The 57,671-nt window shown below is 36.9% G+C and carries 48 protein-coding genes, 1 pseudogene and 1 riboswitch (1 of these 50 only partly in view); of the genes and pseudogenes, 16 read left to right on the plus strand and 33 right to left on the minus strand.

The window, feature by feature from the left end; translation table 11 throughout:
• From HMPREF3270_RS05560 to allC, 14 genes are all read right to left on the minus strand, one after another.
• A protein-coding gene (locus tag HMPREF3270_RS05560; protein WP_002479888.1) for a glycoside-pentoside-hexuronide (GPH):cation symporter crosses the window boundary here: on the minus strand, nucleotides 1-783 show its 5' portion. It extends 618 nt beyond the left edge of the window; 783 of the gene's 1,401 nt are visible here — the first part of the coding sequence; the start codon lies at nucleotides 781-783; its stop codon lies off the left edge, out of view.
• A gap of 15 nt (nucleotides 784-798) precedes the next feature.
• Nucleotides 799-1,806: a sugar kinase gene (locus HMPREF3270_RS05565; RefSeq protein WP_070848924.1), complete on the minus strand. Its 1,008-nt coding sequence runs from the start codon at nucleotides 1,804-1,806 to the stop codon at nucleotides 799-801.
• Nucleotides 1,803-2,450: a bifunctional 2-keto-4-hydroxyglutarate aldolase/2-keto-3-deoxy-6-phosphogluconate aldolase gene (locus tag HMPREF3270_RS05570; protein WP_023015519.1), complete on the minus strand. Its 648-nt coding sequence runs from the start codon at nucleotides 2,448-2,450 to the stop codon at nucleotides 1,803-1,805. The genes HMPREF3270_RS05565 and HMPREF3270_RS05570 overlap by 4 nt, the downstream gene beginning before the upstream one ends.
• A gap of 416 nt (nucleotides 2,451-2,866) precedes the next feature.
• A complete protein-coding gene (locus HMPREF3270_RS05575; protein WP_002479891.1) occupies nucleotides 2,867-4,081 on the minus strand; it encodes a helix-turn-helix domain-containing protein in 1,215 nt (404 codons plus the stop codon).
• 17 nt (nucleotides 4,082-4,098) lie between these two features.
• Nucleotides 4,099-4,476: an iron chaperone gene (locus tag HMPREF3270_RS05580; protein ID WP_002479892.1), complete on the minus strand. Its 378-nt coding sequence runs from the start codon at nucleotides 4,474-4,476 to the stop codon at nucleotides 4,099-4,101.
• A 130-nt stretch (nucleotides 4,477-4,606) separates the two neighbouring features.
• Nucleotides 4,607-5,821, minus strand: a complete 1,215-nt coding sequence (locus tag HMPREF3270_RS05585) for a CynX/NimT family MFS transporter (RefSeq protein ID WP_070848922.1) — start codon at nucleotides 5,819-5,821, stop codon at nucleotides 4,607-4,609.
• 167 nt (nucleotides 5,822-5,988) lie between these two features.
• Nucleotides 5,989-6,930: a carbamate kinase gene (arcC, locus tag HMPREF3270_RS05590; RefSeq protein ID WP_070848920.1), complete on the minus strand. Its 942-nt coding sequence runs from the start codon at nucleotides 6,928-6,930 to the stop codon at nucleotides 5,989-5,991.
• 7 nt (nucleotides 6,931-6,937) lie between these two features.
• Nucleotides 6,938-7,711, minus strand: coding sequence for an oxamate carbamoyltransferase subunit AllH family protein (locus HMPREF3270_RS05595; protein ID WP_070848918.1), 774 nt, complete (start codon nucleotides 7,709-7,711; stop codon nucleotides 6,938-6,940).
• The gene (locus HMPREF3270_RS05600) at nucleotides 7,708-8,973 is read right to left on the minus strand and encodes a YlbE family protein (protein ID WP_002479896.1); all 1,266 of its coding nucleotides are present in this window, start codon (nucleotides 8,971-8,973) and stop codon (nucleotides 7,708-7,710) included. Before HMPREF3270_RS05600 ends, HMPREF3270_RS05595 begins: the two co-directional genes overlap by 4 nt.
• Nucleotides 8,973-10,724, minus strand: coding sequence for an acyl-CoA synthetase FdrA (locus HMPREF3270_RS05605; RefSeq protein WP_002479897.1), 1,752 nt, complete (start codon nucleotides 10,722-10,724; stop codon nucleotides 8,973-8,975). The genes HMPREF3270_RS05600 and HMPREF3270_RS05605 overlap by 1 nt, the downstream gene beginning before the upstream one ends.
• A 15-nt stretch (nucleotides 10,725-10,739) precedes the next feature.
• Nucleotides 10,740-11,789, minus strand: coding sequence for an ureidoglycolate dehydrogenase (gene allD / locus HMPREF3270_RS05610; RefSeq protein WP_002479898.1), 1,050 nt, complete (start codon nucleotides 11,787-11,789; stop codon nucleotides 10,740-10,742).
• A gap of 107 nt (nucleotides 11,790-11,896) precedes the next feature.
• Nucleotides 11,897-12,928: an ureidoglycolate dehydrogenase gene (gene allD / locus HMPREF3270_RS05615; RefSeq protein ID WP_070867184.1), complete on the minus strand. Its 1,032-nt coding sequence runs from the start codon at nucleotides 12,926-12,928 to the stop codon at nucleotides 11,897-11,899.
• 17 nt (nucleotides 12,929-12,945) lie between these two features.
• Nucleotides 12,946-13,734 (minus strand): (S)-ureidoglycine aminohydrolase, encoded by a 789-nt coding sequence (allE, locus tag HMPREF3270_RS05620; protein ID WP_002479900.1) that lies wholly within the window; start codon nucleotides 13,732-13,734, stop codon nucleotides 12,946-12,948.
• 23 nt (nucleotides 13,735-13,757) lie between these two features.
• Nucleotides 13,758-14,990 (minus strand): allantoate deiminase, encoded by a 1,233-nt coding sequence (gene allC / locus HMPREF3270_RS05625; protein WP_070848914.1) that lies wholly within the window; start codon nucleotides 14,988-14,990, stop codon nucleotides 13,758-13,760.
• Nucleotides 14,991-15,184: 194 nt separating this feature from the next.
• On the opposite strand from allC, the gene HMPREF3270_RS05630 reads away from it, so the two are divergent.
• Nucleotides 15,185-16,000, plus strand: coding sequence for an alpha/beta hydrolase (locus HMPREF3270_RS05630; protein WP_070625352.1), 816 nt, complete (start codon nucleotides 15,185-15,187; stop codon nucleotides 15,998-16,000).
• A 94-nt stretch (nucleotides 16,001-16,094) separates the two neighbouring features.
• On the opposite strand, the gene allB is transcribed toward HMPREF3270_RS05630, so the two are convergent.
• A complete protein-coding gene (gene allB, locus HMPREF3270_RS05635; RefSeq protein ID WP_070848912.1) occupies nucleotides 16,095-17,456 on the minus strand; it encodes an allantoinase AllB in 1,362 nt (453 codons plus the stop codon).
• Nucleotides 17,446-18,939, minus strand: a complete 1,494-nt coding sequence (locus HMPREF3270_RS05640; protein ID WP_002479904.1) for an allantoin permease — start codon at nucleotides 18,937-18,939, stop codon at nucleotides 17,446-17,448. Before HMPREF3270_RS05640 ends, allB begins: the two co-directional genes overlap by 11 nt.
• 359 nt (nucleotides 18,940-19,298) lie before the next feature.
• Between HMPREF3270_RS05640 and HMPREF3270_RS05645 the strand changes: the two genes are divergently transcribed.
• From HMPREF3270_RS05645 to HMPREF3270_RS05655, 3 genes are all read left to right on the plus strand, one after another.
• A complete protein-coding gene (locus HMPREF3270_RS05645) occupies nucleotides 19,299-20,924 on the plus strand; it encodes a PucR family transcriptional regulator (protein WP_070848910.1) in 1,626 nt (541 codons plus the stop codon).
• A gap of 47 nt (nucleotides 20,925-20,971) precedes the next feature.
• Entirely contained in the window at nucleotides 20,972-22,219 is a 1,248-nt protein-coding gene (locus HMPREF3270_RS05650; RefSeq protein WP_070848908.1) for a Zn-dependent hydrolase, read from the plus strand.
• A 165-nt stretch (nucleotides 22,220-22,384) separates the two neighbouring features.
• On the plus strand, nucleotides 22,385-23,557 hold the full coding sequence (locus HMPREF3270_RS05655; protein ID WP_070848906.1) for a spr1629 family repressor/antitoxin: 1,173 nt from the start codon (nucleotides 22,385-22,387) through the stop codon (nucleotides 23,555-23,557).
• A 29-nt stretch (nucleotides 23,558-23,586) separates the two neighbouring features.
• Here HMPREF3270_RS05655 and HMPREF3270_RS05660 read toward each other — a convergent pair whose 3' ends face one another.
• Genes HMPREF3270_RS05660 through HMPREF3270_RS05670 form a run of 3 tightly spaced genes read right to left on the minus strand, consistent with a single transcriptional unit; the run spans nucleotide 23,587 to nucleotide 26,063 of the window.
• Complete coding sequence (locus HMPREF3270_RS05660) at nucleotides 23,587-24,396, minus strand: ABC transporter permease subunit (protein ID WP_070848904.1); 810 nt, start codon at nucleotides 24,394-24,396, stop codon at nucleotides 23,587-23,589.
• 1 nt (nucleotide 24,397) lies between these two features.
• Nucleotides 24,398-25,324 carry an ABC transporter ATP-binding protein gene (locus HMPREF3270_RS05665; protein ID WP_070848902.1) on the minus strand — a complete coding sequence of 309 codons (927 nt, stop codon included), beginning with the start codon at nucleotides 25,322-25,324 and terminating at the stop codon, nucleotides 24,398-24,400.
• A 16-nt stretch (nucleotides 25,325-25,340) separates the two neighbouring features.
• Entirely contained in the window at nucleotides 25,341-26,063 is a 723-nt protein-coding gene (locus tag HMPREF3270_RS05670; protein WP_070848900.1) for a MerR family transcriptional regulator, read from the minus strand.
• Nucleotides 26,064-26,338: 275 nt separating this feature from the next.
• Between HMPREF3270_RS05670 and HMPREF3270_RS05675 the strand changes: the two genes are divergently transcribed.
• Nucleotides 26,339-27,271 carry an NAD-dependent epimerase/dehydratase family protein gene (locus HMPREF3270_RS05675; protein ID WP_060804399.1) on the plus strand — a complete coding sequence of 311 codons (933 nt, stop codon included), beginning with the start codon at nucleotides 26,339-26,341 and terminating at the stop codon, nucleotides 27,269-27,271.
• Between the two features lie 173 nt (nucleotides 27,272-27,444).
• On the opposite strand, the gene HMPREF3270_RS05680 is transcribed toward HMPREF3270_RS05675, so the two are convergent.
• From HMPREF3270_RS05680 to HMPREF3270_RS05700, 5 genes are all read right to left on the minus strand, one after another.
• A complete protein-coding gene (locus HMPREF3270_RS05680; RefSeq protein WP_070848898.1) occupies nucleotides 27,445-28,137 on the minus strand; it encodes a putative periplasmic lipoprotein in 693 nt (230 codons plus the stop codon).
• A 92-nt stretch (nucleotides 28,138-28,229) separates the two neighbouring features.
• A complete protein-coding gene (locus HMPREF3270_RS05685) occupies nucleotides 28,230-30,023 on the minus strand; it encodes a purple acid phosphatase family protein (RefSeq protein WP_031262657.1) in 1,794 nt (597 codons plus the stop codon).
• A 339-nt stretch (nucleotides 30,024-30,362) separates the two neighbouring features.
• On the minus strand, nucleotides 30,363-31,517 hold the full coding sequence (nagA, locus tag HMPREF3270_RS05690) for an N-acetylglucosamine-6-phosphate deacetylase (protein WP_070848896.1): 1,155 nt from the start codon (nucleotides 31,515-31,517) through the stop codon (nucleotides 30,363-30,365).
• 195 nt (nucleotides 31,518-31,712) lie between these two features.
• Nucleotides 31,713-32,261 carry a hypothetical protein gene (locus tag HMPREF3270_RS05695; protein WP_070848894.1) on the minus strand — a complete coding sequence of 183 codons (549 nt, stop codon included), beginning with the start codon at nucleotides 32,259-32,261 and terminating at the stop codon, nucleotides 31,713-31,715.
• Between the two features lie 415 nt (nucleotides 32,262-32,676).
• Nucleotides 32,677-33,510: a trypsin-like serine peptidase gene (locus tag HMPREF3270_RS05700; protein WP_070848892.1), complete on the minus strand. Its 834-nt coding sequence runs from the start codon at nucleotides 33,508-33,510 to the stop codon at nucleotides 32,677-32,679.
• A 275-nt stretch (nucleotides 33,511-33,785) separates the two neighbouring features.
• Nucleotides 33,786-33,897, plus strand: a riboswitch (TPP riboswitch).
• A 154-nt stretch (nucleotides 33,898-34,051) separates the two neighbouring features.
• Here HMPREF3270_RS05700 and HMPREF3270_RS05705 point away from each other — a divergent pair.
• The 6 genes from HMPREF3270_RS05705 (at nucleotide 34,052) to HMPREF3270_RS05730 (ending at nucleotide 38,363) form a co-directional block, all read left to right on the plus strand.
• Nucleotides 34,052-34,555 (plus strand): thiamine phosphate synthase, encoded by a 504-nt coding sequence (locus HMPREF3270_RS05705; protein WP_256324352.1) that lies wholly within the window; start codon nucleotides 34,052-34,054, stop codon nucleotides 34,553-34,555.
• Complete coding sequence (locus HMPREF3270_RS05710) at nucleotides 34,548-35,681, plus strand: NAD(P)/FAD-dependent oxidoreductase (RefSeq protein ID WP_070848888.1); 1,134 nt, start codon at nucleotides 34,548-34,550, stop codon at nucleotides 35,679-35,681. Before HMPREF3270_RS05705 ends, HMPREF3270_RS05710 begins: the two co-directional genes overlap by 8 nt.
• Nucleotides 35,665-35,865: a sulfur carrier protein ThiS gene (thiS, locus tag HMPREF3270_RS05715; protein WP_002479920.1), complete on the plus strand. Its 201-nt coding sequence runs from the start codon at nucleotides 35,665-35,667 to the stop codon at nucleotides 35,863-35,865. The genes HMPREF3270_RS05710 and thiS overlap by 17 nt, the downstream gene beginning before the upstream one ends.
• A 1-nt stretch (nucleotide 35,866) precedes the next feature.
• Nucleotides 35,867-36,634, plus strand: coding sequence for a thiazole synthase (locus tag HMPREF3270_RS05720; protein WP_002479921.1), 768 nt, complete (start codon nucleotides 35,867-35,869; stop codon nucleotides 36,632-36,634).
• Nucleotides 36,634-37,662: a ThiF family adenylyltransferase gene (locus HMPREF3270_RS05725; protein ID WP_070848887.1), complete on the plus strand. Its 1,029-nt coding sequence runs from the start codon at nucleotides 36,634-36,636 to the stop codon at nucleotides 37,660-37,662. Before HMPREF3270_RS05720 ends, HMPREF3270_RS05725 begins: the two co-directional genes overlap by 1 nt.
• A gap of 248 nt (nucleotides 37,663-37,910) precedes the next feature.
• The gene (locus tag HMPREF3270_RS05730; RefSeq protein WP_002479923.1) at nucleotides 37,911-38,363 is read left to right on the plus strand and encodes an arginine repressor; all 453 of its coding nucleotides are present in this window, start codon (nucleotides 37,911-37,913) and stop codon (nucleotides 38,361-38,363) included.
• An 81-nt stretch (nucleotides 38,364-38,444) separates the two neighbouring features.
• Here HMPREF3270_RS05730 and HMPREF3270_RS05735 read toward each other — a convergent pair whose 3' ends face one another.
• The 6 genes from HMPREF3270_RS05735 to HMPREF3270_RS05760 form a co-directional block, all read right to left on the minus strand.
• Nucleotides 38,445-39,116 (minus strand): Crp/Fnr family transcriptional regulator, encoded by a 672-nt coding sequence (locus tag HMPREF3270_RS05735; protein ID WP_002479924.1) that lies wholly within the window; start codon nucleotides 39,114-39,116, stop codon nucleotides 38,445-38,447.
• Nucleotides 39,117-39,356: 240 nt separating this feature from the next.
• Nucleotides 39,357-40,781, minus strand: a complete 1,425-nt coding sequence (gene arcD / locus HMPREF3270_RS05740; RefSeq protein WP_002479925.1) for an arginine-ornithine antiporter — start codon at nucleotides 40,779-40,781, stop codon at nucleotides 39,357-39,359.
• Nucleotides 40,782-41,048: 267 nt separating this feature from the next.
• Nucleotides 41,049-42,284, minus strand: a complete 1,236-nt coding sequence (gene arcA, locus HMPREF3270_RS05745) for an arginine deiminase (protein ID WP_002479926.1) — start codon at nucleotides 42,282-42,284, stop codon at nucleotides 41,049-41,051.
• A gap of 503 nt (nucleotides 42,285-42,787) precedes the next feature.
• Nucleotides 42,788-43,474, minus strand: a complete 687-nt coding sequence (locus HMPREF3270_RS05750) for a hypothetical protein (protein ID WP_070848885.1) — start codon at nucleotides 43,472-43,474, stop codon at nucleotides 42,788-42,790.
• Nucleotides 43,475-44,626, minus strand: coding sequence for a thiolase family protein (locus HMPREF3270_RS05755; RefSeq protein ID WP_070848883.1), 1,152 nt, complete (start codon nucleotides 44,624-44,626; stop codon nucleotides 43,475-43,477).
• Entirely contained in the window at nucleotides 44,623-46,002 is a 1,380-nt protein-coding gene (locus tag HMPREF3270_RS05760) for an AMP-binding protein (RefSeq protein ID WP_070848881.1), read from the minus strand. The genes HMPREF3270_RS05755 and HMPREF3270_RS05760 overlap by 4 nt, the downstream gene beginning before the upstream one ends.
• Nucleotides 46,003-46,268: 266 nt before the next feature.
• Here HMPREF3270_RS05760 and HMPREF3270_RS05765 point away from each other — a divergent pair, with 266 nt between their 5' ends.
• The 4 genes from HMPREF3270_RS05765 (at nucleotide 46,269) to HMPREF3270_RS05780 (ending at nucleotide 52,073) form a co-directional block, all read left to right on the plus strand.
• Complete coding sequence (locus HMPREF3270_RS05765) at nucleotides 46,269-47,153, plus strand: HTH domain-containing protein (protein WP_070848879.1); 885 nt, start codon at nucleotides 46,269-46,271, stop codon at nucleotides 47,151-47,153.
• 344 nt (nucleotides 47,154-47,497) lie between these two features.
• Complete coding sequence (locus HMPREF3270_RS05770) at nucleotides 47,498-48,709, plus strand: YSIRK-type signal peptide-containing protein (protein ID WP_070848878.1); 1,212 nt, start codon at nucleotides 47,498-47,500, stop codon at nucleotides 48,707-48,709.
• Nucleotides 48,710-48,780: 71 nt separating this feature from the next.
• A complete protein-coding gene (locus HMPREF3270_RS05775; protein ID WP_070848876.1) occupies nucleotides 48,781-49,068 on the plus strand; it encodes an LPXTG cell wall anchor domain-containing protein in 288 nt (95 codons plus the stop codon).
• Nucleotides 49,069-49,427: 359 nt separating this feature from the next.
• Nucleotides 49,428-52,073 (plus strand): YSIRK-type signal peptide-containing protein, encoded by a 2,646-nt coding sequence (locus HMPREF3270_RS05780; RefSeq protein ID WP_070848874.1) that lies wholly within the window; start codon nucleotides 49,428-49,430, stop codon nucleotides 52,071-52,073.
• 142 nt (nucleotides 52,074-52,215) lie between these two features.
• On the opposite strand, the gene HMPREF3270_RS05785 is transcribed toward HMPREF3270_RS05780, so the two are convergent.
• From HMPREF3270_RS05785 to HMPREF3270_RS05795, 3 genes and pseudogenes are all read right to left on the minus strand, one after another.
• Nucleotides 52,216-53,811 (minus strand): xylulokinase, encoded by a 1,596-nt coding sequence (locus HMPREF3270_RS05785; protein ID WP_070848872.1) that lies wholly within the window; start codon nucleotides 53,809-53,811, stop codon nucleotides 52,216-52,218.
• A 300-nt stretch (nucleotides 53,812-54,111) separates the two neighbouring features.
• Nucleotides 54,112-55,233: an ABC transporter permease gene (locus tag HMPREF3270_RS05790; protein WP_070848870.1), complete on the minus strand. Its 1,122-nt coding sequence runs from the start codon at nucleotides 55,231-55,233 to the stop codon at nucleotides 54,112-54,114.
• Nucleotides 55,223-55,954 (minus strand): annotated as a pseudogene (locus tag HMPREF3270_RS05795) (ABC transporter ATP-binding protein). The gene HMPREF3270_RS05790 and the pseudogene HMPREF3270_RS05795 overlap by 11 nt, the downstream one beginning before the upstream one ends.
• Nucleotides 55,955-56,198: 244 nt before the next feature.
• Between HMPREF3270_RS05795 and HMPREF3270_RS05800 the strand changes: the two are divergent.
• Nucleotides 56,199-57,566, plus strand: coding sequence for an FAD-dependent oxidoreductase (locus tag HMPREF3270_RS05800; protein WP_070848868.1), 1,368 nt, complete (start codon nucleotides 56,199-56,201; stop codon nucleotides 57,564-57,566).
• Nucleotides 57,567-57,671 lie beyond the last annotated feature (105 nt).

The following is a 57,671-nucleotide window of genomic DNA, read 5'->3' on the forward strand; positions in this document are numbered from 1 at the left end:
TGTAATTGTTAGTAATGTATAGAAGGCAAGCACTGCGAATGCTCCGTTTTTCAATAAGTTTTTAAACGCAATTCTACTTTGTCCTTTTGTATCAGGGGGTTCTACTGTAAAGCGTTCTTTAACACCTTTATAACAAATGATGTGGAAAATCACACCAATTGCCGCAAGTACACCTACAACAACTGGGAACCCAATTGCTTGATTAGGGAATTGGCTTACCATAGGTAAAACAATGATACCTGTAATGAACAACGCACCTTGTGACCCCATATTTCTGAACACTGAAAGTTGTGTACGGTCATCTGCGTTTACTGTCATAGATGCAGAAAGTGAACCATAAGGAATATTAACAATTGAATAAGCCATACTGAATATCATATAAGTTGCGAATGCCCATATCACTTTACCGGTATAATCTAAATTCGGGGTGATAAAGGTCATTACTGTCATAATTGCTAAAGGTACTGTCCCAAATAAGATATATGGTCTGAACTTACCTCTTGGACCAATATTTTTACGTGAATCTACATAAGATCCGACACCTGTATCGACAAAAGCGTCAAATATTTTTGAAATTAGGAATACTAAACCTGCATACGTTGCTGATATTCCTAAAACATCTGTATAGAACTTAAGTAAGTAGATTTGACCTAAGTCAAACATCATTCCGTTACCTAAGTCACCAAATCCATAAGCAATTTTCTCTTTGAGCGGTAATTTCGGCTTTTCTATCGCTTTAAATGTTTCAACTTTTTCCTCTTGTCGTTTTGTCATCGTTTCCATAGCATGACCTCTTTTCTAGCGTTTAATATCCGCTGAATCTGTAATTTGGAAAATTGTTTCAACATCCGCTGTATGATAATCACCATGGATGGCGTGCTTATACAACATATTGTTAATCGCAAATTGAACTGTCGTTCTCAAATCCCAATTTTCCATTAATCCATAAATAATCCCTGTGCTGAATGCGTCACCAGTACCGACGCGGTCTAAAATATCTGAATCAAATTGTGCTGTCTGTTCTATATGGTTTCTATGTGATATAAAACCTTGTAAGCGGTTTCTTGAGTTCGTAAAATTTTTTCTTTGTGTAAAAGCAATGTATTCAATGTCATAGCGTTCGTGTATTTCAGCTAAATATGGTTTTAATGTTTCAATCGAAGCTAATCTATCTAAGCCATCCTTTTTATCCGTTCCATCTTCATTTGTAAGTGATAAAGGTTCATAACCAAAGATTAAATCAACATAAGGTAACAACTCAGACATCGCCTCACGTGCTGTTTCAAAAGACCATAATGCTGCGCGGAAGTTTAAATCACAACTTACAAATAAGCCTTGTGATTTTGCGGCTTTTGCGGCTTGTAACGTAACCTTAAACAACTGTTCATTCAATGCAGGTGTAATACCTGTAAAGTGGAACCACTGTTGATTTTTAAAAGCTGTTTCAAAATCAATTGACGTTGTATCCAACTGTGAAAATACTGAATTCGCACGATCATACACTACTTTAGAAGGTCGATAAGCAAATCCTTTTTCTAAGTAATACACACCTAACCTGCCATCTGCTTGAACAATATTGTCTGTGCCAACATTATATTTTCGTAACGTTCTTAATACAGCTTGCCCAAGCTCATTTTGAGGTAATCCCGTTATCACTTGTGTTGATACGCCGAATCCAGCTAACCCGACAGCTACATTCGTTTCTGCACCGCCATAGACCGCATCAAACGATGTGGTTTCTGTAATCGTTTGATGGTTTGGAGGTGTTAAACGCATCATGATTTCACCTAGTGTGATAAAATTCATGACTTATCACCTCGAATACGTTCGAAGCGTTCTACAAATTTCTTCGTGTTCTGATAAATGATGTTATCACTGCCGTCTTTCGCACCTTTTGTTAATCCGCCGCCAATACCGATTGCAAATGCACCTTTTTTATACCATTCGTCCATATTATCAATGGATACACCACCTGAAGGCATCATTTCGACATTTGGAATAGGTCCGTGAACTGCATTGATAAAATCTGAACCAAGCACATCACCTGGAAAGACTTTGACTAAATCTACACCTGATTTCAATGCATCTGTAATTTCTGTGACCGACCCGCAACCAGGCAGATACGGAATTGAATACAAGTTACATAACTGTGCAATGTCTCCATCAAAATTTGGACTGACGATATATTTAGCGCCGTTTAAGATTGCGATACGCGCAGTATGCGCATCAAGTACAGTGCCAGCACCAATCACAACTGTGTCATCAGCATGTTGTTGTAAATGTTGAATCACATGTTCTGCACCTGGTGTTGTAAATGTTACTTCAATATTTTTGATTCCGCCCTCTATAATTTGATCAATCATATTTTGTGCATCTTCTTGTGATTTGCCTCTGACAACTGCGACCAGATAATTGTTATGCAACTGTTCCAATATTGTATATTTATGCATTGTTTAATCCTCCCTTAAAAATACTTTTTTTAACTAGCTAGCTCACCACTAAAGTAAAAGTTTTTTTAAGAATGGTCAATTTTCCATCAGATTTCAGACCTCTTTTTATGCAAAAAACGCAAATAAAAAAACGCCTTTATCAATCAAGTTAAACCCTTGATATAAAAGCGTTTCTTTGTAATATTTATCTACACGAACAATGAATTTTCGGCGAAAAATGATATGAAATTTTACGTTACTATTTTACTTTTTACTCTTGGAATATCCGCTGTTTTTATCATTTTTTTTACGTTTTTATACAAATTTTTACCTTATTTGCGTTTTTTTCGAGATTTCTGACAAATTGATACTATGAAAAATTGTTTATGTTTATGAATTTAGATACAATAATGGTGTAGCGATTGTAAACGGTTTCATCATTTTGTATGTTTTTTCATTTTTCGATACTTTAATGGAGACATGTGATATACTTCTTTAAATCTTTGAGTAAAATAACTTTGATTTTTAAACCCGACATAAACTGCAATGTCAGAGACAGACATATTGGTTCGCACTAACAAGTCCCGCCCAACTTTAATGCGAGCTTTAATGATGTATTGTGATAAGGTAACGCCTAATTCCTCGCTAAAGATTCTAGATAAATAAGAAGGAGATAAATCAACCATCTCTGCTAAATATTGAAGCGTGAGTGGATGATCTAAATGTAAATCGATATACTGCAGAATTTTATTAACTTTTGGTGTGTGTTCGTACTGTTTCACTTTTTGAGCAATATCGGTGTATTCCATAGTTAACGCATGCATCACATCACTGAGTCCCTGCAAATTAACTACTTCATCTATTTCAGCAGCATATTTTTTAGAAATCTGATCGACTAGCAACAAGTTTGCGCCTGCTTTTTCGATTGCTTTACGTCCGAATGTATTTAAAATATAAGCTTTATATTTTGCGTTTAAAGCGTAATCATTTGAACGTTTCATACCAGCCACACTACTCATTAATTTTATCAGACAATTAAATACTGTTTCTTTATCACCATTTTCCATCGCAGTGATTAATTGATTCTCAACTTTATATCTTTCTTCTAATTCATTCAATGTGAATTCATATTGTTCTTGTGTCGCTGTATAACCTAGTTCTGTTGTATGCATCTTTAATGTAAATGGAATGACTTCATAATTCACATCTCGATTTTTAATAAAACGTACGGCTAATCGTGTCATTTTCAATGCGTCTCTACGATTACAAACCGGAATGCTCAATAAATATTGTTTCAAAGTAGCCATCTTTGATATTTTAATGCCCGCTTCTTGCAGCATTTCATGACTCTGTTTTTCAGTCGGTCGTTCATTTAAGAAAGGACCGATCATAATAAATTGTTTTTGCTTACGATACTTGAAGAAATAATAATGGACATTAAACGCATTGGTATAAAAGTAAATGTGCTGACTGCTCATCTCATTAATGTAAGTCTTTAAAGACTTGCGTAATTGTTTACTTTCGTAATTCATAAACGGCGTTTTAATTTCATTTACAATTTGATTAATGTGACGATTATCAAACACTTTTAATTCTAGCCCTAATAAGTACATTGCATGTGTTTTCAACATTTCAATTGTCTTATCATCCATATAAACACCTACTGACTTTATTTATAATGACGCCAAAAAGACGTAATGTCTGCTTTATCCTCTAAGTTGAATTGAATCATATCCTTTAATAAGTCATAGTCTATATCTTGCGTCCATTTAATACGGAATAAGTTTTCAGTATACGTATAGCCATTTGCGTCAAAACGGTCTATAAACGGCTTCATTCCTGCAGCTTCAGGATTTATAGAGAAATGTGCCTTTGCACGACTGAACCCGATAATATAGGTACCATGATGTGTATACATAGGTTGATTCCATTTAATGGCTTTTTCTAACTCAGGAAACGTTTCATCTACCCAGTTAAAAACAGTTGTTAAGATTTCCTTTTGTTTTGGATCCTCGATTTTATTTAAATACTCATTAAAATTTTCCATTGATTTCTCCCTTTATTTCGACTTACTTCCATTATATGAGACCATTCTCAAAAGGGCTATGAATGTATCTCTAAATTTCCATTAAAAAAGCATGACAGCGTAAGTCTATTTACTGTCATACTTAAAGTAACTATGCTAATTCATCTTCTACTTCACCGTGTGAAGAAAGCAATCCAAATACATAGAATAAGACACCCATCGCAACGAGTGAAATAATTCCAGAAATCCATCCACCAGTCACATCGTGTAGTAAACCAATTAAGAATGGTCCGATTGCGGCGATGAAGTAACCGATGGATTGACCGAAGCCAGATAATGCGATACTGCCATCACTTGTACGTGCACGGATTGAGAAGAATGTCATACATAAACTAAATCCAGAACCCATACCAAAGCCGGCTAAAATCATACCGATAATTAATAGCGTGAATGATTGTGAGAAGAACAGTGCGAATCCGATAATAAAGAATGCGGAAACGATAGTCACTAATAGTTTTTGGTTCTTCATACGTGACGCTAAAATAGGGAAAATAAACGTCATCGGTACTTGTGCGAATTGGTTCAGCATCAATAAGTAGCCTGCTGTTGAAGCATCTACACCTCTATCTACTAAGATAGACGGTACCCATGCGACAACTGTATAGAAAATCATAGATTGGAAGCCCATCATGAATGCGACTGTCCATGCGAGTTTAGAACGACTGATTTTAAATAACTTTTTCTCTTCTTTAGCTGCTTGTTCAAGCATGGCTTTCTCTTGTTTCGTACCTGAAAGCATTTGCGGAACCCATAATATAATCGCAATAATCGCAAATACTAACCAGAAACCTAACGATAGACGATATGTACCCGCTTCAGATAACGGATAACTTAAGCCGCCGCCTAAACCTGCAGTGAAGTTCATTGTACCACTGTATAAGCCTGTCATTAGACCGATTTGAAGCGGGAATTTCCATTTTACATAACTTGGCAGCACGACGTTACCAAAGGCAATACCAATACCTAGCAACACTGTACCAATGATGAAAATCGGGAATCCGCCAGAGACACGTACGATTAACGCAATAATGACTAAAATCGTAGATAAGAACACCGTCTTAGACATCGTCATACGCGAGGATACTTTAGATACAAACGGTGATACAATACCAAAAATCAACAGCGGGATCGTCGTTAAGATACCTGCCACACTGTTATTGATTGATAAGGCATCTTTAATTTGATCAATAACCGGACCAACTGCTGTTAACGGTGCACGTAATGTTGATGCGACAAAGACCATCGCAAGAACAATCAACCACGAATCGCGCAATCTATGTTTTTGGAAGCGTTCATCCTGTACCATATGCTCACCCTTTCTTCATTTATTTAAGTTTATTTGAAAATAAAGAGAGAGGTAGGACAGAACCTAATCTCCCCACCTCATTGAATTAACTTTATTCTATGTCTTTCGTTTCATCAATGCAAGTACAGGTATAGAAGATTAACATACCTTACTATGCATCACGTCACTTATTTATTTAAAGTGATACGTGTACCTGCTTTACCTTCTAAAGCATCGACAGCGTCTGCTAATGAACAGATAATCGCTTCTTTACCTGTTTTCGCGAATTCAATCGCAGCTTGGATTTTCGGTAACATACTGCCTGCTGGGAATTGACCTTCCGCAACATATTGTTCCGCTTCCTCAACTGAGATGTTTTCTAATTTCGCTTCATTCTCTTTACCATAGTTGATATAAACATTCGGTACGTCTGTTAACATAATGAACGTATCAGCGTTCACTTGTTCAGCTAATTTCAAGCCTGAACGGTCTTTATCAATAACCGCTTCTAAGCCATGAATTTTGCCGTCATCGTCACGATATACAGGGATACCGCCACCGCCTGATGAAATGACAACTGTGTCTGTCATTAAGCGTTTAATCGCATCTACACCGTTGATCACCATTGGTTCTGGTGAAGGTACAACACGACGATAGCCACGACCAGCATCTTCAACCATAGTGAAACCTTGTTCTTTTTCCATGCGTTTTGCTTCTTCTTCTGAGAAGAACACACCAATTGGTTTCGTTGGATTATCGAAAGCTGGATCATCTTTGCTGACTTCAACCATTGTTAAAAATGACACAACATTTGAATCGATACCGCGTTGGTATAAATCGTTTTTCAGTGCGCTTTCCATCATATAACCGATGAAACCTTGAGATTCAGCGTTACATACATCAATCGGCATTGGTGAAACTTGGTCTTTAGCCGCTTCGTTTTGAACGATGATGTTACCTACTTGTGGTCCGTTACCGTGTGTCACAACAATTTTGTGTCCACTTTCTTTAATGTCGGCCATTTTGCTTGCCGCATTTTTTACGTTGTTATATTGATTTTCAAACGTTGTTTCTTGGCCAGGTTGTAAAATTGCGTTACCGCCAAGTGCTAAAACAACATATTTACCCATTCTTCTTTCACTCCTTCAATAAAGCTATAGACATACCATAAAGTGTGTCTTTACCTGATGATGAGCCTACTTGGAGAAGTTTTTCTAACGTCGACTTAGAGGCGTCTTCCATCAAATCAGTTAATTTAGAACTAAAAATACGTTTAACGGCATACTTTAAAAAGGTTTGGCTGACCAATGTCGTTAAAGGTTCATCCACCAGCTGTTCAATTTCTGTTAAATGCTGCGGCTGAATAAACGGTCTAATAAAGTGAACAAACAACATCCCGACTAACATATCATCGCCTGATGGCGTCAAACCTTGTCCTCGACCTATTAAATAGCGTAATTCAGTCTTCGCATCTCCATGTGGGTTTGACAATGCATCATAAATCGATTGCATTTTAGCAGGATTAAAGTCACCGTCAGCATATTCACAAAAATCAAATGCTTGGATACTCTCCTTTAATTGATTCAAATGAATGGCTTCAAAATTTTGACTCGCTTTAAATACATTCACATTGATATTTAGTTGTAGATTGCGATCAAACGCTAAAGCACGTGGATGTGCTTTTAACGTTTGACCCACCTGAATCGATTGTAGTAATCGATCTCTAGTGTATGCATCAACTACAACGCCAAATGGGAACATCCCATTTTCAGTGGTACCGATAAAGATGAGATTGTCATCTTTATCCACCACATTTAAACCTTTATTAAAGCAACTGTGTACTTTAAGTTCTGTTGTATGATTCAAGATTCTGCTTGCACTTGCGCCAATGGCTTGTGCTGTGAGAATCATCCATTAAATCCTAATTTTTCAGCATAAGCTGTGATTGCTTTTTCGAAGCATTCGATTGGTGGATGCACTGTACCTGCACCAATTTGACCGAAGCCGGCAATTTTGTGTGCGATACCTGTGTTGATCACTGGTGTAATACCTTTTTCAACTACTAAGCGTGCATCGATACCTAAGCAAGCACCTTTGAAGTCCCAAGTCGGGATAGAGAAGTTAGGGTTCTCACCAATACAAATTTCAGTCATTTCGTCTGAAGTTGCTAAGGCATCTGCAAAGCCGCCGCTACCTACGAAACGTGTAACTGCAGGTGCTGCGATCATTGCCATACCGCCGACACCGATTGTTTCAGTGATTGCTGAGTCACCGATATCAGGGTTAGCATCGTCTGATGAATAACCTGTGAAATATAAACCTTGTGGTGTATTTACAGGTGCTGTGAACCATTCGTCACCCATACCAGCGATACGGATACCGAAGTTTTCACCGTTACGGCACATTGCTGTAACGATTGTACCGTGTTGAATTTCACGAGCTGCGTCCATCATTGCTTTACCTGTTGCCATCGCAACGTTTAAGAAGAATTGGTCAGTGTCTGCTAAGAACTGAATAACTTCTGTACGTTTTTCTGGTTCAACATCTTCTAATTCAGAGATGATTGGCGCAACTTCTTTTAAGAATGCAAGTGAAGCTGCAATGTTACGTTGGTGGAATTCGTCTCCCATTGCGATTGCTTTCGCAATTAAAACGTTAACGTTTAAGCCGTCTTCCATTTGACGAACAGCTTTACCTAATACTGGACCTAATACGTCTTTCATCCAGTGTAGACGGTTAACAACTGTTTCATTGTAAGCACCGAAACGTAATACTGCGCCGATACCTTCGTTCATTTGGCAATAAGCTTCGTTGCCGCTTTCTCTGTTTTCAACAACCAATACAGGCATGTTCATTGAAGTGATACCGCCCATTGGTCCTACTGCATTCACGTGATGACAAGGAATGAATTCAATTTTATCATTCTCTAATAATTCACGTGCTGCATCTTCATCATTTGCCCATTCTTCGAATAAGATTGCACCGATACATGCACCTTTCATTGGATCAGTCATGTTTTCATATTTAATCGGTGGACCTGCATGTAGTAAAACATGCTCTTTCAATTCAGGAATTTTATCTTTCGCAGGTACCACGTCAACTAGGAATGGTGCTGCTGCGATCATTTTATCTATGACAGCTTGGTTTGCTTCATCAATTGTTTGGTAACCCATTATACAGACTCTCCTTCATAGTTGTTTAAGAATTGTAATACTTTCATTAGTTTTTCGTCTCCGCCAGCAACTGGTCTCCAGTTGAATTGCACAACGTCTGCGCCGCTTTCATCAATTGCAGTCGCAAAGCTTTTTAGTCCAACGTTGATAACGCTTGGAGTTGTGTTGATTAATTGAAGAATCTTATCGTCTACAGATAAGTCAACTGAAGTTGCGTCGAATGACTCTTCTTTCAATTCTGGTTGTTCAGCTTTATGACCTGTTAATTCGATTGCTGAACGTACCATTTGATCGTTTGTTTCGCAGATTTGTGCACCTGCTTCTTCTAATGTTTTGATTTGTTGTTCATAGTTTTGTGGATCGTGTTCTGTACCAACAACAGTTGCTAATACAGCAATGTCACGACCATTTGCTTTTGCTTCGCTGATGATATCTTCGATAGCTGGTGCTAATTGACCTGCCATATCATCATGGCTGCCGTAACCGATTACGTTATCTAACATGATTACTGCAGTGTTTTCATCATTTGCAGCTTCTTGTAATTTTTCGATACGTTTACCTGGGTCGATCATTGGGTGAGGACGACCTTGTGTATACATGTCATCACCTAAGTCAATGATTTCATGGTTGCCAGCTTTGTAAGTGAAACCTTCTGTAGTTTCATCTTTTAAGCCGTCGAACGCATCTTTTACAAGCATTGCTGCTTCGCTTGCTAATGTACCACCTGAGTAGTAACCTTTGATGCCGTCTTGGCCATCTTTCAATGTTGCTTTGATTTCTTTTGTTGCTGGTTTGAATTCAGGTTTTTCACCATTAGAAAGTTGAACTGATACGCGTGCAGCTTCTTCTAGTGTGTATGCATGGTAAATGTTTGCTTCAGTGTATTCTGGTTTGTGACCTAAGAATAATGTCACAACTGGTTTGTCGATATTACGAAGCAAGTTCAATACTTTTTCTTCTACTTCTTTAGCTGGTGGTTTTGAAACAACTGTAATGACTTTAACAGCTGGATCTTGTGCTAACGCTTTGATACTGTCCATCATTGTGATTGCGCCGACTTCTGTTGATAAGTCACGGCCGCCTGTACCGATTGCGTTAGTTACACCTTTACCTTCACGGTCAACAATTGTAGTGACTTCTTGGATACCAGTACCTGAAGCACCTACGATACCAATGTCACCTTTGTTAACGATGTTAGTGAAAGCTAATGGTAATGAATGGATAATACCTGTACCACAGTCAGGACCCATTACAAGTAAACCTTTGTCATGTGCCATTTCTTTCAAACGTACTTCATCATCTTTAGGTACGTTGTCACTGAACATGAATACATGCAAGTTGTTTCTTAATGCAGTTTCAGCTTCCATAGCCGCATATTGACCAGGCACTGAAATTAACGCAAGGTTAGGATTAGTAGCTTTATCTAACGCTTGGTTCCAGTTAGAAACTTCTTGTGTTGATTCAGCTTTATCGTCTTCCGCTTTACCTTTTAATTCATCTTCAACTTGTTGATTCACTTCATCAACCATTGATTCATCATCTGTATCGATCATGATAACAATGTCATTTGGTTTTGCTTCATCTAGTTCAGGTGAATCGAAGCCTGAAGCTCTGAAGATGTCTTTGTTTGCGGGTGTACCCATCATAATTGATACTTTATTAACGCCGTCCATTGCTGATAATTTGTTTGATAACAACATCAATACAATAGAGTCTTGATACGTATTCTCTTTAATGATTGTATATAACATAATAGTCCTCCATTATTATTCTGCAAATCTGTTTTTACCGTGATAACGGTCATAATGCACATCATCTGACTTCAAGTAGTCATAGATGTCATCTACAATTTCAATACCATCTTTGTCATAGCGTTCACTACGTAAACGTCCACGTTCACCTGGGTAGTAAACTTCGCCATAACCTTTCGCAGCTGGTTGTGCTTTCAACTCATCAATCATTGTTGAAAGTTGTTGTTTGAACTGTTTAGGGTCAGTGAAGTAAGCCGGGTTAATTACAACGTGTAATTGGCCTAAATCTCTGCCTTTTGTTAAATCTTTGTACATAGATGACACGTGGCCGCCGAATGGTAAACCAAGCAAGCTGCCTGATAAAATGTCTACCATCATCATCAAGCCGTAGCCTTTAGGTCCTGCAACAGGTACTAAAGCGTGTACCGCTCTTGAATCTGTAGTAGGTTCACCGTTTTCATCTACTGCCCATGTATCTGGGATAGATTGGCCTTTTGAACGTGCATCTAACACTTTGCCCCATGCTTGTACAGTTGTTGCCATATCAAATGTGATCACACGATCATCATTTGTCGGCGCACTGAAAGCGATCGGGTTCGTACCGAAATATGGTTCAGTTCCGCCGAATGGTACAACCATTGGGTCAGATTGACACATACTGATGCCGACCATATCTTGGTCTGCTGCCATTTCAACGAAATAGCCTAACGCACCACTGTGGCTGATGTTTTTCACACCCACAACTGCGATACCATTTTCTTTCGCCATTTCAATCGCTTTGTCCATAGCTTGTTTTGCTGCTTGGTGTCCTGGGCCATTGTCGCCGTGGAACACTGCAGAAGATGGACCTGTTTTTTCAAACTCGTAATTCGGATGAGCATTAATACCACCCTTGGCAATACGCTCTGCGTAATATTCAACACGTACTGCACCATGAGAATGAATCCCGCGATGGTCTGCGAATGTTAAAACATCTGAGACGTCAGCAGCTGCATCTTCTTGCAAACCTGCTTTCATCAATTTATTTTTCATTAACTCATAAAGTTCTTTTTTTGTAACACGCATCACTAAAACCCTCCTGACTTTTTTGAAGATTCTTGCAATTTATTAGTCTGCAAAACTAAATAAAGAGCGGTGCCGGTGCAATGACCAGCACCGCTCATTCAATTGAATTAGTAAACTTGTTCTGACTTCATGTAATCATAGATAGATTGTGGAATTGGAATACCTGTTTCGTCGTATTTTGCTTCCACATCTTCTTGAATTTCACCTGGATAGTAGACTTGGTCAAAGCCTTTCGCAGAATCGATGTCATGAAGTTCTTGAACCATTTGTTCCATTTGTGATAAGAATTGTTCCTCGTCACCGAAGTAACTTGGATTGATCACTAAATGGAATTGGCCCAGACGACGGTACGCACTGTAATCTTCATACATTGAAGACACATGCTGACCAAATGGTAAGCCAAGCAAGCTGCCTGATAGAATATCTACCATCATCATCAAGCCGTAACCTTTCGGTCCAGCTGCAGGCAACAATGCGCTGACTTTATAAGGGTCTGTCGTCGGTTCACCTTTATCATCCACTGCCCAAGTATCTGGGATTGAATGATATTTTGAACGTGCGTCTAAGATTTTACCCCACGCTTGTACAGTTGTAGCCATATCAAAGACAATAGGCTTGCCGTCTTTACGAGGTGCACCAAATGCAATCGGGTTCGTACCGAAGTAAGGTTTTGTTCCTCCGAACGGTACAACCATCGGATCTGATTGGCAGACACTTAATGACACTAAACCATGTTTACCAGCCATTTGTGTGTAGTAACCAATCGCACCGCTGTGTCCCATTTCTTTGACACCTACTGCAGCAATACCGTTTTCTTTCGCCATTTGAATCGCTTCTTCCATCGCATGGTAAGCTGCGTAATGACCCACTGTATTATCTGCGTGATAAATACCTGTAGATTTGCCTGTTTTTTCAAATTTAATTTCTGGTTCTAAGTTGAATCCGCCTTTTGCTGTACGTTCTGCATAGTAGCGCAAGCGCACGGCACCATGTGAATGGATACCACGTGCGTCTGCGAATACCATCAGCTCAGCGACTTTGTCTGCATACTTGTCAGGCATGCCTGCAAGCATAAGCTTTTCTTTAAATAATTGGCGTAACTCATCATAGCCAACATAAACTAAATTCTCTTCACTCATGATTTAGAAACCCTCTCTTATAGTTCGATGTCACGGTTAGCATCTTTAGAGTAGATATATGCGAATGGTTCTTCTAAGCCGATAGCATAAGTTGCTTGTGGAGCATAAGCACCCATGAAGATATAGTCACCTTTGTCTACTGGTAACCATTCGTTGTCTAGGTTGTACATACCGCGGCCGCTTAATACGTAAGCACCGTGTTCTTGTACGTGTGTTTCAACATAACCATGTGAAGCACCTGGTTCGAATGATAAGATGTGAATGTTCATGTCATATGCGATATCTTTTGGTAATAAGTCTTGAACTAATACTTCTTTCATACCTTCATATGGTTCTGCTTTAAGGTCATTAACATTGCCTGTCACAACTTCTGGTTTGTGACCTTCAAGTGGTTGGTAACGTTTTTTGTATAAGAATACGCGGCTGTCTTCGTTATTGTTGTTGTTTTCGAATTTCATCACTTGATCAGCTGGTACGTATAAGTAACCGCCTTGTGATAATTCATATTTTTCATCGCCAGCATACGCATTGATGTTTCCGTATACAACATAGATGAATGTTTGGATACCGTCTCCGCCGAAGCCTTGAGTGTTGCCGCCTTGGTCTTTCAATGTAACTAGGTAGTCAACGAAACGTGCACCTAAACGTGGTGAACCTAAAATAGTAACGTCGCAATCTTCGAATCCTGGTACTACGTTATTTACTAAACCGTCTGGAACGATAACTGCGTAATTGTCTTTTTTGATAACTGCTCTTGTTTCTAATAAACCTTCTCTATAACCTTGATTGTGATTTAAGTAACCCATTATTAAAAACTCCTTTACATTAATTATTCTTTGTAAGCTAATTCATATAAAACGTCTTTTAATACTTCGATTCCTTTTACTAAGTCTTCGATGTTTGTTTCTTCTTCAACGTTATGACTGATGCCGTTGATAGATGGCGTGAACAACATTGCTGTCGGAACAAATTTCGCAAAGATTTGCGAATCGTGTCCGGCACCTGATGCCATGACTTTATATTGTTCTTTACCCACTATTTGGTCAGCTGATTGTTCGATTCTATCTACTAAACCTTTGTCCATTAATACTGGGGCTTCGTCCATCCATAAATCAATATCGTACTCTAAGCCTTCTGACTCAGATACTGATTTGATTGTTTCTGTGATTTCGTCAGCGAATTGATTCAATGCGTCTTGGTCAATATGACGTGTATCAATACTGAAGACAATTTCGCCTGGAACTACGTTAACTGTGTTCGGTACAGGATCAACACGGCCGAAAGTCAGTACTAACGGATCGCCGATTTCTCTAGCGCGTTGTGTTAATTTAGAAGCAATCTCACTAAATCCTACAACTGCGTCTTTTCTTAAGCCCATTGGTGTTGTACCTGCGTGGTTCGCTTCACCTTTTAATGTAACTGTGTAACGTTTTTGGCCGACAATCCCATTCACTACACCAATTGCTTTGTTTTCAGTTTCAAGCACTTTCCCCTGCTCGATATGCACTTCAACAAAGGCTTTGATGTCATCGTGGTTTTGGTCTTGTTTTCTGTAGTCAAAGCCAGAGTCTCTCATCGCATCTTCAAAACGCACACCTTCTGCGTCTGCAATCTCTTCAACTTCTGATTTGTCTACAAGATTGAAGTAGTTTTTACTGCCCCAGAATGCGAATGGGAAACGGCTGCCTTCTTCTTCAGCTAAGGCAAGGACTTCTAGAGAACGAAGCGGTTGGCCGTGTTCTTCTTTAAGTGCCTTCATTGCTGTCACAGCAGCTAAGATTCCGTATTGACCGTCTAAATGACCGCCTTCAACGACTGTGTCAATATGTGAACCTGAAACAATTTTTTCATCTGGATATTTACTGCCTTCTAAACGACCTGTTAAGTTGCCGATGTCGTCGAAAGTTGCGTCAAATCCAGCTGATTCTAATGTTTCTTTTAAAGCATGCACGGCTTGCTGCCATTCATCTGAATAAAGCAAGCGTGTAATTCCTCCGCCAATCAAACCGCCATATGCGGTAAACTGCTTATCTAAAGCTTCAAAAGAGGAACGGATGTTCATATTCAACAACTCCTTTTCATCTCATCATCTATTATAAATGTTTACTTTTGTTACTACATCCACAATTCCGACAATTAACATCCTCGTATTTATTCATTTTGTACAAATACGATAGATATAAGATTTGCGATAATTATTTTGGGTAAATATGAACAATTTAAAGCAATCTAACATAACCAAAGGAGGTTCTTTTGTTGTCAGAAACAAAACACATCACAACCCAAGACCAATTTCAATTAACGCAACTCATTACACCCGCTCAAAATGAACCTAAAGGTATCATTCTTTACTTTCATGGTGGCGGCTTAATTTTCGGTCAACCTGATGATTTACCACAGGCCTACGTTGATTTGTTAACTGAAGATTTCACAATGATTTCAGCAGATTATCGTTTAGCACCTGAAAGCAATATCGATACAATTATGAATGATGCATTAACACAATTCGATGATGTCAAAGCTAATCATCCTGACTTACCAATTTTCTTATTCGGTCGTTCAGCAGGATCATTCTTATCTTTAATTGTTGCATCTAAACGCGATGTCCAAGGTATTCTTGATTTCTATGGTTATAGCCGTTTCCACGTACCGCAATTCTTACGTGCGAATCCACAATACAAAGCCATGTCTCAACAAATCACACCAGAACTGTTAAATAATATGATTCAAACAGAACCTTTAACACAAGGTGATTTACAGACACGTTATCTCATTTACCTTTATGCACGCGGACAAAACGAATGGCTGAAGTTACTAGGCATTCAACAATCTACAGATGCTGCCTATAACATTGCGCCTAAAACACTTAAAGCATTTCCACCTACATTTATTGTGCATGGTAAACAAGATCCAGATGTACCTTTCGGTGAAGCTCAACATTTAGACCGTAATATTCCAGAAACTAAATTTATCGCTTTCGATAACAAAGATCATGATTTTGATCGCGAAGTGAATGACTTTAATTTAGATATCTACCAACAAGCTAAAACATTTTTATTAAATCTTGTTTAAATGCGACAAAAGGCCTCCGAACTGAAATGTCGGAGGCCTTTTTTATATTAATGCTGTGATACAGCATGCATACTTATTTGAATTTAACCAAGACTTAGATAAATTCACCACGGAAATCATTAGAAACACCGTCTTCAAGACTGTAAGTTTCTTCACCGCGTAAAATTGTTTTCGCAACTTGTGCGTTAATTGTACGACCTACATATGGGCTTAATTTATTGCGGTATTCTAAATCTTCAGCTTGTAATGTGTATGAAGATTCTGGTTTGATGAAGACGAAGTCTGCATCTTTACCAACTGCAATACTACCTTTGTTGTCTAAGCCGAAACGTTTTGCAGGTTCAGTCGCAATAATTTCAGCGAAACGTTTAAGTGATAAGTCGCGTTTTTGAACACCTTCGTCGAATAAGATATCCACGTTATTTTGGATACCTGCGATACCGCCCCAAGCTTCAAATGCGTTATCAGTATCTTTTAAGTCAGGTGTACTTGGTGAGTGGTCAGATGTTACGAAGTTGATGTCACCATTGATAACACGTTCCCACATACCTGGTAAGCGTGATTCTTCACGGATTGGTGGTGAACATTTAACAACTGGACCAATGTCATCTAATTCTTCTTTGTAGAAGTATAGATAGTGTGTACAAGTTTCACATGTTACGTCTACACCTTCTTGTTGTGCTTTAATAACTTCATCCACGCCTTCTTCACATGCAACGTGTACGATGTGTAAACGGCAGCCAGTTTCTTTTGCGAATAAGATCAATTTGCGGATAGGTTCAACTTCTGTGAATACAGGTCTTGAATCTACGTAAGCTGCCAATGATTTTTCGCCGTTTTTATAAGCGATTTCGCCTAAACGGTCTGTAATATCAGCATTTTCTGCGTGTACAGATAAGATTTTACCTGTTTTCGCAATTTGTTTCATACCTTCGTAAAGTGAATAGTCATCTACGTTTTCGAAGTCGCCATCGATTGAACGGTCACCACAAGTAGCTAAGAACGCTTTGTAAGCCACAACGCCTTCTTCGTCTAATTCTTGGATACCACCATCTAAGTTATAAGGCACTAAACCGCCATAACTTGCAACGTCAGCTGATAATTTACCTTTACCTGCATCAAATTTTTCTTGGATTGATGCTCTATCAGTTGTTGCTGGTACTTGGTTTAAAGGCATTTCAACGAATGTAGTAACGCCGCCTTTTGCAGCACCTTTCAATCCTGTTTCGTAGCCTTCCCACTCGTCACGGTAGCCGCCGCCTGGTTCTGTAATATGCACGTGTGCATCTACCATACCTGGTGCAACGACTTGTCCTTTTGCATCGATAACTTTTTCTGCGTCACCTAAGTCATGACCAATTGCTGCGATTTTTCCGTCTTTAACAGCTACTTCTACTTCTTGTTCGCCTTCGTCTAAAATGACACGACCATTTTTAATCAATAAATCATATTTCATTAGCTTTCTCTCCTTTATCCTTTCTAAATTTCTTTTCTAACACGTATAAAATGATGTAAGAAATGCCTGCGATGAAAAATCCGATAAACCATGAGAAGTCAGAAATGACTTGGAATTTCGGAATGAAACCTAATAGTGAAACAACAACACCAAGAATTGTAGCCACATAAGCAGAGAAGTTAAATCTTAATCCGCCATGATTTGGATTATTTGTATCAAAATACAATCTCTCGATGTCGACTTTACATCTGTTGATTAAGTAGAAATGTACGATTAATACACCTGCAACCGGCCCTAAAATTGCACCGATCATATTTAAGAAAACGAAAATACTATCTTCATTTTCCATTAATTTCCAAGGCATAATCAGAACACTCACAACAGAAGCTAAAATTACACCACGACGATAGTTAATCAACTTCGGCATCAATACACTTAATTGATATGCTGCTGGAATGATATTACTTGTCGCGTTCGTTGAAATTGTAGTCATCAATAATACACCTGTGGCGATTAAAATCGTCCAGATATTATCCCAATTATTGATAATTGTTAAGATATTCCATTCTTGGTGACCTAAGAAGATAGAACCACCGATAATGATGAACACACTACTGAATGCGAATAATAAGTGTGCAACAACAATACCTGAAACTTGTCCTACAATTTGTGCACGTGTTGAAACTGCTTTTTGTGTAAAGTCAGAAACACTTGCTCCAGGTCCAGCCCAAACACCCATCATTGAGTTGAAAATTAGGATGAATGATAAAATAGCTGGATAAATAATACCACTTGATTTTGTTGTGATTTCATAATGCATGATGTTGTCCCAGCCGCCGGCAACCATGAAGCCCCAGATTGCCATACCGCCGAATACAATGTAAATTAACGGGTTTAAAACTGCAGTGAATTTATTTAGTGTCTCACCGCCGCCGATACCAATCGCAAAGTTAATAGCCCAGAATACTAAAAATGCGATTAAACCAGGTATCGTGATGCCTAAAATTGTCGTTCCATTACCAAAATGCTCGAACCCCGGGAAGATCTTAATAAGCAAAATGAGTAATGCCTGTGAGCCTGCGAAGGTTTGTAATCCGAACCAACCAATACCCGCAATTACACCACGTAACACACCAGGAAGTTTTGCCCCGATGTCACCATACGTTTGACGTAACTGCATGGCAAATGGAATGCCGTATTTAGAACCAGCATAACCGTTAACCGCAAGTAATGTCGCAATAATAAATGAACTGAAGATCAATGCGAAAATTACTTGTAACGGCGAAAGCCCTAGTAGCAAAAATCCGCCTACGGCAGTATAGTTAGGAATGTTATGGACAGCACCCATCCAAAGGGTGAAGAAGTTGAATGTTGATATATTTCTTTGGCTGTCTGTTTTAGGCATAACATCCTTGTTATAGCCTCTGCGTTCGAAGAAAGCCGCATCATGAATGCCGCTTTGCGCTTGCCCCTGTTTCGTCATTTCTATATCTCCTTTGAGTTGGAATAAATATGACTATACGTATAATCTTTACTTAAAATTTTACAGTTACTGGAAGCGTTTTTCTTTGTGCAGTTTGACAGTAATTTTTTATAAAATTATCGATTTCGAACAAATTCTGTCATTTCATGTTAAAATTTATTTCAGTAGATGCGTTACAATAACAAGAGCATTTAGTATTCAAAAACTTATAATGACGATTACATAGAGTGTTTGAAGGCGTTTAAATACTACTCATTTAAATAAACATATAGAATTAATAAGTAAATTCACTTGTATAAAGAGAAACCATTGTAATAACATCTGAAATTCAACATACCAACTTTAAGGAAGGTGATTAAATGCCGACGTTGCAAAATATACTCGCTGCTCCGAGCTTTGCCGGGTTGAAACTCATTAACGAAAATGGGGATTTAAAAAGAGAAGTTCGCCACTTAGACATCACAGAAAATATTGATATTAAAGACTACACTGCTAAAGAGTCATTTATACTCACGACGGGGTTATTATTTCGGGATAATCAAGCAGGCTTGAAACAAATGATTAAAGAATTAAATGATATTGATACCGCGGGGTTAGGTATTAAAACGTCTCGTTATTTAAAACATATCGATCAAGAAGTGATTGATTACGCAAACGAATTAGAATTTCCATTGATAGAAATCTCTGAAGAGTGGAATTTAGGGGAAATCACAAGACAAATTTCAACTTATATTTCAGATGAACAAACAGCTAAATTAAACTACGCTTTGAATATTCAAGAAGAACTGAACGATATGCTGATTAAGGGTTTCGGAGTCGAAACAATGATAGAAAGAATGAGCCGTATTTTAGGCGTACCCGTTCTGTTATTCAATCCATTCTATATGGTTGATTCTCAAAGCTGGCATTACCAACAGAATAATTTGTTGAAACAACAACATATCCGTTACTTTTTAGAATACTTACGTTCAGAAAACGCTAATACAATTACTCGCAATCAAACGAAGTTCACTAATGACGTGGCGATTTTCAAAGTACAAGCCTATGCTTATTTCCCATATTATTTAATGGTGTCAGATATCAATAAGCTGTCTTATCCTTTCAGTTTATTAACGATTGAACAAATTGTCTCAACATTGAGCTTTGCGATATATAAAAATAAAAAGATTGAAGAAGCTGAACACTCAGATATCAATCGTTTCTTTGAATCCCTGATTACGAATCGTTCTGATCAATCTTTATCTGTTCATAATCATCCGATTTTATTTGAACAATACGGTATTTACCCTTCCGATTATTATCAAGTCATTATCTGTGCCATTGACCCAATGGATAATTTAGAAAACAGTCAATACGTTGAAGAGCGTTATCAATTCGTTTACACATGGCTCATACACAAACTCACAGATTTAGATTCACGTATCAGTGTTTACAGTATGCCAAGTAATCGCAGATTTGCGATTTTACTACAATCTAAACATGAATATTATTTAAATTACTTAAAACATATTCAACAAGAATACCATGAGTTCTTCGACAGCAGTATTTCATTCGGGATTGGTAATAGAGTCACAGAATTCTCTCAATTATCAACGTCCTTTATGGAAGCGAACGAAGCTTATGAAAGCGGCTTAGATAAAGCACGTAAAGCATTCATGAACTTCTATCAATCAAAGAGTATGAAAGAACTCTTACAGCTGTTGCCGCCAAGTAAATTGAAACCTTTCATTCAACATACTTTAGGTGACCTAGCCTATCCTAAAACGAAAAAGGATGAAGAGTTAAAAGATACGCTTAAAATGTACATGGATTATCAATGTGATATTACCAAAACTGCGAAGAAAATGTTCATTCACCGTAACACTGTAAAATATCGAATTAAAAATTGTGAAGAAATATTAGGTTGCACGGTTGAAGATCCGTTCAACTCATTAAATATTCGTCTCGCATTATATGCATCAGAAGAAATACTCTTCGATCAATAATAACGTTATAACTATCTATCAATCATTAATCAAACAGGGGGAGCTCCATGAATTTAGATACTGTCATGTCTCATTTAGACACTTTTAATAACTATGGTTTTAATACAGAAACAGGCGGCACAAACCGCATTGCCTTTCGTCACGCTGAACGCTTAGCCGCATTGAAATTCTCAATGCTGTGCCAAGAAGCAGGATTAGATGTCCGCTTCGACTACTTCGGCAACGTCATCGCAAGAAGAGAAGGTAAAAAACCTAACTTACCGCCCGTTATGATCGGATCACATATCGATACCGTAAAAGATGGCGGACGTTACGACGGCTTACTTGGTGTTGTAGCTGCATTACAACTCATGCTGCATTTAAACGAACACCAAATTGAAACAGATCATCCAATTGAAATCGTCGCATTTACGGCAGAAGAATCTGCACGTTTCAACACTGCGACACTCGGCAGTAAATACATTACAGGCAACTTGTCTCAAGACGATATGAAAGAAATTAAAGATAATGAAGGCAAAACGCTATTCCAATTGGTCGACACTTTAAAACAAAGCTTACCTTCAGAACAAGATTTCTATCATCAAGGAGATTTAAAGGCCTTCTTAGAACTGCATATCGAACAAGGACCTATCTTACAAAACAAACACAAAGACATTGGGATTGTGACACATATCGCAGCACCTCACCGTTTTAAAGTTAAATTAACAGGTGAAACAAGTCATTCCGGATCAACACCTATGCCAATGCGTTATGACGCTTTAACTGCCGCATCAGAAATCATCTTACAAGTTGAAGCCATCGCGCAACATTACCATAAAGCAGGTGTCGTTGCGACAGTCGGTCATTTAGATGCCTTCCCTAATATCATGAATGCTATCCCTGGCGATGTAACATTATTGATTGATATTCGAGGTAAAGAATTAGAATCACGTGAACAAGTTGCGACTGAGGTACAACAAGCCATTTCAGAGATTACAAAACGTCGTAATATACAAGCTGAGGTTAAAGACTTAGGACAAGATATGCCTGTAGGTCTGAATGCAGAAATTGCCCAAATTACTAAACAAGTGTGCGAACACCATAACTACAGTTACCGTTTCATGTTCAGCGGTGCCGGTCATGATTCCATGAATATGGCATTAATCTGCCCTACCAGCATGTTGTTCATTCCATGTAAAGACGGTATCAGCCACTCACCTAAAGAGTCTGTTGAACCAGAAGAAATTGAAAAAGGTATTCAAACACTTATAGATACAGTCATTGAAGTGGCAAAAGCAGACGTCAAACTACAATAAAAACAACAACGAACCGAATATCAAACACTTAAAACAAACCCGAGAGAAAAATTCATGTTTCCTCTCGGGTTTTATGTATAATAAAATAATAAATAGCAAACAACTTTCCATCTCCATCAGAAGTCAGTCATAATTACATAACTATAAGAGGAGCACACAACATCTATGAATATTGGAAAACAACTCGTCCGCTTAAGTCAATTACACGGTTATAGTTACAAAGCTTTAGCTAAACACTTAAATATAAGTGAATACCAATTAAGACAATGCGAGAATAAGCATGCACCTTTTGATTTCAATCTCACTTTAACTTTAAGTCAATTTTTCAAAGTAAGAACCAGTTATCTAACAGCCGAACATACAGTCTTTTCTAGAACCAATACAGTACAACGCGGACATGTTTCTATAAGCAACTACAACTTTCATACACACACCCAACAATTTTACCAATCCATATATCTAGCGAACTTTGTAGAATTCCAATCAAGATTCGTCAAATCACCTTTTAAACAGATTTTAGACATCACGGCTGAAATAGAGCAGCTTTACGATCAAGCAAATAGCCAAATTAATTTTATTAAAAACGCTGCTGAAAAAGCACGCGCATTACTTATAAAAGAACCGTCGAACCTAAGGTTGCTATTCATGTTAGAAAAAGGAGGTTTATGTATATGCGAGTCAAATATCAATAACGAAGCGAAACCTTTCAGTTTTTGGTCTGAAAAAGGTATGCCTTATATTGTTCTAAACCACAACAATGATTTTGCGGTAAAAAGCGTGTTTGATGTTGCGCATGAATTAGGTCATTTACTGTTACATAAGCATATTCAATTTGATTTACTCACTTATGAAGAATTTCAAGATATAGAACGTGAAGCAAATATCTTCGCCTCTTCATTCCTATTGCCTGAACAAGCATTTAAGGAAGATATGAAGAAAGTATCTAACTTGTCTAATCCAGATGATTACACACCATTAAAACAGAAGTGGTATGTATCTATCAAAGCCATGGGTCAGCGTGCTTATGAGTTAGGATTACTCACATTTGAAGAATATATTGCTTTTTGTCATGCGATTCATGAAAAGAATTATGAAGCGGTTGAACCTTTAGATGATACACTAGCACGCAGACATCCAATTAAAATAACCGCTCATTTAGAATACATGTTCGTAAGAAAACTCATTACACCGCAAAAATTGTTAGACATCCTAAAAGTAGAACCTGAATTTTTAACACAGTTAGCCAATATCAATCAAAGCTTATTTGATAAATTCACTAAAAAAGAACCTAAAGAAATTTTAAAATACGATTTTATAGACACTTCTGATAACCGTTAAAAACTATTGAATATTTTGTATTTACACATTTATAATTTCGAAACCATTTTATCCCTATTAAATGACTTCACAAGTAATAAGAATATAATGATGTCTAAGATAATTAAGACGAAACCTGCGATTAAGATGGTTTGATAACCTAACAGCATAATACCTGAAGCTTGAGAAATGATTAGACCGATAATGGGTACAACTAAGAATAACGCAACACTTTGAGCTGACTTCATACTCTTTGCCTTATTCGCAACCATCATCACGAGACATATCGAAAGAAAAGTCATTGATGGTATAATCAACAGAATTAAAGAGAGCCATGCTCCATTAGGAAAAATTAATTGATGGAATTGTTTCCAACCAAATAAATTCACTGTTATACCATAGAGTACAATGGCGCCATATGTGATGACGATGGAAGGTATAAAAGATGCGATAACTTTTCCTAACAACATTTCTTTATCTGATAATGGTGTATACAACAATCCCTCTAACGTTTTGTGTTCTTTTTCTCCCACAAAGCTATAACTCGCAGAAGCATTAGAAATAATGACTGGCATCAAAAGAAAGAGTGGCATTAAGAAATACATCAATACTATATAAATTAAAATATGTTCAGGTGATGCATGAACAGGTAAATTAAGTGTATTTAACTGGTGAATCGATTTTTCAAATTCACTCGGCAAATTAACTAAATCAACTTTCGTACTGAAAATAATCAAGATATTCGGCAGTATGACGCTGAAAAAGACAGCGATGAAAAGCATAGGATATAACGTCGACTTATCATACATCATTTCTAACAATTCTTTTTTAACCAATGCTTTGATACGATGTGCATTCATCTTATAAACCACCTACTTTTTTCTCATAGAGTTCTTGTAACGCATGTTGATATTGTGTAACTTCATAAACCTTTATATTTTCTTTTACTAAAATAGTAATAACTTCAGAAATGTCCTTATATGCATCCACTTTCACAATCAATTGATCATCTCTAACATCATAGAAAGAAACTAGATCAATAGATGCTTGACTTAAAAGACGTTCTGCTTCTTGAACGTCTGACACTTTTAAATGAAATTCATGTCCCGGCCATTCTGTTTGTATCAATTGTGATACAGTCCCTTGCGCAATAAATGTTCCTTTTTTCATAATGAAAATATTATCCGCAATTTTTTCTAAACCTTGAAGTTGGTGCGTACACATTAAAATGGTAGTTCCTTGCTTTTTAGCCATCTGTTTAAGTAATTCAATAAAGCGTTCTGAAGCAATAGGATCCAACCCTGAAGTTGGTTCATCTAATATTAATAATTTAGGGTTTGTCATCATCGCTCGAATTAACAATACCTTTTGTTTCATACCTTTACTTAAAGCACCTGCTTTGGCCTGCATATGTGCTTCAATATCAAACACTTTTAATAAATAAGTACTGTTTTGATTAAAATCAGTTGTATCTAAACCATACAACTGCGCCCAAAACTTTAAATTTTGAGCAACAGTTAAATTTTCATATAAAGCCCCATCATTTTGGACAGCCATAGCTTGTCGTACTTCATTGAAGTGCGGTTGGTCTAAAGATTGATCAAATAAGGTGACCACACCTTTATCCGGTTTCAACAAACCGGTCATCAATTTTATGGTTGTTGTTTTACCGGAACCATTCGGACCAAGTATCGCATGAATTTTTCCTGTTTCTAACTCAAACGAAATATCCTTTATAACTTCCACATCTCCAAAACTTTTAGATAAATGTTCAATTTTCGCAATCATGATGATCTTCCTCTCTTCAAATCAACTTATTGTTATCCGCTACCTCAATACAATAATGCGTTTCACCGCAATTTAGACATGTGAGTTTGCGCGTTTTGAATGTATGATTAGCGAAAATCATGTGACTTAATTTAGGTTTGAAGACTGTTTGGCAATTTGGACAAACGTAACTGACATTTTGGTAGTAATACGCTGTTAACCCTGCCGCAACAAGCACTCTGAACGGAATGGCTTTCGCCCAAATTTTCCAATCTTTTTTAGTTAGTGCACGTACTAAAGTACTGGCTTGATAGCTACCAACAGCAATACCAGTTATTAACATATTACGACGAATCTGACTCATTTGGTCCATACGTGATGATAATTGTTCAAAATGATGCGCATTATCTAGTAAACCTGTGCTGTCATCTCCTACAAGCTCATCTAACTTTTGAAGACGTTCTAATTTTTGTTTCGTTTGAGTTAAAGCTTTTTCTAATTCAACTTCTTTCTTTTTCAACAAAACTTTTAATGTCGCTGTATCTTCTGATTCATTTAATATATGATGAATCTCTTGAAGCGAAACGCCCATGCTTTTTAATAAAACAATACTTTCTAATTGTGTTTTATCTGCTTCACTATATACTCTGCGATTATGTTCAACACGACTTGGTTTCAGCAATCCTTTTTGGTCATAATATTGGACTGTTCTGACAGATACTTCACAAGCTTTGGCTAATTCACCTGTTGAATATTCCATTTAAACTTCCTCCTTGCCTCTTTAATTTCTCTACACTCTTAGCTTACGCTATAACGTTGCGTCACTAGCAAGCACTTTATTATTAAATTAGTGTAAAGTCAGACTGCCGTATGTCTTATAAACATTGTCATGACAGCGTTTTGTTCCTTTACATAATTTTAATAGTTTAACATGTCTTTTGTCTTTCAACTTTTAAAGTATAATGCTACACTTTAGACGTATACATATTAAAATAGATATAAGACATTAATTTTCTAACAAGGAAGGTACTTATTATGAAAGTATTGATTACAGGGGGCGCTGGTTTTATCGGTTCGCACATCGCAGAGAAATTTAACAACGAAGGTGGAGAAGTGTTTGTCGTAGATAACCTCTCTACAGGTAAACGAGACAATATTCCTTTTATAGATGAAGATCATTTTTATCAAAATGACGTGAAAGACTTTGAATTACTCGAAGAACTTGTGAAAGTGCATCAATTCGATTACGTCTTTCATTTAGCCGCAATGGTCAGTGTCGTAGAAACTGTGGGCAAACCAGTTGAATCTAATGGGGATAACATTGATTCAACGATTCATTTATTAGAAGCAAATCGCCAACATAACCCGAATTTGAAAAAATTCTTATTTGCTTCATCTGCCGCAATTTATGGTGATTTGCCAGATTTACCAAAATCAACAGATTCCAAAATTAATCCTTTATCACCTTATGCAGTACAAAAATTCGCAAGTGAACAGTATACAAAGATTTATCATTCACTCTATAACTTGCCGACTGTTTCTTTACGTTTCTTCAACGTTTATGGTCCAAGACAAAATCCAGAGTCAGACTACTCAGGGGTATTATCAATTTTAAATCAAAAATTCTTAAACAAAGCTGACTTTACTTTCTTTGGTGACGGCAAACAAACACGTGACTTTATTTACATCAAAGATTTACTTCAAGCAATTTGGATTGTGTTAGAAAAAGAAGAAACAAACGGAAAGATTTATAATGCGGGTACTGGAGATGAAACAGATTTACTAACTGTTTTCAAAGCCTTTTCTGACTACTTCGGTTATGAAGTTCATTATTCATTTGAAGACGAACGTGCAGGAGACATTAAATATTCTCGTTCAGATGTGACACCGTTAAAAGCATTAGGTTATCAACCTGAATATCCTGTATCTAAAGGTATTGCGGAGTATCTAGAATATAATAAAAATTAACTTTAAAATAAAAAATTCCCAAGCGGCAATCGTTCGCTTGGGAATTTTAGCATTTCAATTCATTAGGGTACTTATAAGAAATCAACTTCTATTCTGTATATTACTATGACTTTCTTATTTTAAATATGTACAAATTAAACAAAATTATTAAAGCTTATGCACATATTTGTACATCATTGTTTACCGTATTGCTTAATCAATTGATTCATTAATTCTGTCGCAGTTTCATCTTCAGTCGGTTTAAATAACTCGTCTGGTCTTAAGTTAGGATCTTTGTCATTATGGTCTTTTGGCGCAAACCCTGAAGACAATGTTACTTGTTGACTCGGTTTAAATTGGCATTCGTAAACTTTACCGTCATCTGCGAATAAGTATTTTGTAACAGGTTGATTTAAATCTGACACATTACGATAACCTTCTATATTAGATAAATCTTTCGCTTTCTCATCAAATCCTGTTACACCTTGATTAGAGTGATAAAATACCACACCTACTAAATTATGACTTTCAAAAGCTTTAGGACCTGGTTCATTTTGATTACTGACTTGCAGCTCACCTTTAGGTGTCATCGCATACCAGTCTCCTGTTGAAATTTCCCCTGCTCCAAAATAACGGTTAGAAGCTGCTAAACCTTGTTGCTTAGCACGTTTGTCTGCCCACTTCATCACTTCTTCTTTTAATTTTGCTTGATCTTGACTAGATAATTTCTCTTTGTTTATTTTAATATCTTTAGAACTTGAGGCTGGTTGATTTTGTTGTGTCTGTGCTTTAGCGTCACTTGTCTTTTTCTCTTGTTGATCGCTGCATCCTGTTAATAATAAGCTCAAGCTTGCGACTGCCGCAGTATATGTTAAAAATTTCTTCATTTTGTTGCCTCCTATGTATAAAGGTATAGGACTCGTATGATTTACGAGTCCCTACCTGAGTCAAATGACTTAATTAAAGCTATCAACAGTTATTATTTTTTGTCAGTTTTTGAAATACCGAATTGGTCGATTAACTTAACTGTTCTTTGTTCGCCTTTACTGATGTCACCGTTTAATTGATAGATTTTCACAATCAATTTGTCGCCTTTCACTTCATAAACTGAGAAGTTTTGAGCTGATGAGTCACGGTTATTTTCATGGCTATCGTTAAACGCATCTGTTTTTTGAGGTTGTTCACCTACTGCGAATAAGTTGTTGTATTCTTGACGTTGTGCTTCAGTTAACCAGCTCAATTTCGGACGAATTTTCTTGATATGTTCTAATGGTTTGCTGTAGATATCATCATAAGCTTTTGTACCACCTGTGTTTGGCAACACGTAAACTGAACCTTTTGGATTATCGTAGTATGTGACACCATCTTCACCTTTAACTTGTTTTGCATCTTCAATTTTAGCGTTTACGAAGCTATTTTTTGTTGAAGTATGTTGTAACATTTTAGTTCTAGCGAGTACGTGGTCATGCCCTTGTAATACTAAATCCACATCTAAATCATCGATTTCTTTCGTTAATTCTTCACGTAATTTCTTAATGTCTTCATCTTCTAAAGCATGATAAGACTTAGAGTACATTGGTTTATGCAAGTTTAAGATAACCCATTTTGAGCCGTTTTCACGTGCTTTTTTGATATCTTGTTTAATCCATTCCATTTGTTTTTTACCAATGGCTTTACCTTCTGGATTGTCTTCACCTTTTTTGTTGTCATTTGTATTTGCGACAACCATGTGTGCACCGTTGTAGTCAAATGAGTAGTATGAACCACCGTTGACTGCGTTATTCGCTTTAGGTACGTTCACGTGACGGTTGAAACGATCTAATAACTTTTTGTTCTTCTCATCGAATGCATATTCATCATGGTTACCTGCTGCTGCCGCAACTGGTAAAGACATGAATGACGGACGAGATTGGTCGTAAATGTCATTCCACTCATCTTCAACTTGTGAGTTCTCTACGAAGTCACCTGTATGCAATGCGAAGTTTGGATTACCTGCTGTTTTAATTGCTTCAGCGATTGTGTTTGCACCGAATTTCGCTTCGTTACGTACGTGTTCGTTCCAGTAAGCATTTTGTGTATCCGTATATTGTACGAATTTGAATGGATCACCTGCGTTACCAGATGTTCTGAATGTACCGACTTGGCTTTGTTTGCCTTTTTTACTACCAACTTGATAGTAGTATGTTGTATTTGGTTTTAAGCCTGTTGCTTGTGCTTTATAGTTATATTCTTTCACATTCATTAAAGATGCTTTACCGTGTTGATCACCGCTTGTCCATTCTGGACCGCCTGCACCTTTATCTGTGTAATAACCTTTAATTTTTGGTTTGCCATTTTCATCTTTGACTGGCTCACCATTATCATCTTTCTCCACATCAGCGAAAATGAAGTGGCCTGAATGATCTCTTTCTATGTATTGAGAGTCCACTTGTTCTGCTTTAGCTGTGAATGTTTTCGCGTCTTTCATATTCTTTGAAGTTGAGATCCAAACTTGTGGTGCTTCAGCTTTATCTGTTGTAAACCAGTTGAAGCCCATTTCTGTTTTAGTATCACCATTAAAGTTTGTCATAATACGGTTCGGACTGTTTTTCTTTTTAACAGGTGCTACTTTTGGTTTCTTATTTAATAATTTAATACCTTGTTGTTGTTGATGTGCTTGTTGCGCTTGCGGTGCTGCTTGTGGCGCTGGTTGGCCGCTGGCATCTGCTTGTGCTGCCCCTGTTGATAATAAGAGCATTAAACTTGCCATACTTCCTGCTACAATCTTAGTCATCTTGATATTCTTCAATGCGCTACCTCCAAAATAGGTTGAAATTTAAAGGAAGTCCCAAAATTAAAAGACACCGTGATATCTGTCTTCAATAGACCTTTACTTCCTCTCAACACAAATTGTAGCAAGCAATCTTTAAGCTATTATTAAGTTGGTGTTTGGTTTGTAAATTCTATTTAAACAAAAGTATAAACAATAACTAAAACAACTATACATGGGTATACTATATGTGATTTTTATAATGAAACACATTATTATACGACGTTATATATCTAATTGTAGACACCAAAAAACACAAATAAAAAAGCACCCGTTTTAAATACGAGTGCCTCTAACTATAAATTAATAGTTATGAACTTGACCGTTTTTAATTGTTGTTTTGACATGCATGTCTTGATCTAATAAGACTAAGTCTGCATCTTTGCCTTCTTTAATGCTGCCTTTATGATCGTCTATACCTAACGCAATGGCTTGATTTAGGCTTGTTACACGCCACATTTCTTCGAGTGATGCACCAGTAAATATAAGCATATTGCGTAAGCCGTCATTCATTTTTAAGATACTGCCAGCTAAAGCACCTGATTCTAATCGCGCTTCTGAGCCTTTGACAATAACGTTTTGTCCGCCTAAATCATACTCGCCATCTGACATACCTTTTGCGCGCATCGCATCTGTAATTAAGTAAAATCGTTTATTGCCTTTCATTGTATAAGCAATTTTAACTGATGCTGGATGTGAATGAATACCATCTGCGATTAGTTCTATATGGATACCGTCGTTGGTCCATGCCGCACCAAATTGTCCAGGCGCACGATGTTCAAATGGAGTTCCTGCATTATAAAGATGAGTGACATGTTTTGCGCCATGTTCTACCGCTTCATTCACTTCATCAAATGTCGCAACAGTATGACCCATAGAAAAGATAATTTGGTCGGATAATTTTTCTAGAACTTCTTTTGCACCTTCTACTTCTGGGGCAAAGGTAATCACTTTAATATTTCCGTCAGCTTTCTCTTGGAAGTGTTCAATCGCATCTACTGAAGGACGTTGTACATATTTAGGGTTTTGGGCGCCTACTTTATGTTCTGAAATAAACGGACCTTCTAAATGAACCCCTGCAATTTCAGCCGCATTTTCTTTATCTTGAACTGCTTTATATTCCACAATATTTTCTAAGGCACAATCGATGTTTTCCACTGATTGTGTCATTGTTGTCGCAAGGAAAGATGTAGTACCTTCAGAAAGTAACGATTCAGCTAAATGTTTCAATCCGTCAAACGAAGCATCCATCGCATCTTGTCCGTACCCGCCATGAATATGAATATCAATAAACCCAGGTAAAACATATTGTCCTTGTGCATCCACTACTTCTAGATCTCCTTGATAATCACCATGACCAACCTCTGAAATTTTGCCATCAGAAATTTTCACATAACCTTTATCTAAGACACCTGTTTCTGTATAAACTTTACCGTTTGTCACTACATATTCAGTCATTTTCTAACCTTCTTTATTCATAATATATACCATTGGTATTTTAACACATAACAGCGCCCCAAACTTGAAAATTAATTTCATAACAAAACATCAAAAAAGCAGAAGCCCTTTAGACTTCTGCCGTATCACTCAATGTTTTTGTTTTACACTCATGATGTTTACTGCTTTCTAAATCTTTAATTTTTAAAGTACTAATTAATGAACGATATAAAAATTGAACAACGATACAATGACTCCAATTATAGTACAAGATATTGTAATGGTAGTTATCATTTCTTTTTTCCATGAACAAAACTTGTTTTCTAATCTAGATTCAAACTTCTCATCTAATTTATTTATTGCTTGTTTAACTTCACTAAAGTTTTGATTCGTTTCATTATTCATCTCTTTTAATCGTTTGTCTACTTGTTCAAAACGCTTGTCTACCTGTTCAAAACGCTTATCTACTTGATCAATACGTTTATCTACTTGGTCAAAGCGTTGATTCACCTGTTCGAAGCGTTGATTTACTCCATTAAATCTTTCTTTTACATTTTCGGATTCTATTTTAAAATTTTCTTGTATGTTACTTAAATGTTGGGTTGTTCTTGCTTGTTCTATTTGGATATTTTTAACGTCAAGTGCTAAAATTTCAAATTTATTTTCAATAGCTGTTAATCTTTCTAATGGTGTTTTCACTGGAAAAATTTCATTACCTTTTTCCTCATTATACTTAGGAACTAAATTATTATCTGCCGTAGTCATCTTGATGTTCTCCTTTGAAGTATAGATTTATATTTTTAAGCGTCCTCGATTATTAATTACTTATTTATAACTTCACTGAATAGTTATAAAGTCATTACGCTAAGACGGCTGAACCCCAGCAAAATAAGGCATACGATGTAGATATTTTAAAGATTTTTTCATAGTTGATACCGCCCTTCCTTATATTTAAACACTGAAGCACTCACTAGTTCCCCTAGATATTTATTAATATAATTATACTACGGTTCAATTCTTAATTCCATATACAACTTGAATTTTAATTTTACTATTTAGGTAAAATAATTGTCATCTTTTTTTACGAAATTGAATCAAACTAGGTAAATAAAAACAAAAAACACAATCTCCCTAATCCGTGCGACTCATTTCACACTTTTAAAGAGATTGTATTTAAAGTCTATCTAATATGACTTCTCACAAAACTTCCTGTTGATCCATTTAACGCTTCTCCGCCTGCCATTTCAACTTTGGCGTAATTATAAGGTGATGTACCCCAGAGGTTATAGCCGTATGTGCGTAATCCATAGATACGATAATTACCATCAACCATGACTGATCCTGAAGCACCTGCACGGAATTTATCTTTGGTTTGTAGTTCTGTTCCGTTTGAAGATTTTTGTATGAATTTTAATTTACTCCAATAGGATTTTGTATTATCTCCATTTTGCCATGGATAACCTACTGAATAGAGATTGCGATTATAAGTTAAGTTGTTGATTTGTGAATTCGACGCAAGAGGTAATGCTGGTGTGTAGTTCGTCAGCTTTTCTTTGGTATAGACTAATGCGACATCGGCTTGAGGTACTTTAACTACTTTTGTTGCGTGGAAAGTATAAGTTTTTGCCTTACCATCGCGATTTAAATCAAACGTAATATATTTAGGATTAGCTGCCGCACCTTTGGCATCATCTATCACGTGTGCATTGGTAATTAATGTATAAGGTCCTATAACAGTCCCTGTCCCCATACTGTCTTTACCTCTACCTTTCCAACCATCTTTATTACTAATACGTCCTACTGCTTTATATTTTCCTTTGTATGCATTTGCGATGTGTTTAATTTGTACATCATTATTAGAAATTCGCTTTGTTTTAAGATAAGCTTTAGACGCATTATAATCCGTCATCCCATTATAATAATAGCTACCTGCTGCTAACGTTTCTGTATTTGTTAAAGTTAAACTAGCCACAACCGCAAGTGATACAACTGCACTTTTGAATATATGTTTCATGTATATCCCCTTATGTTTTTTCTCATTGTATCACACATATTAACGGCTGTATTTGCTTGTTTCAATAGTCTTACTTGTAAGCAGTAAAAACCTACAATGAAAGCGATTCGCTATTGCAATTTTAATGCAAGTGATTTATGATGTGTTTGTATATAGAAGGAAGTTATATTTCAAGAATGAAAAAGTCAGTCCAATACGTTAACGCCTCGCTACACGATTAGTTAAAGTATTGAATATGATGACTTCCTGAAATACTATGAATCAAATAATTTCAATAAGTCCACTGGAAGTGCCTGTTCCTACAGGCTGAGATCCTTATGTATGATAAGGAAATTCTTGGAACCTGATCTAGTTTATACTAGCGTAGGAAAGTGGCGTATTGTACGTTTAATGCGCTATTTTCTTATATGAAAATAGCGTTTTTTTATTTCGCTTTTCTTGCGACTTATTGATTAAAGAAGGTGAATCCATCGTGTGGGTCGCGATAACGCCATATGAACTCACAAAAACAACCATAGCTCAATATGTTGAAATAGCGCCTGTGATTGACTGTTTAATTGTACGTACTGACCAAGCAACTCAAGCTACGGATATTCAACGCTTACTAGATGCTGGATTTCCTAAAGCTAAAATCACTGCGCATTCCAATATAAAACTATTTGAAAATTTTGATTTAAAGCGTATTCATTTTAAAGAGATGGACGAGCGTGCCTTTGAATTCAAAAACAAGTATCCAGATGTATGTGTCAGCATGTCTACACATCATAAAGATGCAATTCAATCTGCTAAAAATCATCACTTAGATTTTGTGTTATTCGGTCATCTTTTCGAGACCGGTTCTAAACCAGGTTTACCGCCACGTACGCCATCTGAAATATCAGATGCCTTACAAGTAGATATGCCTACCATCGCACTTGGCGGTATTAACGAAAACACCTTATCACAAGTGCCGCATGGTTTTAGTGGTATCGCAGCCATTTCTTTCTTCTTACAACATGATATACAAACACTTCGCACCCTCAAGGAAGGTGAACATTATGTATGATTTAGCCATTATCGGAGCAGGCGTCATCGGAATGTCTATCGCAAGACATTTAAAAGACAGTGGTTTATCTATCGCATTAATCGACCGTGATATCGAAGGCAAACATGCCTCTTATAAAGCAGGCGGTATGTTAGGTGCACAAAACGAATTTAAAGAGGACAGCCCCCTCTTTCGTTTAGCACTTACATCCCGTGCTAAGTTCAACGCATTAAGTACAGACTTATTTTCAGAAACAGGTATTGATATTCAATACCAACAAAATGGCCTGATTAAGTTAGCCACTCAAACAGAAGATGTCCCATCATTGAAACAACAATATGCATTTCTTCATTCACATGATGAGGATGTTCAAGACTTATCAGATACTGATTTAGCATTACTGACCAATCATTTAGTTAAAAGTACAGAAGCCATGATGTTTGTGCCGCACGACCATCAAATCAATGCTAATCATTATACTAAGGCGCTTCATGCTTCACTCGAAAACGCACCAAATATTGATCGCTTCACACACACGAATGTAACCGCAATTCATCGTGTCGGTGAAGGTTATGATATTGAGGCAGAGCGTAACGGACGTCGCACTTTAACAAAAGCACATAAAGTAATTGAAGCCACAGGTGCTTGGGCTGGCAATGTCTCAGAACAACCAGACATTCAAGAAGCAGTCAGCGGTGTTAAAGGCGAAGTCTTGCTCGTTGAAAATGAAGACTTAGATTTAAAACAAACGTTATTTATGACTAATGGATGTTATATCGTACCTAAACCCCCGCATCGTTTCTTAATCGGCGCAACAAGCTACTTCGATGATTACTCTGTCGGTGTATCTGAACAAGGTAAAACATGGTTATTAGAAGAAGCAATTAAGCGTGTACCTGAACTTGCGGGAAGCAAAGAACTCAAATACTGGTCAGGTATTCGTCCATGGACTAAAGAAGAACAGCCGATTATGGATGAAGTACAAGAAGGATTATGGATTATAACTGGCCATTACCGTAATGGTATTTTATTATCACCTGTTATCGGTGAATTAATGGCCGAATGGGTTGCGACTGGACATCGTCCACAAGCACTCGAACCCTTTCAATTTGAATTAAGGAGGGAGAAACATGAAGTGCATCATTAATGGTGATCCGTTCACATTCGATACTGAAGTCACAATTCAAGATATTTTAGATCATTTAGAACTCGACAAAAAACGTGTCATCGCAGAACATAACCAAAACTTAATACAACGTGAAGATTTCGCAAACCAAATCGTACGCGAAGATGATCGTTTAGAACTATTAGAATTTGTTGGAGGCGGATAATATGTTAAAAATTGGACCTTATGAAATGGAATCAAGATTATTACTCGGTACAGGAAAATTTGAAAATGAAGATGTACAAACGAAAGCTATCGAAGCTTCAGGTACAAACGTACTGACATTTGCGGTACGTCGTATGAATCTATATGACAAAAACTTACCGAACCCCCTTGCGAACGTTAACTTAAAAGACTTTGTTACGTTCCCTAATACAGCTGGTGCGAAAACAGTTGAAGAAGCTGTTCGTATCGCAGAAATCGCAAAACACGCAGGTGTTTGCGACATGATTAAAGTCGAAATTATCGGTGACGATGAAACATTACTACCTGATCCGATTGCGACGTATGAAACATGTAAAATTTTATTAGAACGTGGCTACATTGTATGTCCTTATATCTCTGAAGACCCAGTATTAGCCAAACGTTTAGAAGAATTAGGTGTTCATGCGGTAATGCCTTTAGCTTCACCTATCGGTACAGGCCGCGGTATCAACAACCCATTAAACCTAAGCTATATTATTAAGAATTCAAATGTACCAATTATCGTTGATGCAGGTATTGGTTCAGCGAAAGATGCGGCACAAGCGATGGAACTTGGCGCAGATGGTATCTTATTAAACTCTGCTGTATCACGTGCTAAAGATCCAGTGAAAATGGCAGAAGCAATGAAACTTGGTGTTGAAGCAGGTCGTTTAAGTTATGAAGCTGGCCGTATCCCAATTAAATATACTGCACAAGCATCAAGCCCTACCGAAGGTTTAGGATTCTTATAATGCCTACACCGTCAGAAACACCAGATTTCAACGAACGCTATAGCCGCCAAACACGCTTTGCGCCTTTTGGCGCACAAGGTCAACACAACCTTGAACACACACATGTATTAGTCATGGGTGCGGGTGCCCTTGGCAGTCATATAGCTGAACAACTTGTGCGTATGGGTATCGGCAAATTAACCATCGTCGATATGGATATTGTTGAATTAACTAATCTTCATCGCCAAGCACTTTATGATGAAACAGATGTCACAGAAATGCGTCCGAAAGTCTATGCATTAGCAGATAAACTAAAAGTTATTAACTCTAATGTAGAAGTAGATCCTATCTATGAAGAAATCACTTCAACAAATATTGAAACGATGATTCAAGATATTAATCCAGATATTTTATTAGATGGAATGGACCATTTTGCGATTCGCTTCTTATTTAATGAAGTTTGTCATAAATTAAATTTACCTTGGATTTATGGTGCAGCTGTTGGAGGTAAGGGTTCTGTCTACGCGATTGATTATACAGGTCCTTGTTTACGTTGTTTTATGGAAGAAACACCTGAAACTGCAGAAAGTTGTGCAATTAATGGTGTGATACCACCTGTCATTATGCAGGTCGTGAGTTATCAGATTGCGGAGCTGATGCGTTATGTATCAGGCACAGGCTTCTCTGGCAAACTCATTACGGTGTCACCCTTTGAAGTCAAACAACAATCTATGGATGTCAGCCGCTTCAAAAACCCTAATTGCACAGTCTGTGCACAAAGTAATTACGAATATCTAGGGAAACGTCAATCAAACGTCATCGAAGGCAGTTGCGGAGATACATTCGTCTTCCGCTTCAAACCTGATCACTTTGACAACGCCGACTTATTCCCAGGTCAAATTCTTAAAGCGAATCCTTACGTCAAACTTTTAAATGTAGACGGTTATGAAGCCACACTCTTTAAAGATGGCCGCATGAATGTTCATCATATTGAAGATGAAGACACTGCAGAAACACTCTATCGCACTTTATTAAAAGCAGTAAAATAGCAATGAAACCACACAATAGAAGTGTACACCTAAAACGCGTGTACACTTCTTTTTTACTGAATAAGGCGTTCAGTTATTAAGAAACTTCAATTATTTAATCTCAATATTACTTCTAACTTACAAACAAGTTCTTTCATTTATTCAAAGCACTTTGCGATAATATTGTTAAATAAACAAAAATGATTTGAGTTCACTTAACTTATAGAATACAATAATACTGTATAATTATTAATTTAAGGAATGAGGATATGGAAAGAGAGAAACGTCTTGATTTAATTAAATTACTACTAAAGAATAACAAGATTTCTACAGTACGTGAGTTAGCTGAAATCATGGAAGAGCAATACAATTTAATTTTCAGTATGACCACAGTCGCAAAAGATTTACAACATTTAAGAGTGACGAAAGTTCCGAATGGCTCAGCCCCTTCTTATTATGTATTACCAGAAAAAAATGAAGCAAACAGCTTTCGTGAAGCTTTCAAGAAATATCGCGACGATAGTATTAACTCTATTATCGTTAAAGACAGCTATATCCTAATTAAAACAGAACCGGGATTTGCCCGTACCATCAATTACTGTATCGACCAAATGCAGCTGCCTCATGTTTTGGGTACAGTCAGTGGTAATGATGTTATTATGATGTTAATGAAATCAAATGAAGAAGCAGAATATGTGAAATACTTATTATTGAAGCCTTGATGAGCTAAATAAAGATAAATGAAAAGAGAGAAGCGACATGATTACTTTGATCAAAAGTAAGGATGCCGCTTCTCTCTTCTTTTACAAGGACTTACTTACAGTCCAAGTTTGATGATTCTTTAACACTAAATTTTGTTTACTTAAATCTCTGATCACATGACTGGCTTTTTCTCTTGATACACCTGCTAACTCACTTAACAGTGTCACAGTCATAATCTTATCTAGTTCGTAATAAGCACCTTGATCGTTTCCTACCGTTTCGCACATTACGCGCAATGTGTTTATCACCTTTTGTTCGGCATTACGACCAAGTAAAGCCATATTACGTTCAATGTTTTGGTTGGCTTCTGTACGTAATAAATCAAAGATTTTAATAAACGTATCTTCGTGATTTTTACATAAATATTCAATGACATTTTTAGGTACTCTGACAATCAAGCTGCTTGTGAGCGCTGTACATGATTCATGGTAATGATCAGAATGGAATAAATGATTTAAAGGAAACATATTAATCGGTCGGTTCAACATCAAATAGTCGTCACCGTTTTCGTTCAACATTTCTCTTGATACATAACCTTCTAATAATACATAGATACTATCCGCTTCTGATCCTTGATAATAAATCACTTGCCCTTTTTCATAGTTCCTGACATAAATCTCAGAAAGATGAGGAACGAGCAGCCCTGATGGTACCTCTAATATTTTCGATAATGCTTGAATCGACGCTTGATAATCTTCAGTACTATTGCTCATACACGTTCACCCCATCTCTTTCTCTCTTTTTCATGAATGTGTGTTGAAAATATAGTTTTTATTAATTGAGACAGCTGAAATATCTGCCCTTTTTTCAACATGTGCAACGTGTTTATTGTATCATATTGCGTTCGCACACACATTCTTATGTATACAGATAGAAAGGCAGCTTACAGGATGTAGCGAGGTCCTGCAGGCTGCCATTTCTTTATCTGTTGTCAGGATTTCATGCGTCAGTAATTAGAAGACACTTACTGCGCCACTGAACAATCTTATTAAACCAAGAATGGCAAAGATGACAATGAATCCCATTAAAATGTAGTCTCTTGTGATGAATTTGATACCTTTGTTGCGTTGTACAATCCAGTAAACGAACAGACCAGGTACATATAGCAACATTGTCAGTAGCAAGTAGTCCACGCCTGCTGCGTAAATGAGCCATACCGCATAGATAGAAGCGATAATACCAATTGCCATTTGTAGGTTGCTTTTACGATCATACTGCAATGTATATTTGAACTGATAGAATGCACTGAATGCATATGGAATCAATATCGCACTGGATGCGAGTGAGAATGCGAATTGATACGCACTATCTGTAAATAACATACTGATTAAGAACAGTTGTACTAAGATGTTTGTGATTAGGAGTGAGTTGACTGGTGCACCATTTTTATTTTGTTTCGCAAACCATTTCGGGAACATTTTATCTTTTGCGACAATGAATGGTAACTCACCAGCAAGCAATGTCCAACCTAACCAAGCTCCAAGTACTGAGATGATTAAACCAATGTTTGTCACAACTGAACCCCATGGGCCGACGATGTGAGCAAGTAAAGCTGCCATTGATGGACTGCTTAATTCAGAGATTTGATTTTGTTCGATAACACCTTGTGCAAGTACAGTTAATAAGAAGTAAATCACTAATACAATCAATAGACCGAGTACTGTAGCTGTACCCACGTCTTTCTTCGTTTTCGCACGGCCTGAGAATACAACCGCACCTTCAATACCAGTGAATACCCATACTGTAATCAACATTGTACCTCTCACTTGTTCCATAATGTTTGAGAAGTTGATTGGTAATGCGATGTTGCCTTTCATTCCTGCAAAACCGGCCATAAACGTGTCAAAGTTAAATGCGACGATCATACATACAATTGCTAGGAAGATAGGAATTAACTTGGCAACTGTGACAATACTGTTGATTAGGGTTGCTGTTTCTACGCCTCGCAGAATCAGGAAGTGTACACCCCAAAGTAAAATGGAGGCTACGATAATACTTGGAAGTGTGTTGCCGCCTTTAAATATCGGGAAGAAGTTGCCGACTGCTGACATCAGCAACGTGGCATATGCGACGTTTCCTAAGAATGCTGCGAACCAGTATCCCCATGCACTGGAGAAACCGACGAAGTCACCGAAACCGGCACGTGCATAACTGTAAATACCGCCGTCTAAATCAGGACGTTTATTTGTTAAGTTCTGGAATACAAATGCGAGTGATATCATACCTACAGCTGTAATGATCCATCCGATGATAATTGCTAATCCGCCGGCATTGCTGCCCATGTCAGAGATAATATTAAAGGCGCCGCCGCCGATCATTGAACCAACGACCAGACCGATTAAAGCCGTTTTACTGAGTTTACTTTGTTCTCCGCTCATCTTCAAAACTCCTTTAATGCTTGAGACTCTCTCAAAGCATGTGTTGTCAATTTATTTATTTTTTGACGCTATACTGCTTTAATTGTTTTAAAGGGCCTGCGCCTCTTGCTATTTCCAAAATCATAGGCCATGTACAAACATGTCGCCGTGAATAGGTATCAAATTAAGTCAAAGCAGTATTCAATCTAAAGCCAGGCTTTAAGTGATGACGCTAAACTGCCTCTATTGATGCAATCCTTATCACTTAAAGCACTGTATACTTTAGAATTAGATATCTTCACGGTATAACGGTTGGCTCATGCAACGTGGGCCCCCGCGTCCGCGAACTAATTCACTACCTGTTACTTCGATAACTTTAATGCCTTTGTCGCGTAATAATTGGTTAGATACATAGTTACGGTCGTAAGTAACAACGACACCTGGACGGATTGTTAATGTGTTAGATCCGTCGTTCCATTGTTCACGAGGTCCTACGATGCGGTCACCGTCACCTGTTGGAATGAAGTCGATGTGGTCTAAATTCAACGCGTCTTTTAATGTTTCTTTTAAGTTGTGTGTACGTGTGATTGTGATATCTTTGCCATCTTCAGTTGGTTCAAGTGTGAAGATATTCATGTCTTCACCTTTTTTCTCGATAGCTGAGTGGATTGTGAATTTATCATAGTCAATCATTGTGAATACTGTGTCTAAGTGCATGAATGCACGTGTATTCGCGATTTCAATCGCAACAACTTTTCTGATTTTTGAATCTGGGTTCGCAAAGATTTGACGTGCTAATTTTTCAATCGCTTGTGCTGATGTTCTTTCAGAGATACCGATTGCGATTACTTCTTCAGAAAGAACTAATTCGTCTCCACCTTCAATGTTGTAAGGTGAGTTTCTGTCTAACCATACTGGAATATCAGCATCTTTGAATCTTGGGTGATGTTTTAAGATATAAGTGATGAAAATAGACTCTCTGCGACGTGCTGGCCAGAACATACGGTTAACTGTCATACCATTACCTACTGACGCTTGTGGGTCACGTGTGAAGTAAAGGTTTGGCATTGGGTTCATGTAGAATGGATAAGAATCGTCCACATACTCTACTAAGTGTGCATGGTCTTGTCTTACTTCTTCTTTACGAACACCTGCCATTACTTTTTCGATTAAGTCTTCGTTATTTAATGTTTCAAATAATTCTTTCACTTCTTCTTCATGGCCTAATAATGTATCTTCAGATTCCGCTAATACATCTTCAATAAATTGTTCACGTACTTTTGGATCTTCAATGGCTTCTGCAGCTAACTTTTCTAAATAAAGTACTTCTACGCCTTCGTCACGTAGCACTTGTGCAAATTTGTCATGCTCTTCTTGTGCTACTTTTAAATACGGGATATCATCAAATAATAATTCTCCTAAATACTCAGGTACTAAATTTTCTAATTCTTTACCAGGTCGTTTAAGTAATACCGTTTTTAATTTACCGATCTCACTGTTTACTTTAATTGGATGTTCATTCATTTGTGAAACCTCCTTGTTTTATTTATCTATATTGTAAGCCCTTTCAAATGATACTCATGTGAATTAAATCACATTACAACTGTTGTACTTTTCACACTTATCTTTTTATTCATTACATGTTTCTGTATATTTAATACATTTATATGGGGTTTACATGTATAAACTATGAATAATAAGCGAATTTAATGTGCTTGAAATCCCAAAGAAAAAATTTTATTCATTTTTTAGAGAATATATACATTATGTTTCATAAACCGTGTCAGTGTGGCCCTTTTAACAATGCATCTCAGTCTTAGTATTTTGAGACATAAAAAAGAACCAGCATAAAGGCTCAATATAAATCCCTCCTTATGTGGCTCTACCCGTATTAGATTAAATAACCGCTTCTTTACAAAACTTTAAAATTGTACCAAACTGCATAAAAAAAGAAAACCACGGTGTGGTTTTCAACACTTATTAATATGTTCTTTCTTCATACCTATTTCTTATAAATCATCCATTATCTATCTTACTTTAATCTCTATACATGGTTGATGCGCTGTATTATATACAATCATATGCGTATAACTGTCTTTTGAATCCACTTGAATGTATAACCATTCATCTTTTATGATCATCTGTTTATATTTAATGTCTAACTTGCGATAAGCTTTTAATTCATGATCATGCGATGCCCCTACCTCTAATGCTTTCATTACCACAAAATCTCCAGGCATCACATCCTCTTGCCAATGAATAGGGTTATAATCAGAGACTGTTTTTAAATACGTTTCAACATCATCCCACTTTATTTCTAACGGTAAAGCTTGGGCTGGTAATGAAAATGCTTCTTTAACGTTAAGTGTTTTAGATGATGAGGATTGTTGATGAAATGTCTCTTTCATAGTAACAAACGTTGTTTCAATCTCTATCCATATATCAGCGCTATCCGTTGCGGTAACTGTAAGTAAATAACGTGATTGCTCAAAGTGTTTAAGGGCTCGTTGATCTATTAATTTAAGTTCAGCTGTATAAGTCTTTCCTTCTATTAAAGAATGATAACGATGGATACGTTTCTGTCTTAAGATAAAAGAATGTTCAGCTGATGCTTGAAAGGGTTCAAAACGATGCCAGATATCTGTTAAATAAAACGCATCTAAAGGAATAGAAGCGTTTTGCGACGATAATTTCCAAGTAAATGTCTGTTTCATTTAGTGCTCTACCTTCTCAAATAAAGTCGAAATACCTAATCCGCCACCAATGCCCATTGTAGCTAATGCATGATTTCCAGGGAAATACGTAAGAATAGAAATCAGTCGTGCGACTAAATTTGCGCCGCTTGCGCCATATGGATGTCCTTCAGCGAGTGCACCACCAAATGGATTCACTTGTCTTTCTTCTATACCAAGTAAGTCCATAGAAGCGAGTACTTGAGAGCTGAAAGCTTCATTAAATGCGACCCAATCTATATCTGAAATAGATAATTGATGTCTCATTAATAGTTGTTCAGTCGCAGGGACAGGTCCAATACCTAATAATTTGGGATTGACTCCTGAGACCTGTGCATCTATAAATTTCAATTGACCTTTTAACCCGAGTGCTTCTGCTTTTTCACGTGACATAACTAACGCTAAGGCAGCACCGTCACTTTTAGGACAAGCATTGCCGACAGTGACTGAGCCTGCATCGAACAGCGGTTTCAATCGTGCCAAACGTTGTGCAGATATCTTTTGTTTCGGTGCTTCATCTTGTGTAACTTGTTCACCACGAATCGTTAAAGGTACGATTTCACGTTGGATTTGTGATAAATGTTCAAAGTATTTTTGATGACTACGTGCCGCAAAAGCATCTTGACGTTCACGAGCAACTTGATAAACTTGCGCTACATTTTCAGCTGCTTCTAACATGCTTGGATCTCCCATAGATTCTGGGGTAAAAGGCGCACGTTCGTATATTTCTGGCGGGTGTTTCTCATATAGTGATTGCGGTTTTTGAATTTTCCATGGTGCTCGACTTGTTGATTCCACTCCTCCTGCAAGATAAATATCTCCTGCACCAGCTTGAATCATACGACATGCCAGGTTGATTGCTTCTAAGCCTGACCCGCATTGGCGATCTATCGTCATACCTGGAATATCAGAAGAGAGTCCGGCATGAAGTAATGATTTACGCGCGAGATTACCGCCGTTACCGACTGTATTACCAATGATGACATCTTGTATATTTGAAGCGATAGACGGATGCAGCTGTATCAATTCATCGATAAGTGGCTTGAGTAAAGCTTCAGGTTCTATATGTTTAAAGATACCGCCATACTTGCCTATTGGTGTTCGTTTCGCTTCAATAATGACTGCTTCTCTCATTTTTCTTTCCTCCCATAGCGTTCATCCATCTCTTTACGTGCGATTTTTCCGCTATTCGTCCATAACATTTCTGGTACTTCAATAAAGCGCATCGGTACTTTATAGCGTTCTAAATGTTGCCGTAAATCACGTTTTATCTCTCGAATCTTTATAGGTTGTTTTGTTTGGTAATACGCAATCAACACTTCTCCTAACTCATAATGCCTTTCACCTGTCACCATAACGTGTTGGATCGGTGTCGTTTCTAAAATTACACGTTCCACTTCTTCAGGATAGACATTCATTCCGCCCACAATTACTTTATTATTGACCCGTCCTTCTAATATCAGTTCTTGATCTTCTGTCATTTTTGCGTAATCACCTGTCGCAATAGTGTCTTGATTAGAGATGCTTTCTCCATCTACATAGCCTGAAAAGACCATATCACTTTGTACATGAAGCTGTCCGATTTGAGTAGGGTCAGACAATTTCTGTCCAGTGTCATCAGTTAGAATAACTTTAACGCCTTTGAAAAGTTTCCCGACATTCTTTGGCGCATAGTCTGTCACGTGATGATATGAAATAAAACTCGCTTCACTTGTACCGAAGAATTCAATAACTTGTGATTTCGGCATGCTTTCTTTAAAGCGTTTAATCGTATGCGGTTCTAATTTCGCACCTGACGTTAGAAATGTCACAGAGATATCTCTTAACTTTTTGGTGCTTAATTGTAAAATTTGTTCTAAAACCGAAGGTACAATAAAGACGACAGCCTTTGGATGCTCGATAAGCTGATGAAATAATTGCGCAGGATGATAATCCATCTGCATATAACACGGACAATGAGAATGGTACGCATACATCATGGCATAAAGGGTCAGTGAATGTGCAATTGGACCTGGCGCAATTACGCATGAAGGCGGTGCGTTTAAGATATCGTCATTTGCATCATAACTGACTAACCAAGAGTGCCTATTGCGATAATATGCTTTTGGCATGCCTGTCGTACCAGAAGTAAAACCGATGTGCAATAAATCATCAGGCGGTGATGTCACTTTTTGTGAGGAAGGTGTTTCTGCTTCATTTAATTGTTCAAGACGTAGTGAATTAACACCTTCAATCTTCTTATCAGCAATCACATGTGTAATCTGATAATGATTTAAAATTTGATGTAGTTGTTCAGACGTCCACTTCGCATCTAACACTACCGGTAAATAACCGCTAGATTGTACAGCGAGATAAACACGCAAGAATTGTGCCGGATCTTGAATTAATATACCAATACTTTTTGTTTGGTTTGCCCATTGTGCAATGTAGCCACGATCTATGTTCAACACATCATTTAATTGTGCTTTTGTTAATCGGCTTGCTTCGGTTTGAATGACGATATCAGACATACAGACCACCTTTCCTTTAATAAAATTTATTTCAAAGCAGTTTAATTTTATCATAGTGCTATTGAGAAAGAATGAGTTAGCTTTATAATCTATCCACCACACAATCCAATTCATTATTCTTTTGCATGCAAAATTATTGTATACTAATTATGAACGAGGATTTTACAGTGTTTAGATTTGGACGGACGACCTTCGTAACCTCACATAAACTCGAATCTTTCCTCACTATCTATGAATTTTCATCTTGAGAACAAGGGGGCATGTTTATGGAACAAGCTCACAGAATTTTAAGTATTTATACGCGTTTGCTTCAACAAAAAGTTGTAAATAAGTATGAGCTGTCTAACGAATGGGGTGTCTCTTCAAGGACAATACAAAGAGATATCGATAATATTCGGAATTTTCTTTACGATACAGACGAATGGCATGGTTATCGTAAAGAGATTACCTACAATCATAAGTTAGAATCTTATGAAATGGACAGTTCCAGTTCAAACCATGAAGTCTCACTTTACTTTTTGCTGACGTTGTTAGAAACCGTTTCACCTGATATTGATCAACATCTTTATAATTATTTAGAATTACTGATTGCAACTTTCCATACGCAACATGAAAGCGAATTACGTTCACATTTGTCTAAATTGAAAGTAGGCAAACGTTTCGATGAACTCAATCATATTGTGACTGCTTCACGTGCAATCAATAAATCTCAAAAGCTATATACTGATAACCACCAAGAGATTACCCCTATCGGCATTCAATATTATAACTTTACATTCAACCTAATTTATAAGATGCATGATCAAATCCTTTCTACTGACTTAAAACAAAAAGTTGTCACTTGCAGTCCAAACCACTTCCATGCACAATCCGTCTATAACTCTATAGAATGGGTCACATTTGAACTCGTGCCAGAACTCTATGAATTGATTCGACATCGTTACCAACACAAAATCATTAAATTAGTTAATAAAAAGTATTATGTCATTCGTATTAAAATGTGTGTTGAAGATGCGATTAACTTCTGTTTCACTGCACGAAATCAAGCACGGCTTGTCGGACCTGAAAGTACATATCAAATTGTGATGAAAGAATTGTTGAAACTTCAAGAAACATACTTATTTACTCGACTAAGCGCAAATGAATATTAACATGAAAGCTGTATGTTCAATTTGGACATGCAGCTTTTTTGTCGAAACTTATAATGAGTTTCTTCCTATATTAATAGCCACTTTCTGTTTATTCTATCACGCTTTCACTTTTTCTTAATCATTTTAACTTTCCGTTTAAACATATAGTCATCAGATGACATAATGCGTCATACCATGTGGATAAGTCGTGCGCTTTATTTATGAAAAGCGCATTCATTTTTCTGATAAATGAAAATTTATGTCTACACCTATTATGTAAAATAAATGTATAAGCAATATATATTTTTTTCATCTTAGTAAGTCTATCAAAGTATATGCATATTTATTATTAGGAGGATTAGAAAATGAAAAAGAAACAACTATTTTCTTTACGTAAGCTATCTGTGGGGATTGCTTCAGTATCACTTGGGACATTAGTATTTTTAGGCGGAGGACAAACAGTAAGCGCTGAAACACAAGATTTAAATCAAAAAACTCAAGAAGCTTACAACACGATTAATAACTTACCGAGTTTAACAGATGCTGAGAAAGATGCGTACAATCAACAAATTTTAGAACAAAGCGGACAAAACAACTCAAACTTTGATGCGATTTTAGCTGAAGCTCAACAAGATAATACACAAGCAGCTGAGGATATTAACTATGCTTCTCAAGATGCTTACAATATTATCAACAACTTACCTAGCTTAACGGACGCGCAAAAAGATGCGTATAACCAACAAATTCTTGAAACAGCCGGTGCTAACAACACTGACTTCGACAAAATTTTAGACGAAGCACAAGCTACCAATGATCAAGCAGCACAAGATATCAATCAAGCTTCTTTAGATGCTTACAACACGATCAACAACTTACCTAGCTTAACTGATGCGCAAAAAGATGCATATAACCAACAAATTCTTGAATCAGCTGGTGCTAACAACACAAACTTCGACGCTATCTTAGCAGAAGCTCAAAAAGTAAATGATCAAGCAGCTCAAGATATCAACCAAGCTTCTCAAGAGGCTTATAACACAATCAATAACTTACCTAACTTAACAGATGCTCAAAAAGATGCATACAATCAACGCATCTTAGAAGTTGCAGGTACAAATAGCACTGACTTCGATGCGATTTTATCAGAAGCTAAAGCTGCTGATGCTCAAGCTGCTAAAGAAACACCTGAAGCACTAGAAGCATTAAACAAAGCAACTCAAGATGCATATAACACAATTAACAACTTACCTAATTTAACAGATGCACAAAAAGATGACTTCAACCACCAAATCTTAGTTGAAAGTGGTCAAAACAGCACAGAAAAATTTGAAGCTATTTTAGCTGAAGCAAAAGCTTTAGATGCTAAACAAGCACCTGTTGAAGAAGACAAAGCTGACGATAAAGAAAAACAAGAAGATTCAAAATCAGAAGATAAAGCTACTGAAGAAGAAGCAAAACCTGAAGACAACAAGTCTGAAGAGAAAGCTGATCAAAAAGAACAACCTAAAGAAGATGCTAAAACTGAAGGTAAAGTAAAAGAAGAAAAAATACCTGAAAACAAAACAGATGAAAAGCTGTAGAGAAAGATATTAAAAAAGCTGCGGATGAAAAAACTTCAGTAAAAGAGAGAACTAAAGCAGCTCATGATGCAGTGAACAAATTAGAAAATCTAACTCAAAAACAAAAAGAGGCTTATATCGCACAAATCGATAAATCAGCTAAAGAAGATAAAGGTGCACAATTCGAAGCAATCTTAACAGAAGCTAAAGCAGAAGACGCTAAAGTTGTGAAAGAAAATGCGAAACCTAAAGCTGATGCAAAAGAATTACCAGCAACTGGTGAATCAGACGAAGTACTATTTGGTTTATTATCTGGCTCTTTATTTGCAAGCGCAGGTACTTTATTCTTATTAAACGCACGTCGTAAAGAAAGTAAGTAATATTTTTCTTCTATCTAACATTATAAAAACTCCCCTATCTCAAACAACCTGGTAGAAATATCTATCGGGTTGTTTTTTCTGATTCTAAGGAGAAACTTAAAAAGTAAGTTAAGATAGTTCTTCTAAAACTTTAATTTATACACATTAAACCATTAAATAATTTTCGAAACTCTATAAAAGACATATTATGTCATACTAAATGTAAAAGGCACGTCTAAATTTACAGAAAATTTTCACACTTATTTTTTAAGTGAAGCATCATGTCTATATACGTAGTGTAAAATATATGCATATCTATAAATAATCTATCATATTGTCATCACTACTATGCATAGTCACATTAGGAGGAGAAATACATCATGAAGAAAAAACAACTATTTTCTTTACGTAAATTAACAGTCGGTATCGCATCTGTGTCATTAGGAACAGTAGTATTTTTAAGCGGAGCGCAAGCGGTTGATGCTCAAGCCAATGCGCAAGATGCTACAACTATTACACAAAACGCTTATAACGTGGTAAATAACTTACCAAATATTTCTGATAAAACAAAAGATGCTTATATCGCAAAAATCACTGCTGCAGCTGGTAATAACAAACTTACTGATGTTGAAGGCATCGTAAACAGCGCTAAAGCTGAAGATGCTCAAGTTGCAACTGCTAAAAAAGTTGCTGCTGAACAAGACGCTAAAGCTGTTAACCAACAAGTAGAACTTGCTAAAAAAGTTGCTATTGAAACAGCTAAAAAAGATCACGCTCAAAAAATCGCTAACGCTAAAGCTGAAATTTATAAATTAGAAAACCTTTCTAATTTTACAAAAGCTAGATACAGCGCAAAAATTACTAAAGCAGCTACTGATGAAATTGCAGGATTAGTTCAAAACGCTAAAGCTGAAGATGCTAAAATTGCAACTGCTAAAAATGCAGGTAAAGAACAAGCTAAAGCTGACGCTGCTGCTAAAGATAAAGCTGTTAAAGCTTTAAATCAAAAAACTGCTGATGCTTATCAAGTAATCAACTCTTTGAAAAACATCACTGACAAACAACAATTAAGCTTCTTACATCAAGTTGAAGTAGACAGCGGTACTAACAACGGCGAACGTATCGATGCTATCGTTGCTGATGCTAAACAATTAGACGCTCAATTCGCTTATGATAAAGAACAAAAAGCTAAAGCTGAACAAAAAGCTGCAAGAGAATTAAATACTTTAACTCAAGTTGCTTATAACACAGTTAACGGCTTACACAACTTAACTGATCAACAAAAAGATGCATTCAACAAACAAATCTTACAAGACAGTGGTAACAACAACGGTCATAACATTAACAATATCGTTGCTAATGCAAAAGCTTTAGACGAACAAAATGGTAACGCTAAACATGCTCGTGAAGCAGGTGCTAGCACTGTTGAACAAAAAGACAAAGCAGTTAGAGAATTAAACACTTTAACTTCTGTTGCTTATAACACAGTTAACAATTTACCAAACTTAACAGATGCTCAAAAAGATGATTTTAACCATCAAATCTTAGTAGATAGCGGAAACAACAACGGTCAAAAAATTAATGACATCGTTGCTGCTGCTAAACAAAAAGATGCTGAAAGTGCTCAAGCTAAACACGTTCGTGAAGCAGCTGCCAACACTAACCTTCCAGCAGACGTAGCTAAAAAAGTTAAAGCAGCTCACAATACTGTTGAAGCTTTGAAAAACTTAAAACCAGAACAAAAAGCTGCTGCACATCGCAAACTTAACGAAGTAGCACGTACAGATGCTAAAGCTATTGATACTGTTGTAGCTCAAGCTAAAGAATTAAATGCTAACCAAGCACCAGGTAATAACGAAAGAGCTAAACAAAAAATTGAAACAGCTCAAAAAGCTCATGCTCAAAGAATTGCTAATGCTCAAGCTGAAGTTAATAGATTGAAAAACGTTTCTAAAAATACTAAAGCTGAATACAACGAAAAAATTTCACGAGCAGCTACTGATGAGATTCCAGCATTAGTTAAAGAAGTTAAAGCTCTAGATGCTGCTAAACAACCTGCTATTGCTAAAAAAGAAATTGCCGCTGCTCAAAAAGCTCATGCTGAGCAAATTAAAGAATCTCAAGCTTTAGTTAACAAATTAGAAAACCTTTCTAAAGAAGCTAAAGATGAATACAACAGCAGAATTGCTAAAGCAGCTACTAATGAAGTAGAAGCAATCGTTAATGAAGCACAAGCTGAAGATACTCATGCTGCTACTGCTAAAAAAGAAATTACAGCAGCTAAAAATGCTCACGAAGCAGAAATCGCTCAAGCACAAGCTGTTGCTAAACAAAAAATTGAAACAGCTCAAAAAGCTCACGCTCAACTACTTGCTGATTCTCAAGCTTTAGTTAACAAATTAGAAAACCTTTCTAAAGAAGCTAAAGATGAATACAACAGCAGAATTGCTAAAGCAGCTACTGATGAAGTAGAAGCAATCGTTAATGAAGCTCAAGCTGAAGATGCTCATGCTGCTGCTGCTAAAAAAGAAATTACTACAGCTCAAAAAGCTCATGCTAAACAAATTGCTGATGCTCAAGCTTTAGTTAATAAACTTGATAAACTTTCAAAAGATGCAAAAGCTAGCTACAATCAACAAATTGCACAAGCAGCTACTGATGAAGTTGCAGCAATAGTTCAAAAAGCTCAAGCTGAAAATGCTAAACAAGCACCAGTTAATAAAGAAGTTAAACCTGCTCAAAAAGCTACAACTACTCCAGGTCAAGCTAACAAAGCTGGTCAAACTACAACTGCTCAAAACAATGGTAAAGTTGTAACTGGTCAAAAAGCTGCTCAAAAAGCTGGTCAAACTACAGCTACTACTAACAAAGCAGCTGCTCAACAAAAAGCTAAAGACGCTAAAAAACAATTACCTGCAACTGGTGAACAAGATCAAGTATTATTCGGATTATTATCTGGTTCATTATTCGCAAGTGCTGGTACATTATTCTTATTAAATGCACGTCGTCGTAAAGAAAACGAATAATTTAATCGTTATTCTTTCTAAAAATTAACACCTATACTGAAACCCGGTAGGGAAATGGTCAATGGCCGTTATCCTTACCGGGTTTCTTTGATTTTGACTTATTTCTCTCTAATGTCTGCACAATATTCTCCTTTGTTTATCTTTATGAATTAAAGTGTGTATCTGCTTGACGTTCTAAAGGTAATCCCGCTTCAAACCGCTCAATATACTGTTTGAAACTCTCTACATCCTCTACTTTTGGTTCAAGCACTAATGCTTCGACATCCCCAAATGCATGATGGTCTAAGTAATCTGACAGTTTTTGACCTTGGTGGTCCACATGATAACGGGCAAGCACCGCAATACCCCATGCGCCGCCTTCACTGGCTGTCTGCATCACACTGACTGGACTTTCAAGTGCTGCAGCTAAGAAGCTTTGTGCTACGCGTTCTGTTTTAAAAATACCGCCGTGACCAATCATACTGTCGATTTCCAATGCTTCATTACGTTTCAATAAATCGATACCGATTTTCAACGTGCTAAAAGCACTGAAAATATGTGTTTTCATCACATTCGCCAAATTAAACTGACTTTCTACACTGCGAATGAACATTGGATAACCTTTTGGCACATCTGTAATAAATTCACCCGAAACATAGCCATAAGATAATAAATGACCGAGTTCTTTATCCCCTTCAAGCGCCTTTTCGAACATCCGTGTAAATAAGTCTTCCTTCGTATATGCAGCTCCCATCGTATCCAGCACTTCCGCAAATAAATCCATCCAAGCATTGATATCAGACGTGCAGTTATTCGCATGAATCATCGCGACTTCATCACCTGCAGGCGTCGTCACTAAATCAACTTCTGGATACAATTTCTCTAGTGGATGATCTAAGACAATCATAGAGAAGATACTTGTCCCTGCAGAAATATTTCCTGTTCTTGGCGCGACACTTTTCGTTGCGACCATACCTGTTGCCGCATCCCCTTCAGGTGCACACATCGGGCATCCAGCTTGTAACTCTTGATTTGGATCAATCAACTTCGCACCTGTTTCTGTTAAGTAGCCTGCATCTTCTCCAGCTACCAACACTTTCGGTAAAACATCATGCACATCTTGTGTATAACCTTCTTTGTGATAAAGGTCATTAAATTGATTTAATAAATCTTCCCTGAAGCGATGCGTCTTCGGGTCTATTGGAAACATACCTGAAGCATCTCCAACGCCTAAAACGCGTTCACCTATTAAATACCAATGTACATAACCAGATAATGTCGTCATATATCGGACGTTTTGCGTATGCGGTGCATCATGAATCGCCGCATCATATAACTGCGCAATACTCCACCTTTCAGGAATATTCACCCCAAAATGTTCTGTTAGCTTACGTGCTGCATCATGTGCGTTATTATTACGCCAAGTACGAAATGGTACTAATAAATCGTCTTTATCATCAAACGCTAAATAGCCGTGCATCATACCACTGATACCTAAAGACTTTAACTGTTTAATAGCTACACCATACTTGTCTTTTACTTTATCTGTCATCGATTGATAACTGATTTGAAGTCCGTTCCAGACATCATTAAGTGAATACGTCCAAAATCCATCTTTAAATGTGTTCTCCCATTCAAATGACCCTGTTGCGATTGTTTCACATTGTGCATTAACTGCGACTGTTTTGATTCGTGTAGACCCAAGTTCTATACCTACACTGATATCTCCAGCTTCAATCTGTTCCTTAATCCTTTCCACAGTTTCCACCTTCTCCTAATATTCATTCACTTTCTCTATTTATGTAACAGTTGTATATACAACTGTGTAACCGTTATCATAAATCGTAATCCACAATGAAAGCGTTGTCAATAAATATCTTAAACGTTTAAGGTTTATTCTTACACTTTAACAAGTGATTTACTAAATATTGGTAGTGTTTGGTGGTTCATGTATTTTCGAGCGCAGTAAATAGCATCATGTTTATGAATATTGAGATAAGTATACAAAAACTAAAAAAGAGACCTGTCCTTTTTGAACAGATCTCAATGTATGAATCACTCACACTTTTCTATAACGTTTTAAGCCTACAATATTCAGTATCGTAAATATTACAATAAAGAGAACTAAAATACCGATATCAAACCAGAATTTATTAATACTTTGTGCTTTAATCATAACTTTAGTCAACGCATCCCCTGCATACCGTAATGGGAACAAATAACCGATACTTGCGATAAAGCGATTCACATTATCCAACGGAATAATACCAGAGAATAATACTTGCGGTACGACTACAATCGGAATAAACTGCAGCATTTGAAACTCTGAATTCGCAAACGTGGATACGAATAATCCCATAGTAAGTGCCGCAAAGGCAATCAGTATATTGATTAATAGTACCCACAAGATATTGCCTGCGACATCAACTTTCAATAAGTAAATTGAAAACAGTACAATAATCAACGTTTGTATCACCGCAAAGATACCGTATCCTACTAAGTAACCGAACACAATTTCACTACGCTTGATTGAAGTCGCAAGTATACGTTCTAAAGTACCTGTCGTTCTTTCTCTTAATAACGCAATACCTGAAATTAAGAATACAAATAAAAAGACAAAGAAGCCCATTAAAATCGGAAACATTTTATCAAAATAACTGCTGTCAGCATCTCCATATAAATAATGCACATCAAGTGAGGTTAATTCTGATGTTTGATTTGATTTCATAGCTGCTTTACTTGCTTGAGGCATCTCAGCCAGTTTTATTTTGATAGTTTTCATTTCACCCGCAAGTGCTTGCATTTTATCTTTTTGAAGGGTACCAGCTAGAATTTGTTTTACCGCTGTCGTTTTACTTGGATTCTCATTCGTATAAGTGACCACTAATTGTTTATCATCTTTTTGAACATAAGCATCTAAATCATGTTGTTCGATTAAGGTTTTGACAGATTCAGAATTAGAATAAGTTTCTGTCTGCACTTTATCTTTTGGCAGTGCTTTAACAAAAGATTTAGGGACATCTTCAGAGAAACCGATATTTAAGTGTTCTTCATTATCGCTATTAAACAAGAAGAACATAATCGTCAAAATGATTAAAGGGACGATAAACATTAAAGCGAGTGTACGTTTATCACGAACTAGATCAATCATGACACGTTTTAAGACTGCTTTAAATCTCATGACCCTTCGCCTCCTCTGCTTTTAAGAATACCTCTTCAATACTTGAAGCATTAAACTGTTGTTTTAATTCATTTGGTGAGCCTAACGCAAAGATATGACCGTCTACTAATAAGCCAACTTGATCACAACGTTCTGCTTCATCCATGACATGTGTTGTCATCAAAATAGTTTGTCCTTGTTCAGCTAGTTAACGCAGTTCATGCCAGATTTTTTGACGTAGACTCGGATCAATACCCACAGTCGGTTCATCTAAAATAAGCAAGTCTGGTCTCCCTAATAAAGTAATTGCTAGGGATAAACGCCGTTTCATACCGCCTGAAAATGTATGTACAATTTGCGATTGTTTATCTTCTAAATCGACCAGTTTCATATAACGTTTAATATCCTCGTTTAATTGCTTGCCGGATAATCCTTTTAAATTTCCAAAGAATACTAAGTTCTCTTTCGCACTTAAATTCTCATACAAAGCGAGTGTTTGTCCCATATAACCGACATGGCTCAATACTTTACGATTTGGCATTGAATGATTATAAATAGAAGCTTCTCCTCCATCTAACTGTTCCATACCTAGCCAACATTTAATAGCTGTTGTTTTGCCTGAACCACTCGGTCCGATTAATCCCATAATTTGACCTTGTTGAAGCGTCAACGAAATATCTTCCAGCACCGTTTGCTTATTAAACGCTTTAGATGCATGTGTTAACTGTGCGACAGCTTGCATAACTTCTCCCCCATTTCCTATCTCTGCATTGCATATTCATATTACTTTCATTATAAGCCATTCTGGTCTATGAACAACGTATCACCTTTTTAAAACATCTTAATCACACATTTTAAATATGACAATTTTATCAACTTTGAACAATAGCCTGATATGTAAGTCTAGCAATTAACCTTATGGGTAAATATGATAATGAGACTATTTATATATAAATACAACTTATATTAGAGGAGGCTATTTCTTTATGAAATATGTAATTGTCGGAACTTCTCACGCAGGTTATGCGGCAATCGAAACGCTATTAATTTCAGATCCAGAAGCAGAAATTGAAGTGTTTGAAAGTGTAGATAAACCTTCATTCTTATCCTGCGGTATTCAAAGTTATCTAGAAGATGTTGCGCCTAGCTTAGATTCACTACACTATGCAAGCGTGGAATCACTAGAAAATCGTGGTGTTAAAGTCCATGTGAATACTACAGTAACTGACTTAGATACTGAAAATAAAACTGTAACAGTTCAAGATAAAGACAATAATGAATCTAAAGTTGATTATGATAAATTATTCTTAAGTCCAGGCGGCGTACCAAACGCACCGCCAATTGATGGCATCAATGACTATAATAATGTGTTATTCATGCGTGGTGCTGACTGGGCAGGCAAAATCAAAGAACGCATGAAATCTGCGAAAAAAGCAATCGTTGTCGGCGGCGGTTATATCGGTATTGAAGCTGCAGAAGCTTTCGTTAAAGCTGGTATTGATACAACAGTGATGGATGACGGAGATCGTTTAATTAAGACGTACCTAGACAAAGAATTTACTGATATTCTCGAAGAGAATGCGAAAGAACACGGTTTAAAATTCAGAGGTAACGAAAATGTGAAAGCATTAAAAGCAGATGATAATAATAACGTAACTGGCGTTGTGACAGACAACGGAGAATTTGAAGCCGATACAGTTATCTTTACTGTAGGTGTTAAACCTGCGACAGAATGGTTAGATGGTAAAGTGAAATTAGGTACTAAAGGTATTATTGAAATTAACGACCACCTTGAAACATCTGAAAAAGATGTCTACGCAAGTGGTGACGCAACAATGATTCCTTATGCACCTATTGAAGAAGAACGCTATATTGCCCTTGCGACAAACTCTCGTCGTCAAGGTTATGTCGCAGCACGCAACATGGCTGGCCATGATATGAAAATGCCTAGAGTTTCTGGTACATCTGGCTTATCATTATTCGATTATAAATTTGGTCAAACAGGTGTACATGAATCAGAAAAAGATAATTATGACGGTAATTTAGGTGCAACGTATATCGAAGTACCTGTACGTCCTAAATTCAGACAAGATGATACAACTGTGCATCTGAAAATTATCTATGATGAAGATTCTCACCGTATCTTAGGTGGTCAAATTATGAGTAAAGAAGACTTAGTAGAATCTATCAATACAATTTCAGTCGCAATCAATGCCGGCTGGAAATTGGAAGATTTAGCGTTAGTTGACTTCTTCTTCCAACCTAACTTTGATCGTCCATGGAACTATCTAAACGTCTTGGCACAACGTGCATTAGGCGATGATGTCTTCCCTAAAGACAATCAATTATTCTAACAACTCATTAAATTAATAATCATGTAGAGTGCGGGGCAGTGTCAAAACGGCACTGTCCCGCTTCTCATGTATTTGCTTAACATACCAACTGCCTTTAGAATGAAA

Origin of the sequence: Staphylococcus sp. HMSC65H10 (assembly GCF_001839185.1) — a bacterium.
Taxonomy (GTDB): domain Bacteria; phylum Bacillota; class Bacilli; order Staphylococcales; family Staphylococcaceae; genus Staphylococcus; species Staphylococcus simulans.

Bases quoted from the DNA above. Each gene is read 5' to 3' on its own strand.
- HMPREF3270_RS05565 (WP_070848924.1), bottom strand. From the start codon at position 1,806: ATGAATTTTATCACACTAGGTGAAATCATGATGCGTTTAACACCTCCA.
- HMPREF3270_RS05570 (WP_023015519.1), bottom strand. From the start codon at position 2,450: ATGCATAAATATACAATATTGGAACAGTTGCATAACAATTATCTGGTC.
- HMPREF3270_RS05575 (WP_002479891.1), bottom strand. From the start codon at position 4,081: ATGGATGATAAGACAATTGAAATGTTGAAAACACATGCAATGTACTTA.
- HMPREF3270_RS05580 (WP_002479892.1), bottom strand. From the start codon at position 4,476: ATGGAAAATTTTAATGAGTATTTAAATAAAATCGAGGATCCAAAACAA.
- HMPREF3270_RS05585 (WP_070848922.1), bottom strand. From the start codon at position 5,821: ATGGTACAGGATGAACGCTTCCAAAAACATAGATTGCGCGATTCGTGG.
- arcC (WP_070848920.1), bottom strand. From the start codon at position 6,930: ATGGGTAAATATGTTGTTTTAGCACTTGGCGGTAACGCAATTTTACAA.
- HMPREF3270_RS05595 (WP_070848918.1), bottom strand. From the start codon at position 7,711: ATGATTCTCACAGCACAAGCCATTGGCGCAAGTGCAAGCAGAATCTTG.
- HMPREF3270_RS05600 (WP_002479896.1), bottom strand. From the start codon at position 8,973: ATGGGTTACCAAACAATTGATGAAGCAAACCAAGCTGTCATAGATAAA.
- HMPREF3270_RS05605 (WP_002479897.1), bottom strand. From the start codon at position 10,724: ATGTTATATACAATCATTAAAGAGAATACGTATCAAGACTCTATTGTA.
- allD (WP_002479898.1), bottom strand. From the start codon at position 11,789: ATGCGTGTTACAAAAAAAGAACTTTATGAGTTAATGAAAAATAAATTG.
- allD (WP_070867184.1), bottom strand. From the start codon at position 12,928: ATGAGTGAAGAGAATTTAGTTTATGTTGGCTATGATGAGTTACGCCAA.
- allE (WP_002479900.1), bottom strand. From the start codon at position 13,734: ATGGGTTACTTAAATCACAATCAAGGTTATAGAGAAGGTTTATTAGAA.
- allC (WP_070848914.1), bottom strand. From the start codon at position 14,990: ATGAACATCCGTTCCTCTTTTGAAGCTTTAGATAAGCAGTTTACCGCA.
- allB (WP_070848912.1), bottom strand. From the start codon at position 17,456: ATGAAATATGATTTATTGATTAAAAATGGTCGTGTCATTTTAGACGAA.
- HMPREF3270_RS05640 (WP_002479904.1), bottom strand. From the start codon at position 18,939: ATGACGAAACAGGGGCAAGCGCAAAGCGGCATTCATGATGCGGCTTTC.
- HMPREF3270_RS05645 (WP_070848910.1), top strand. From the start codon at position 19,299: ATGCCGACGTTGCAAAATATACTCGCTGCTCCGAGCTTTGCCGGGTTG.
- HMPREF3270_RS05650 (WP_070848908.1), top strand. From the start codon at position 20,972: ATGAATTTAGATACTGTCATGTCTCATTTAGACACTTTTAATAACTAT.
- HMPREF3270_RS05655 (WP_070848906.1), top strand. From the start codon at position 22,385: ATGAATATTGGAAAACAACTCGTCCGCTTAAGTCAATTACACGGTTAT.
- HMPREF3270_RS05660 (WP_070848904.1), bottom strand. From the start codon at position 24,396: ATGAATGCACATCGTATCAAAGCATTGGTTAAAAAAGAATTGTTAGAA.
- HMPREF3270_RS05665 (WP_070848902.1), bottom strand. From the start codon at position 25,324: ATGATTGCGAAAATTGAACATTTATCTAAAAGTTTTGGAGATGTGGAA.
- HMPREF3270_RS05670 (WP_070848900.1), bottom strand. From the start codon at position 26,063: ATGGAATATTCAACAGGTGAATTAGCCAAAGCTTGTGAAGTATCTGTC.
- HMPREF3270_RS05675 (WP_060804399.1), top strand. From the start codon at position 26,339: ATGAAAGTATTGATTACAGGGGGCGCTGGTTTTATCGGTTCGCACATC.
- HMPREF3270_RS05680 (WP_070848898.1), bottom strand. From the start codon at position 28,137: ATGAAGAAATTTTTAACATATACTGCGGCAGTCGCAAGCTTGAGCTTA.
- HMPREF3270_RS05685 (WP_031262657.1), bottom strand. From the start codon at position 30,023: ATGACTAAGATTGTAGCAGGAAGTATGGCAAGTTTAATGCTCTTATTA.
- nagA (WP_070848896.1), bottom strand. From the start codon at position 31,517: ATGACTGAATATGTAGTGACAAACGGTAAAGTTTATACAGAAACAGGT.
- HMPREF3270_RS05695 (WP_070848894.1), bottom strand. From the start codon at position 32,261: ATGACTACGGCAGATAATAATTTAGTTCCTAAGTATAATGAGGAAAAA.
- HMPREF3270_RS05700 (WP_070848892.1), bottom strand. From the start codon at position 33,510: ATGAAACATATATTCAAAAGTGCAGTTGTATCACTTGCGGTTGTGGCT.
- HMPREF3270_RS05710 (WP_070848888.1), top strand. From the start codon at position 34,548: ATGTATGATTTAGCCATTATCGGAGCAGGCGTCATCGGAATGTCTATC.
- thiS (WP_002479920.1), top strand. From the start codon at position 35,665: ATGAAGTGCATCATTAATGGTGATCCGTTCACATTCGATACTGAAGTC.
- HMPREF3270_RS05720 (WP_002479921.1), top strand. From the start codon at position 35,867: ATGTTAAAAATTGGACCTTATGAAATGGAATCAAGATTATTACTCGGT.
- HMPREF3270_RS05725 (WP_070848887.1), top strand. From the start codon at position 36,634: ATGCCTACACCGTCAGAAACACCAGATTTCAACGAACGCTATAGCCGC.
- HMPREF3270_RS05730 (WP_002479923.1), top strand. From the start codon at position 37,911: ATGGAAAGAGAGAAACGTCTTGATTTAATTAAATTACTACTAAAGAAT.
- HMPREF3270_RS05735 (WP_002479924.1), bottom strand. From the start codon at position 39,116: ATGAGCAATAGTACTGAAGATTATCAAGCGTCGATTCAAGCATTATCG.
- arcD (WP_002479925.1), bottom strand. From the start codon at position 40,781: ATGAGCGGAGAACAAAGTAAACTCAGTAAAACGGCTTTAATCGGTCTG.
- arcA (WP_002479926.1), bottom strand. From the start codon at position 42,284: ATGAATGAACATCCAATTAAAGTAAACAGTGAGATCGGTAAATTAAAA.
- HMPREF3270_RS05750 (WP_070848885.1), bottom strand. From the start codon at position 43,474: ATGAAACAGACATTTACTTGGAAATTATCGTCGCAAAACGCTTCTATT.
- HMPREF3270_RS05755 (WP_070848883.1), bottom strand. From the start codon at position 44,626: ATGAGAGAAGCAGTCATTATTGAAGCGAAACGAACACCAATAGGCAAG.
- HMPREF3270_RS05760 (WP_070848881.1), bottom strand. From the start codon at position 46,002: ATGTCTGATATCGTCATTCAAACCGAAGCAAGCCGATTAACAAAAGCA.
- HMPREF3270_RS05765 (WP_070848879.1), top strand. From the start codon at position 46,269: ATGGAACAAGCTCACAGAATTTTAAGTATTTATACGCGTTTGCTTCAA.
- HMPREF3270_RS05770 (WP_070848878.1), top strand. From the start codon at position 47,498: ATGAAAAAGAAACAACTATTTTCTTTACGTAAGCTATCTGTGGGGATT.
- HMPREF3270_RS05780 (WP_070848874.1), top strand. From the start codon at position 49,428: ATGAAGAAAAAACAACTATTTTCTTTACGTAAATTAACAGTCGGTATC.
- HMPREF3270_RS05790 (WP_070848870.1), bottom strand. From the start codon at position 55,233: ATGAGATTTAAAGCAGTCTTAAAACGTGTCATGATTGATCTAGTTCGT.
- HMPREF3270_RS05800 (WP_070848868.1), top strand. From the start codon at position 56,199: ATGAAATATGTAATTGTCGGAACTTCTCACGCAGGTTATGCGGCAATC.